This is a genomic window from Streptomyces sp. TRM68416 (assembly GCF_014596915.1).
Classification (GTDB): domain Bacteria; phylum Actinomycetota; class Actinomycetes; order Streptomycetales; family Streptomycetaceae; genus Streptomyces.
The window spans coordinates 1-54480 of record NZ_JACVWU010000015.1 but is presented as its reverse complement, the minus strand read 5'-3'; the positions used below and the strand labels follow the sequence as shown (position 1 = coordinate 54480).

General features: G+C 72.5%; 55 protein-coding genes and 2 pseudogenes. 32 read left to right on the top strand and 25 right to left on the bottom strand.

Going from position 1 to position 54480, the window contains the following annotated elements; translation table 11 throughout:
• Nucleotides 1-419 precede the first annotated feature (419 nt).
• Complete coding sequence (locus ICC28_RS23575) at nt 420-995, top strand: adenylosuccinate lyase (protein WP_188290681.1); 576 nt, start codon at nt 420-422, stop codon at nt 993-995.
• Nucleotides 996-999: 4 nt separating this feature from the next.
• On the opposite strand, the gene ICC28_RS23570 is transcribed toward ICC28_RS23575, so the two are convergent.
• The 4 genes from ICC28_RS23570 to ICC28_RS23555 all read right to left on the bottom strand — a co-directional run bounded on the left by ICC28_RS23570 (nt 1000) and on the right by ICC28_RS23555 (nt 4817).
• The gene (locus tag ICC28_RS23570; protein WP_188290680.1) at nt 1000-1524 is read right to left on the bottom strand and encodes a GNAT family N-acetyltransferase; all 525 of its coding nucleotides are present in this window, start codon (nt 1522-1524) and stop codon (nt 1000-1002) included.
• Nucleotides 1521-1919 carry a RidA family protein gene (locus ICC28_RS23565; RefSeq protein ID WP_188290679.1) on the bottom strand — a complete coding sequence of 133 codons (399 nt, stop codon included), beginning with the start codon at nt 1917-1919 and terminating at the stop codon, nt 1521-1523. Before ICC28_RS23565 ends, ICC28_RS23570 begins: the two co-directional genes overlap by 4 nt.
• Before the next feature lie 105 nt (nt 1920-2024).
• Complete coding sequence (locus ICC28_RS23560) at nt 2025-3581, bottom strand: alpha/beta hydrolase (protein ID WP_188290678.1); 1557 nt, start codon at nt 3579-3581, stop codon at nt 2025-2027.
• Between the two features lie 198 nt (nt 3582-3779).
• Nucleotides 3780-4817, bottom strand: a complete 1038-nt coding sequence (locus ICC28_RS23555; RefSeq protein WP_188290677.1) for an Rv2578c family radical SAM protein — start codon at nt 4815-4817, stop codon at nt 3780-3782.
• Between the two features lie 135 nt (nt 4818-4952).
• Here ICC28_RS23555 and ICC28_RS23550 point away from each other — a divergent pair, with 135 nt between their 5' ends.
• The 3 genes from ICC28_RS23550 to ICC28_RS23540 all read left to right on the top strand — a co-directional run bounded on the left by ICC28_RS23550 (nt 4953) and on the right by ICC28_RS23540 (nt 9093).
• Complete coding sequence (locus ICC28_RS23550) at nt 4953-5396, top strand: SRPBCC family protein (RefSeq protein WP_188290676.1); 444 nt, start codon at nt 4953-4955, stop codon at nt 5394-5396.
• Between the two features lie 336 nt (nt 5397-5732).
• On the top strand, nt 5733-8210 hold the full coding sequence (locus ICC28_RS23545; RefSeq protein ID WP_188290675.1) for a SpoIIE family protein phosphatase: 2478 nt from the start codon (nt 5733-5735) through the stop codon (nt 8208-8210).
• Nucleotides 8211-8367: 157 nt separating this feature from the next.
• The gene (locus ICC28_RS23540) at nt 8368-9093 is read left to right on the top strand and encodes a class I SAM-dependent methyltransferase (RefSeq protein ID WP_188290674.1); all 726 of its coding nucleotides are present in this window, start codon (nt 8368-8370) and stop codon (nt 9091-9093) included.
• A 19-nt stretch (nt 9094-9112) separates the two neighbouring features.
• Here the strand turns inward: ICC28_RS23540 and ICC28_RS23535 are convergent, their stop codons facing one another.
• From ICC28_RS23535 to ICC28_RS23520, 4 genes are all read right to left on the bottom strand, one after another.
• A complete protein-coding gene (locus tag ICC28_RS23535) occupies nt 9113-11677 on the bottom strand; it encodes an immunoglobulin domain-containing protein (RefSeq protein ID WP_188290673.1) in 2565 nt (854 codons plus the stop codon).
• 92 nt (nt 11678-11769) lie between these two features.
• Entirely contained in the window at nt 11770-12309 is a 540-nt protein-coding gene (locus tag ICC28_RS23530) for a hypothetical protein (protein ID WP_188290672.1), read from the bottom strand.
• A gap of 104 nt (nt 12310-12413) precedes the next feature.
• Complete coding sequence (locus tag ICC28_RS23525) at nt 12414-13289, bottom strand: HtaA domain-containing protein (RefSeq protein ID WP_188290671.1); 876 nt, start codon at nt 13287-13289, stop codon at nt 12414-12416.
• 34 nt (nt 13290-13323) lie between these two features.
• On the bottom strand, nt 13324-14121 hold the full coding sequence (locus tag ICC28_RS23520) for a hypothetical protein (RefSeq protein ID WP_223189325.1): 798 nt from the start codon (nt 14119-14121) through the stop codon (nt 13324-13326).
• A gap of 112 nt (nt 14122-14233) precedes the next feature.
• On the opposite strand from ICC28_RS23520, the gene ICC28_RS23515 reads away from it, so the two are divergent.
• Genes ICC28_RS23515 through ICC28_RS23505 form a run of 3 tightly spaced genes read left to right on the top strand, consistent with a single transcriptional unit; the run spans nt 14234 to nt 17434 of the window.
• The gene (locus tag ICC28_RS23515) at nt 14234-15256 is read left to right on the top strand and encodes a hemin ABC transporter substrate-binding protein (RefSeq protein WP_411158621.1); all 1023 of its coding nucleotides are present in this window, start codon (nt 14234-14236) and stop codon (nt 15254-15256) included.
• Between the two features lie 47 nt (nt 15257-15303).
• Nucleotides 15304-16137 carry a M55 family metallopeptidase gene (locus tag ICC28_RS23510; protein ID WP_188290668.1) on the top strand — a complete coding sequence of 278 codons (834 nt, stop codon included), beginning with the start codon at nt 15304-15306 and terminating at the stop codon, nt 16135-16137.
• A complete protein-coding gene (locus tag ICC28_RS23505; protein ID WP_188290667.1) occupies nt 16130-17434 on the top strand; it encodes a M20/M25/M40 family metallo-hydrolase in 1305 nt (434 codons plus the stop codon). The genes ICC28_RS23510 and ICC28_RS23505 overlap by 8 nt, the downstream gene beginning before the upstream one ends.
• A gap of 3 nt (nt 17435-17437) precedes the next feature.
• On the opposite strand, the pseudogene ICC28_RS41575 reads toward ICC28_RS23505, so the two are convergent.
• A pseudogene (locus ICC28_RS41575) lies at nt 17438-17497 on the bottom strand (hypothetical protein); the annotation flags it as partial.
• On the opposite strand from ICC28_RS41575, the gene ICC28_RS23500 reads away from it, so the two are divergent.
• The 6 genes and pseudogenes from ICC28_RS23500 to ICC28_RS23475 all read left to right on the top strand — a co-directional run bounded on the left by ICC28_RS23500 (nt 17488) and on the right by ICC28_RS23475 (nt 23731).
• Entirely contained in the window at nt 17488-19398 is a 1911-nt protein-coding gene (locus tag ICC28_RS23500; RefSeq protein WP_411158623.1) for a prolyl oligopeptidase family serine peptidase, read from the top strand. The pseudogene ICC28_RS41575 and the gene ICC28_RS23500 overlap by 10 nt on opposite strands.
• A complete protein-coding gene (locus tag ICC28_RS23495; RefSeq protein WP_188290665.1) occupies nt 19395-20318 on the top strand; it encodes an LD-carboxypeptidase in 924 nt (307 codons plus the stop codon). Before ICC28_RS23500 ends, ICC28_RS23495 begins: the two co-directional genes overlap by 4 nt.
• A 144-nt stretch (nt 20319-20462) precedes the next feature.
• The gene (locus ICC28_RS23490; RefSeq protein WP_317454075.1) at nt 20463-22235 is read left to right on the top strand and encodes a CocE/NonD family hydrolase; all 1773 of its coding nucleotides are present in this window, start codon (nt 20463-20465) and stop codon (nt 22233-22235) included.
• 43 nt (nt 22236-22278) lie between these two features.
• The gene (locus ICC28_RS23485; RefSeq protein ID WP_188290664.1) at nt 22279-22521 is read left to right on the top strand and encodes a LapA family protein; all 243 of its coding nucleotides are present in this window, start codon (nt 22279-22281) and stop codon (nt 22519-22521) included.
• A gap of 19 nt (nt 22522-22540) precedes the next feature.
• A complete protein-coding gene (locus tag ICC28_RS23480) occupies nt 22541-23095 on the top strand; it encodes a GNAT family N-acetyltransferase (protein ID WP_188290663.1) in 555 nt (184 codons plus the stop codon).
• A 42-nt stretch (nt 23096-23137) separates the two neighbouring features.
• Nucleotides 23138-23731: pseudogene (locus ICC28_RS23475) on the top strand (hypothetical protein).
• On the opposite strand, the gene ICC28_RS23470 reads toward ICC28_RS23475, so the two are convergent.
• Nucleotides 23722-24069 (bottom strand): VOC family protein, encoded by a 348-nt coding sequence (locus ICC28_RS23470; RefSeq protein ID WP_188290662.1) that lies wholly within the window; start codon nt 24067-24069, stop codon nt 23722-23724. The pseudogene ICC28_RS23475 and the gene ICC28_RS23470 sit on opposite strands and share 10 nt — an antisense overlap.
• Before the next feature lie 71 nt (nt 24070-24140).
• Nucleotides 24141-24689: a hemerythrin domain-containing protein gene (locus ICC28_RS23465; protein ID WP_188290661.1), complete on the bottom strand. Its 549-nt coding sequence runs from the start codon at nt 24687-24689 to the stop codon at nt 24141-24143.
• A 139-nt stretch (nt 24690-24828) separates the two neighbouring features.
• Here ICC28_RS23465 and ICC28_RS23460 point away from each other — a divergent pair, with 139 nt between their 5' ends.
• Both ICC28_RS23460 and ICC28_RS23455 read left to right on the top strand, forming a co-directional pair.
• The gene (locus tag ICC28_RS23460; RefSeq protein WP_188290660.1) at nt 24829-25323 is read left to right on the top strand and encodes a phage holin family protein; all 495 of its coding nucleotides are present in this window, start codon (nt 24829-24831) and stop codon (nt 25321-25323) included.
• Nucleotides 25324-25329: 6 nt separating this feature from the next.
• On the top strand, nt 25330-26373 hold the full coding sequence (locus ICC28_RS23455; RefSeq protein ID WP_188290659.1) for an SDR family oxidoreductase: 1044 nt from the start codon (nt 25330-25332) through the stop codon (nt 26371-26373).
• Nucleotides 26374-26508: 135 nt separating this feature from the next.
• Here the strand turns inward: ICC28_RS23455 and ICC28_RS23450 are convergent, their stop codons facing one another.
• Nucleotides 26509-27600, bottom strand: coding sequence for an enolase C-terminal domain-like protein (locus ICC28_RS23450; protein WP_188290658.1), 1092 nt, complete (start codon nt 27598-27600; stop codon nt 26509-26511).
• 2 nt (nt 27601-27602) lie between these two features.
• Nucleotides 27603-28562: an LLM class F420-dependent oxidoreductase gene (locus ICC28_RS23445; protein WP_188290657.1), complete on the bottom strand. Its 960-nt coding sequence runs from the start codon at nt 28560-28562 to the stop codon at nt 27603-27605.
• A gap of 191 nt (nt 28563-28753) precedes the next feature.
• Here ICC28_RS23445 and ICC28_RS23440 point away from each other — a divergent pair, with 191 nt between their 5' ends.
• From ICC28_RS23440 to ICC28_RS23380, 13 genes are all read left to right on the top strand, one after another.
• Nucleotides 28754-30355, top strand: a complete 1602-nt coding sequence (locus tag ICC28_RS23440) for an NAD(P)/FAD-dependent oxidoreductase (protein ID WP_188290656.1) — start codon at nt 28754-28756, stop codon at nt 30353-30355.
• On the top strand, nt 30352-32199 hold the full coding sequence (locus ICC28_RS23435) for a transketolase (RefSeq protein ID WP_188290655.1): 1848 nt from the start codon (nt 30352-30354) through the stop codon (nt 32197-32199). Before ICC28_RS23440 ends, ICC28_RS23435 begins: the two co-directional genes overlap by 4 nt.
• Entirely contained in the window at nt 32196-33125 is a 930-nt protein-coding gene (gene ligD / locus ICC28_RS23430; RefSeq protein WP_188290654.1) for a non-homologous end-joining DNA ligase, read from the top strand. Before ICC28_RS23435 ends, ligD begins: the two co-directional genes overlap by 4 nt.
• A gap of 194 nt (nt 33126-33319) precedes the next feature.
• Nucleotides 33320-33679 (top strand): gas vesicle protein, encoded by a 360-nt coding sequence (locus tag ICC28_RS23425; protein WP_188290653.1) that lies wholly within the window; start codon nt 33320-33322, stop codon nt 33677-33679.
• 49 nt (nt 33680-33728) lie between these two features.
• The gene (locus ICC28_RS23420) at nt 33729-34151 is read left to right on the top strand and encodes a gas vesicle structural protein GvpA (protein ID WP_188290652.1); all 423 of its coding nucleotides are present in this window, start codon (nt 33729-33731) and stop codon (nt 34149-34151) included.
• Complete coding sequence (locus ICC28_RS23415; protein WP_188290651.1) at nt 34148-34918, top strand: GvpL/GvpF family gas vesicle protein; 771 nt, start codon at nt 34148-34150, stop codon at nt 34916-34918. Before ICC28_RS23420 ends, ICC28_RS23415 begins: the two co-directional genes overlap by 4 nt.
• 4 nt (nt 34919-34922) lie before the next feature.
• Nucleotides 34923-35147 carry a gas vesicle protein GvpG gene (locus tag ICC28_RS23410; RefSeq protein ID WP_188290650.1) on the top strand — a complete coding sequence of 75 codons (225 nt, stop codon included), beginning with the start codon at nt 34923-34925 and terminating at the stop codon, nt 35145-35147.
• Nucleotides 35144-35788: a DNA primase gene (locus ICC28_RS23405; protein WP_188290649.1), complete on the top strand. Its 645-nt coding sequence runs from the start codon at nt 35144-35146 to the stop codon at nt 35786-35788. Before ICC28_RS23410 ends, ICC28_RS23405 begins: the two co-directional genes overlap by 4 nt.
• The gene (locus ICC28_RS23400; RefSeq protein ID WP_188290648.1) at nt 35788-36936 is read left to right on the top strand and encodes an SRPBCC family protein; all 1149 of its coding nucleotides are present in this window, start codon (nt 35788-35790) and stop codon (nt 36934-36936) included. The genes ICC28_RS23405 and ICC28_RS23400 overlap by 1 nt, the downstream gene beginning before the upstream one ends.
• Complete coding sequence (locus tag ICC28_RS23395; RefSeq protein WP_188290647.1) at nt 36933-37256, top strand: gas vesicle protein; 324 nt, start codon at nt 36933-36935, stop codon at nt 37254-37256. Before ICC28_RS23400 ends, ICC28_RS23395 begins: the two co-directional genes overlap by 4 nt.
• Complete coding sequence (locus ICC28_RS23390) at nt 37256-38080, top strand: GvpL/GvpF family gas vesicle protein (RefSeq protein WP_188290646.1); 825 nt, start codon at nt 37256-37258, stop codon at nt 38078-38080. The genes ICC28_RS23395 and ICC28_RS23390 overlap by 1 nt, the downstream gene beginning before the upstream one ends.
• Nucleotides 38077-38265, top strand: a complete 189-nt coding sequence (locus tag ICC28_RS23385; RefSeq protein ID WP_188290645.1) for a gas vesicle protein — start codon at nt 38077-38079, stop codon at nt 38263-38265. Before ICC28_RS23390 ends, ICC28_RS23385 begins: the two co-directional genes overlap by 4 nt.
• Nucleotides 38262-38546 carry a gas vesicle protein K gene (locus ICC28_RS23380; RefSeq protein WP_188290644.1) on the top strand — a complete coding sequence of 95 codons (285 nt, stop codon included), beginning with the start codon at nt 38262-38264 and terminating at the stop codon, nt 38544-38546. Before ICC28_RS23385 ends, ICC28_RS23380 begins: the two co-directional genes overlap by 4 nt.
• A 24-nt stretch (nt 38547-38570) precedes the next feature.
• Here ICC28_RS23380 and ICC28_RS23375 read toward each other — a convergent pair whose 3' ends face one another.
• From ICC28_RS23375 to ICC28_RS23365, 3 genes are all read right to left on the bottom strand, one after another.
• The gene (locus ICC28_RS23375; protein WP_188290643.1) at nt 38571-38741 is read right to left on the bottom strand and encodes a hydrophobic protein; all 171 of its coding nucleotides are present in this window, start codon (nt 38739-38741) and stop codon (nt 38571-38573) included.
• A gap of 41 nt (nt 38742-38782) precedes the next feature.
• Complete coding sequence (locus ICC28_RS23370; RefSeq protein WP_188290642.1) at nt 38783-39604, bottom strand: methyltransferase domain-containing protein; 822 nt, start codon at nt 39602-39604, stop codon at nt 38783-38785.
• A gap of 91 nt (nt 39605-39695) precedes the next feature.
• Nucleotides 39696-41189: a bifunctional phosphatase PAP2/diacylglycerol kinase family protein gene (locus ICC28_RS23365; protein ID WP_188290641.1), complete on the bottom strand. Its 1494-nt coding sequence runs from the start codon at nt 41187-41189 to the stop codon at nt 39696-39698.
• Between the two features lie 60 nt (nt 41190-41249).
• Between ICC28_RS23365 and ICC28_RS23360 the strand changes: the two genes are divergently transcribed.
• Together ICC28_RS23360 and ICC28_RS23355 are read left to right on the top strand one after the other, a co-directional pair.
• Nucleotides 41250-41906: a histidine phosphatase family protein gene (locus tag ICC28_RS23360; RefSeq protein WP_188290640.1), complete on the top strand. Its 657-nt coding sequence runs from the start codon at nt 41250-41252 to the stop codon at nt 41904-41906.
• 482 nt (nt 41907-42388) lie between these two features.
• Nucleotides 42389-44008 carry an ABC-F family ATP-binding cassette domain-containing protein gene (locus ICC28_RS23355; RefSeq protein ID WP_188290639.1) on the top strand — a complete coding sequence of 540 codons (1620 nt, stop codon included), beginning with the start codon at nt 42389-42391 and terminating at the stop codon, nt 44006-44008.
• Between the two features lie 218 nt (nt 44009-44226).
• Here the strand turns inward: ICC28_RS23355 and ICC28_RS23350 are convergent, their stop codons facing one another.
• Nucleotides 44227-45330, bottom strand: coding sequence for a Vms1/Ankzf1 family peptidyl-tRNA hydrolase (locus ICC28_RS23350; RefSeq protein ID WP_188290638.1), 1104 nt, complete (start codon nt 45328-45330; stop codon nt 44227-44229).
• A 57-nt stretch (nt 45331-45387) separates the two neighbouring features.
• On the opposite strand from ICC28_RS23350, the gene ICC28_RS23345 reads away from it, so the two are divergent.
• Complete coding sequence (locus ICC28_RS23345) at nt 45388-45666, top strand: DUF6158 family protein (RefSeq protein WP_188290637.1); 279 nt, start codon at nt 45388-45390, stop codon at nt 45664-45666.
• Between the two features lie 55 nt (nt 45667-45721).
• Here the strand turns inward: ICC28_RS23345 and ICC28_RS23340 are convergent, their stop codons facing one another.
• The 5 genes from ICC28_RS23340 to ICC28_RS23320 all read right to left on the bottom strand — a co-directional run bounded on the left by ICC28_RS23340 (nt 45722) and on the right by ICC28_RS23320 (nt 49925).
• Nucleotides 45722-47815 (bottom strand): catalase, encoded by a 2094-nt coding sequence (locus ICC28_RS23340; protein ID WP_188290636.1) that lies wholly within the window; start codon nt 47813-47815, stop codon nt 45722-45724.
• Nucleotides 47815-48357, bottom strand: a complete 543-nt coding sequence (locus ICC28_RS23335) for a type 1 glutamine amidotransferase domain-containing protein (RefSeq protein ID WP_188290635.1) — start codon at nt 48355-48357, stop codon at nt 47815-47817. The genes ICC28_RS23340 and ICC28_RS23335 overlap by 1 nt, the downstream gene beginning before the upstream one ends.
• A gap of 6 nt (nt 48358-48363) precedes the next feature.
• On the bottom strand, nt 48364-49017 hold the full coding sequence (locus ICC28_RS23330; RefSeq protein WP_188290634.1) for a diguanylate cyclase: 654 nt from the start codon (nt 49015-49017) through the stop codon (nt 48364-48366).
• A gap of 4 nt (nt 49018-49021) precedes the next feature.
• Nucleotides 49022-49441: a CBS domain-containing protein gene (locus tag ICC28_RS23325; RefSeq protein ID WP_188290633.1), complete on the bottom strand. Its 420-nt coding sequence runs from the start codon at nt 49439-49441 to the stop codon at nt 49022-49024.
• 91 nt (nt 49442-49532) lie between these two features.
• Complete coding sequence (locus ICC28_RS23320; RefSeq protein WP_188290632.1) at nt 49533-49925, bottom strand: DUF2795 domain-containing protein; 393 nt, start codon at nt 49923-49925, stop codon at nt 49533-49535.
• 131 nt (nt 49926-50056) lie between these two features.
• On the opposite strand from ICC28_RS23320, the gene ICC28_RS23315 reads away from it, so the two are divergent.
• Nucleotides 50057-50290 (top strand): hypothetical protein, encoded by a 234-nt coding sequence (locus tag ICC28_RS23315; protein ID WP_188290832.1) that lies wholly within the window; start codon nt 50057-50059, stop codon nt 50288-50290.
• Nucleotides 50291-50535: 245 nt separating this feature from the next.
• Here ICC28_RS23315 and ICC28_RS23310 read toward each other — a convergent pair whose 3' ends face one another.
• Genes ICC28_RS23310 through ICC28_RS23300 form a run of 3 tightly spaced genes read right to left on the bottom strand, consistent with a single transcriptional unit; the run spans nt 50536 to nt 54436 of the window.
• A complete protein-coding gene (locus ICC28_RS23310; protein ID WP_188290631.1) occupies nt 50536-50880 on the bottom strand; it encodes a DoxX family protein in 345 nt (114 codons plus the stop codon).
• Nucleotides 50877-52856: an acetoacetate--CoA ligase gene (locus ICC28_RS23305; RefSeq protein ID WP_188290630.1), complete on the bottom strand. Its 1980-nt coding sequence runs from the start codon at nt 52854-52856 to the stop codon at nt 50877-50879. Before ICC28_RS23305 ends, ICC28_RS23310 begins: the two co-directional genes overlap by 4 nt.
• Nucleotides 52853-54436 (bottom strand): bifunctional 3-(3-hydroxy-phenyl)propionate/3-hydroxycinnamic acid hydroxylase, encoded by a 1584-nt coding sequence (locus tag ICC28_RS23300; protein ID WP_188290629.1) that lies wholly within the window; start codon nt 54434-54436, stop codon nt 52853-52855. Before ICC28_RS23300 ends, ICC28_RS23305 begins: the two co-directional genes overlap by 4 nt.
• Between the last annotated feature and the right edge of the window lie 44 nt (nt 54437-54480).

The following is a 54480-nucleotide window of genomic DNA, read 5'->3' as shown; positions in this document are numbered from 1 at the left end:
TGCTGGAGAGATGCGGGTGTCTGCCGGGCTGCTTGCGCACACGCCCGGTGCCGTGGTCACGGGCGTGCACACGCCCGCGAACGGCGGATTTCCGACCGGCCCTGTCCCAAGCCGGGTCGTACTGCGGTACCTGACGTACCGAACCGACTGCGCCTGCGGCGGCTGCGTCACCAGGCCGCCGCAAGGAGTTCCGCGAGTGGGTAACTCGCTCGTATGAGCTTAACCGGTGGGTAACGAGCGCGCCAGCCCTCGTGTTTGTGATGTACGTCCCGGGACGCGGACAGTGGCGTCCCCCAAGGGGCCGCGGGGCCGCATCTGTCAGCGGCTGCGCCGCGACGGGGCGCGACCGGCCACGACGGGTCCGCAGGCGAACGACGGCCTATCACGGCACCCCCGCCGGAGCGCCTAGGCTGCGTGCCATGGACGAAGAGTTGCGGTCGCTCACGGAGCGCTTACGACGGGAATCCGGGGCGCCGACGGCGTACGAGCGCCTCGTGGGGACGCGGGACCTCGACGAACTGGCGGGCGTGCTGACCGAGCCGGGACAGCCGCTGTGGGCCCGCGAGCTGGCCGCGTTCCGGCTCGGCGTCGCCGGTGACCGGCGGGCCTTCGAATCACTGGTCCTGCTCCTGAACCACCGTGAGCCGCAGCGCTGCGCCTCCGCCGCCTACGCCCTCGCCCGGCTCGGCGACCCGCGCACCGCCCGCGCCGCCGCGGCCCTCGCCACCAACGAACTGCGCGTCGCCTACGCCCTGCACCCGGTCCGGCTGCTGGTGGAACTGCGGGCGCCCGAGGCCGTCCCCGCCCTGATCACCACCCTGGAACGGCGGCTGCGCCCGCACGACCCCTACCGCCGGGTGGCCCTCGCCTGCGTCGAGGGCCTCGGCACCCTCGGCGACGAGCGCGCCCGGACCGTCCTGAACGAGGCCCTCGCGCACCCGGCGCTCGCCGAGGCCGCGGTGCACGCGCTGGCGCGCATCCCGGCGCAGCGGTGACGGGTCAGGCCGTCAGTGCCCTGGCGTAGCGCACCTCCGGGACCATGACCCCGTCCACCTCGAAGGGCTCCTGCGCCCCGTCGGGCCGGAAACCGGACCGCTCGTAGAAACGCCGGGCGCCGGTGTTGTCCCGCAGGACCCACAGGAGCATGCGGGGGTGTCCGGCGGCCGTGCAGCGGCGTACCGACTCCGCCAGCAGGGCGCGGCCGACGCCGTCGCCGTAGTGCGCCGGATCGACGTAGATGGCGTACAGCTCGGCGTCCTCGGTGCGGGTGTCGCCGTCGCGGTACGGCCCGTGGCAGGCCCAGCCCACCGCGGTGCCGGAACGCTCGGCGATCAGGTTCACGATCGTGCCGTCGCCCTGCGTGAAACGGGCGCGGTGTCGCTCGGCGTCGGCCGGGACGCTGAGGCCGTCGAGGTACGGCTGCGGCACCAGCCCCCGGTACGCGGTCCGCCAGCCGCCGACGCGGATCTCGGCGACGCGGTCGCAGTCGGCGTAGGACATGTCCCGCACGTGGATGTCCGTCATGCGGCCACCACCGCGAAGGCCTCGATCTCCATCAGGAACTCGGGCCGCACCAGGGCCGCCACCTGCACCGCCGACGCGGCCGGCAGCCGGTCGTCGGCCATGTGCTCGGCGCGGGCCGCGCGGATCGCGGGCAGGAACGCCATGTCCGTGACGAAGAAGGTGAGTTTGACGACGTCGTCGAAGGTCGCGCCCGCGGCGGCCAGGCAGCGCCGGAGGTTCTCGAACACCTGGCGGGCCTGGGCCGCCGGGTCGCCCTCGCCCACGACCTTGCCGTCCTCGTCCAGGGCCAGCTGGCCGGAGACGGCGACGAAACGGCCGGTGCCCACGACGACATGGCTGTACTGGGCGGCGGGGGCGACCCCGTCGGGGGCGGGAATCCTGGTCGTCACACTCATGGGCCCATGGTGGACCATGGCTCTGACACTCCGCCCCCGACTTTTGGCTCGACCGCGAAGCCTCGACCGCGAAGCCTCAGCCGCGGAAGCCTCGACCGCGAAGCTTCAGCCGCGGAAGCCGAGCAGGCCGTGCAGGGTCGCGCCCCGCGAGGAGGACGAGGTCGCGGCGGGCGGCTCCGGGTCCGGCAGCGCGTCGCACACCGCGTCGACCTCGTCGTAGCCGCGCGGCACCGTGCCGTCGGTCAGATACGCCGCCAGGTGCTTGTCCAGGCAGTCGTTGCCGCTGAGCGTGATGCCGTGGTTCCCGCCGCCCTGCTCCACCACCAGGCTGGAGCGGTGCAGCAGATGATGGACGGTCACCGCGCCTTCGTACGGGGTGGCCGCGTCGCCGGTCGCCTGGAACAGCAGCACCGGCGGCAGCTTGCCGTTGGCCACGTTCACCGGCCGCAGGGACTCGGTCGGCCAGAATGCGCACGGCGCGTTGTACCAGGCGTTGTTCCAGGTCATGAACGGTGCCTTCTCGTGCACCGCCCAGTTGTCCTCGCGCCACTCGTCCCAGTCGCGCGGCCACGCGGCGTCACGGCACTCCACCGAGGTGTAGATGCTGTAGCCGTTGTCGCCCGAGGCGTCGACGGCGGCGAAGTTCTCGAACGCCTCGACCAGCGGATCGGCGTCCCGGTCGTTCACGTACGCGGCGAACGCCTCCGCCAGATAGGGCCAGTAGCCGTTGTAGTAGCCACCGGGCAGGAAGGTGTCCTCCAGCTCGGCGGCGCCCACCTTGCCGCCGGCCGGTGTCTTCGCCAGCGCGGCCCGCATGGCGTACCACTTGGCCTCGATCTTCTCCGGGTCGGTGCCCAGCTTGTAGGTGCCGTGGTACTTGGCGACCCACGTCATGAAGGCCCGGTGTCGGTCGTTGAAGGCGTAGTCCTGTGTCAGGTTGTTGTCGTACCAGACGCCGGTCGGGTCGACGACCGAGTCCAGGACCAGCCGCCGCACCCGCTCCGGGTAGAGCTTGGCGTAGACCGCGCCGAGGTAGGTGCCGTACGAATAACCGAAGTAATTGATCCGCTCGGCGCCGACCGCGTGACGGATCCGGTCCATGTCGCGCACGGCGCTGATCGTGTTGATGTACGGCAGCAGGTGCGCGTACTTGTCGCGGCAGGCCTTGGCGAAGGACTTGGCGCGGACCAGGTTGGCGCGCTCGATCGCCGGGGTGCTCGGGACGGAGTCGGGGCGCACCGGGTTGAAGTGGCCCGGCCTGCAGTCGAGGGCGGGCTTGCTCTTGCCGACGCCGCGCGGGTCGAAGCCGATCACGTCGTACTGCGCCGCGACGGCCTTGGGCAGGCTGGCCGCGACGTACCCGGCCAGGGTCAGTCCGCTGCCGCCGGGGCCGCCGGGGTTGACCAGCAGCGGGCCCTGGTACTTCTTCGCGGTGTGCGGGACGCGGGACAGGGCCAGCGTGATCTTCTGTCCGTGCGGGTTCGCGTGGTCGAGCGGGACCTTGAGGGACGCGCACTGGAGGGTCGGATAGGTGGTGGTGCCGCAGCTCTTCCAGGTGAGCTTCGGCGTCGATCCCGGTGCGCTCGCCTCGGCGGGCACGGCCGTGAACGACCCGGCGACGACGACGGCGGCACCGCACAGCACGGCTGCGCGCTTTCTCATGAAGTCCTCCCAGGACGGAGGGTTTCGGACCGCGAGGGTCACGGTCCCCGCCGCATCGTGCCGGAAAGGGCGCCTGGAAGAACGTGTTCTGACAATACTTGACCCGATTGGGCCGTCCGATGCGCTCGAACGCGCTCAGATCAAGGTGAGTCGCACTCGGATCAAGGTGAGTCGCACTCAGATCAACGTGAGGCGCACTCAGATCAACGTGAGTTGGGTCGGCCCGGACGGCATCGGCTCCTCCGGACCGGGAGGGCGGATCCGGCGCTGTGTCCCCGCGCGCGTGGGGCCGATGCCGTACTCCTCGGCCAGTTCGTGGACCTGACGGGTGATCCGGCGCTGGTACCACTTCGGGGCGTAGGCGCCGTCGGCGTACAGCCGCTCGTAGCGGCGCACCAGGTGTGGGTGGTGCTGTGCCAGCCAGGCCATGAACCACTCGCGGGCGCCGGGGCGCAGATGCAGCACGAGCGGGGTGACGGAGGTGGCGCCCGCGGCCGCGATCGCCCGCACGGTGGCCCGTAGTTGGGCCGGGTCGTCGCTCAGGAACGGGATCACCGGCGCCATCAGCACCCCGCACCCGATGCCGTGCTCGCCGAGCACCCGGACGACCTCCAGGCGGCGCTCGGGGGCGGGGGTGCCCGGCTCGACCGTGCGCCACAGCCCGGGGTCGAGGAAGCCGACCGAGACGGAGATGCCGACGTCCGTCACCTCCGCCGCCTGCTTCAACAGGTCCAGGTCGCGCAGGATCAGCGTGCCCTTCGTCAGGATCGAGAAGGGGTTCGCGTGGTCGCGCAGGGCGCTGATGATGCCCGGCATGAGCCGGTAGCGGCCCTCCGCGCGCTGGTAGCAGTCGACGTTCGTGCCCATCGCGATGTGCTCGCCGAGCCAGCGGCGCGAGCCGAGCTGCCGGCGCAGCAGCTCCGGGGCGTTCACCTTGACCACGATCTGGGAGTCGAAGCCGAGGCCGGTGTCGAGGTCGAGGTAGCTGTGGGTCTTGCGGGCAAAGCAGTACACACATGCGTGCGAGCAGCCGCGGTAGGGGTTGACCGTCCATTCGAACGGCATCCGGGAGGCTCCGGGCACCCGGTTGACGATCGAACGGGCCCGGATCTCGTGGAAGGTGATCCCGCGGAACTCGGGCGTGTCGAAGGTGCGGACGGTCACCGCGTCCGCGCCGAACAGCGCGGCGTCGGCCCGGCTGTGCTCGGACTGCGGGCTGAGGTTCTCCCAGCGCATGACACCTCCTCGGTAGCACTGGCCCCAACAATAGAACATATGTTCCCTTGATCGTGCGCCCTCGATTTGGGCGGCCGGGGACCGGGGTGGTTGGCTTGCCCCCATCCCCGAGCAACGAGGTCCTGGAGGAAGTCAATGGCGCAGGTCGAGGCCACTACGGAGCGGGTCGTCGCGGCGGACGCGGAGAAGGTGTTCGACGCCCTCGCCGACTACAGCGGCACCCGCCAGAAGGTGCTGCCCGAGCACTTCAGCGAGTACGAGGTGCGCGAGGGCGGCGACGGCGAGGGCACCCTCGTCCACTGGAAGCTCCAGGCCACCAGCAAGCGGGTGCGCGACTGCCTCCTGGAGGTCACCGAGCCCACCGACGGCGAGCTCGTCGAGAAGGACCGCAACTCCTCCATGGTCACCACCTGGCGGGTCACCCCGGCCGGCGAGGGCAGCTCCCGGGTCGTCGTGACCACCACCTGGCAGGGCGCCGGCGGCATCGGCGGCTTCTTCGAGAGGACCTTCGCGCCCAAGGGCCTCGCCCGGATCTACGACGCGTTGCTGGAGCGGCTCGCCACCGAGGTCGAGAAGTAAGTCCCCGGCGTCCGGCGGGCATTGAGCCCGCTCACCGGATCGAGTGGATCCCCGTGAGACGCGCCGGTCCGCCGTGACCCGTCGCGCTTGCCCGCGGTTGCCGCGCGACGCGGCAACGTGCGTGGCAGGCGCGGCCGAACTCTCCGGCGGCCGTACCGAACGCGATCTCCGACCGGGGCCCGAGGACCGAGGTTCACCACCGGCGCGCCGGGTGCGTGCGCCGGTGCGCTCCCCGTCACCAATTACCGGGTTGCCGCACATCACCACCGGATCCCGCCGTACGGTGGAGAGGGCGGCACAGATCTTGCCAAGCCGTGGGGAGAGAGGGTCTTGGCCATGGACCGTGGCATCGAGAGGGAGACGCCTTCCAGCCGCGGAGCTGGGAGCGGCACGACGGAACACGTCGCGGCCGGGCGCGTCCCGCTGGCCGTGGTCGTGGTCGACCGCGAGGGCCTGGTCTCGCACTGGAGCACCGGCGCGAGGCGGCTGTTCGGCGCCACCAAGGAGGAGGCGGTCGGCAGGCCCGCGGTGGATCTGCTGCCCGTCACCGGGGCCCTGCCCGAGCAGGACGACATCACCCCCTACGGGGCGTACGCCGCGTACGACGGGCTCGGGCCCGACCTGGAGTCGTCCCTCGACGGCCGGCACAACTTCCCCGCCGCGGGCCGCGCCCGCCTCACCGTGCCGGGCGCCGACCGCGCCGACGTCCTGTGGTGGGCGTACCCCCTGGTGGGCCCCGGACGCGAGCGCCTGCTGGTGCTCGCCGCCGACGCGGGCGCGCTGCGCCACCACCAGGAAGGGCCGGACGGGACGGACGGGACGGACCTGGGCTTCGAGCGGATCGCGCCCGGCTTCGCCCTGCACACCGACTTCCCCGGCGCGGAGGAACTCGCCCGCCGACTCCCCGAGATCCTGCCCAGCATGAGCGTCGGGGAGAGCGCCCGGATCGTCGCGCAGATCCTCGAACTGGGCTACCCCGTCCTGGAGTTCAGCCAGAACGCCAGGGTCCCCGTCACCCCGGACTGGGGCGTGCCGCGGCGCGCCGAGCGCAGGGCGCGGCGGGAGCGGGCCGCCCGCGCCGCCGCCCAGGGGCTGCCCGTGCCGCAGGACGCCGCCGACGAGGCCGAGGACCTGGAGTACGCCGCCGTCCGCGAGCGCCTGGAGTTCCTCAACGAGGTCAGCGGGCGCATCGGCACCTCCCTCGACCTGGCCAGGACCATCGTCGAGGTCAGCAGGGCCGTCGTACCGCGCTTCACCGACGTCGCCGGCACCTACCTGCGCGAACAGGTCGTCGCGGGCGAGGGGTTCCCCGAAGGCGTGCCGGACACGACCACCATGTGGCACCGGGTCGCCGTCGAGCACACCGACGAACCCGGCCGCTGGGACGACGTCGTGCCGGTCGGCGAGGCCATGCCCTTCCCGGCGCACACGCCGTTCTTCCAGTGCATGACCAGCGGCGAACCCGTCCTCGTGCCGCGCATCACCGAGGAGATGGGCCACGCCATCGCCTCGCAGTTCGAGAAGCGCGACATCCGGCCGCTGATCACCGGCCGCTCCATGCTGGTCGTGCCGCTGAAGGCCCGCAATGTGGTGCTCGGCTTCATGATCCTGCTGCGCCACCCCGAGCGGCCCGTCTTCAACGACATGGACCGCGTCACCGGCGCCGAACTCGCCGCCCGTGCCGGGCTCGTGCTCGACAACGCGCGCATGTACACCTTCCAGGAGAGCGTCGCCGAGACCCTCCAGGACAGCATGCTGCCGCACATCCCGCAGCGCATGGCCGGATGTGACATCGCCACCCGCTATCTGCCCGGCACCCTGCTCGGCCGCGTCGGCGGCGACTGGTTCGACTCCGTGAAACTGCCCGGCGCCCGCACCGCCCTCGTCGTCGGCGACGTCATGGGCCACGGCCTGAACTCCGCCGCCATGATGGGCCAGTTGCGTACGGCCGTACAGACCATGGCCGCCCTGGACCTGCCGCCCGCCCAACTCCTGCGCAACCTCGACGACCTCGCCCAGCGCCTCGGCGACACCTACCTCGCGACCTGCCTCTACGCCGTCTACGACCCGATCGCCGGCGAGCTGCACCTCGCCAACGCGGGCCACATTCCCCCGGTGTTGGTGCGGGCCGAGGACGGCCGCAGCGAACTGCTCGCCCTGCCCACCGGCGCGCCCATAGGAGTGGGCGGCGTGCCCTTCGAGGCGGTACGCGTACGCGTGGAGCCCGGAGACCGGCTCGTGATGTGCACCGACGGGCTGGTCGAGGTGCGCGGCGAGGACATCGGCGTGGGTCTGGCGACCCTGTGCGAGTCCGCCGCGCATCCCGCCGCGTCCATGGACGACGCCTGCGACACGATCATCCGCGCCCTCAACACTCGCGGCGGCCGCAAGGACGACGTCGCCCTGCTCATGGCCCGCCTCAACGGCGTCGAGCCCGCCGACGTCGCCGAATGGCGGCTCGCCCTCGCCCCCGCCGAGGTCGGCCGGGCCCGTGCGGTGGTCCGCGAGCAACTGCACGACTGGGGGCTCGCCCGCCTCGCCGACACCGCCGAGCTGCTCGTCGGCGAGCTCGTCACCAATGCCGTACGACATGCGCACGTTCGGCCCGTCGAACTGCGTCTGGTCCGTGGTGACACACTGCTGTGCGAGGTGGACGACGACGACCACGAGCTGCCGACCCTGCTGAGCGCCGGGCCCGGAGACGAGTTCGGGCGCGGTCTGCGCGTGGTGAGCACGCTGGCGCGCGAGTGGGGCACCAGCCGGACGAACGCCGGGAAGACCGTCTGGTTCGAGCTGACGCTGCCGCGCCGCTGACTGCCCGGAGGGGCGTGAGGGGCGCACGACGGCGTGCACCGGATCGTATGCGGAGTGAACGTCCGCACGACGTGCTTGTAGCCGCGCCCGGGGCACGATAGACCGTACGGGCCCGTCACTTCGCGACGGGCCGGCATCGCATCCTGGGGAGTTGGGCATGAGCGTGACGAGTCGGTACCGGGAGGCCTGGGAGGGCTTCTGGCGGGAGGCCCCCGAGGAAACGGGGGCGGTGTTCTGGGACGCCGAGCCGGCGCTGACCGTCGGCCTTCATCTCGCCCTGTTCGAACAGCACTTGACCAGCTCGGCGCTGCCGCTCGTGGACCTCGGCTGCGGCAACGGCACGCAGACCCGTTTCCTGGCCGACCGGTTCCCGCATGTCGTCGGCGTCGACCTGGCCGCCGCCGCGATCGACCACGCCCGCCGGTCGGACCCCGCGGGAGTGGCGACCTACCGGGTGTTCGACGGCGCGGAGAAGGACGAGGCGCAGACGCTGCACGCGGAGCTGGGCGACGCCAACGTCTATGTGCGGGGCGTCCTGCACCAGGTGGAGCCGGACTCCCGGCAGGCCCTGGTGGACGGCATCGCCACGCTCGCGGGTACCCGTGGCCGGGTGTTCCTGGTGGAGCTGTCCGCGGCGGCCAAGCCCGTCCTGATGGGCCTGGCGCAGCGCCCCGAGGGGCCGCCGGCGAAGCTCGCCAGCGTCTTCCGGCACGGCATCGCGCCCGGCGAGGTCAGCGACGACGCGGTCCCGGAGTACCTGGCGGCGGCCGGGCTCAGCGTCGTCGCCCGCGGTGAACTGCCGCTGGTCACCACGGAGTACGGCCCCGACGGGTCCCGGATCGAGCTGCCGTCGCACTGGGTGGTGGCGGGCCGGTCGGCGTGACGGCCCGCCACCCCGGCCGTCAGAGGGCGCGTCCGCGTCGGTAGGTGACCCAGCCGGCGGCCGTGAGAGCCGCCGCGAGCACGGCTGCGGAGACGACCGTGACGCCGGTGGAGGCGAGACTGCCGCCCGCCGTGGAGTTGTTCGTGGTACCGGTGCCGCCGGTGGTGGCTCCGGTACCCGTGCCGCCGGTGGTGCCGGTGCCGCCGCCCGTGCCGGACCCGCCCGTACCCGAACCGCCCGTGCCGTCACCGGTGTTGTCGTCGGGGTCGGTCTCCACCGGGTCCTGTCCGACGAAGCTCACGGGCACCTTGACGTCCTGCGAGCGGTCCCCGGACAGGGTGTGGTCGGCGCGGGTGGCCAGGACGCACATGGCCTTGAAGCAGTCGGTGAACTCGTCCTTGGCGTCGACGGTCAGCTCCACCTCGAAGGAGCCGTTCCTGCCGTAGGGGACCGCCAGGTCCTTCCCGTAGTCCGGCGGGTCGGAGGAGATCCACGCGGAGGAGTGCGACGCGCCGCTCATGTCGACGCCGCCGACGCAGGGAGTGGGAAGCTCGCCCTCGCCGTTGTCGACGCACAGGGCGACGTAGATGCCCTTGTCGGTGTCGTAGCCGGAGCCCGAGACCTTGAGGGTCTGGTTCTGGACGGCGAGGTTGTTGACCGGGGTGACGGTCAGCTTCTGGCCCTCGGGGCCGGTGACGGTCCTGGAGCCGGAGGGCTCGCCGGGCGTGTCCCCGCCCCCGCCGCCGTTGTCGCCCCCGCCGCCGGTCGCTCTGACCGTCAGGGTGATCGGCGAAGTGCGGGTGGTTCCGGCGGAGTTGGTGAACTCGGCGCGGTACCGGTAGCCGTCCTGCGCCGCCTTCGCGGTGAAGGCGTACGCGTTCTTCGTGGCGCCCTCGACCGTCGACCAGGTCTGGCCGCCGTCCGGGCTGACCTGCCAGCGCACGGCCGGCTGCGGAGTGCCCTCGGCCGCCGCGACGAACGTGACCTCGTCGCCCGGCGCCGCGCTGCGGTCGGTGGGGGACTGGGTGACCCTGGGGGACATCCGCAGGTCGTACTTGACGACCTTGCTCTCCGCCGCCTTGGTGACGTAGACGGACGTGCCGCCGGGGGCGACCGCGACACCCGCGTAGCCGCCCACCCGGACGCTGCCCGGCAGGGGGACGGCGTTCGCGGCCGGTTCGAGGGTGGTGCTGTCGAGGATCTGGAGGGAGCCGGTGTGGTCCGTGCCGCCGTCGGCGAGGTCCTCGCGCAGCACGAAGGCGCGCCCGGTGGCCCGGTCGAAGGCGGCGGCCATGGGCCGGTCCTCGCCCGTCAGGGTGGTCAGGGGCTTGGCGTCCTTGTCGAAGACCAGGACGGACGTGCCGCTGCCCACCCAGACGTTCCCGGTGGCGGGGTCCGGCTCGACGAAGGTGAGGACGTCGTCGCCGGGGAGTCCGGCCGTGGCGGTGACCTCGAAGGAGGCGGTGTCGACGCGGCGCAGCACGGTCCGGCCCTCGGCGGTGCCCACGGACCAGGCGGCGCCCCGGACGGCGTCCACGCCGAGTTCGCCGCCGCCCTCCACGGCGACGGTCCGCTGCACGGCGCCGGTGGTGAAGTCGACCCGGCGCAGCTCGCCGCCCGCCGCGACCAGGACGGTGGAGGTGTCGCCGTCCTGGCCGATGCCGGTGAACGTCGCGCCGTCGAACCAGACGCCCTGCGCGGCCGTGTCGCCGTCCCGTGCGGTGCCTATGCCGCGCAGCGGGTAGTGGAAGACGACGCCGTCGCCCGGGAGCGGGGCGGCGATCCGGCGGACCACACGGGCGGCCATGGCGCCGTTGAGGCCGGGCGCCCGGGCGATGTGGCTCAGCAGCCTGCCGTCCTTCGGGTCCAGGGCGTACAGACCCTGCTCGGCGATGTCCGCGGTGTCGGGGACGTTCTCCGAACCGACGTACAGCTTCCCGGAGTCGGGGTGCAGCAGGAGGTCCAGCGGGCGGCCGGCGGTGGTGAACTCGGCGGCCCGCACATAGCTGAGGGTGCCCGGCGGGACGTCCACACCGTCGCCGCCGTCTGCGTCACCCGGGTCCTGGCCCTTGAAGGCGAGGGGGATGCGGACGTCCTGGGAGCGGTCGCCGGCGGCGTTGTGGTCGACGCGGGTGACGACCGCGCAGGCGACTTCGAGGCAGTCGAGGCCGGCGTCCTTCGCCCTGACGCTCAGCGCGACGTCGAAGGTGCCGCCCTCGCCCCACCGCTCGGCGACGGTGCCCGCGCCCTCGTCGGAGGCGTCCCGCGGGATGATCCACTTCGAGGCGCCGCTGTCGCCGCTCTGGTCGGCGCCGCCCAGGCAGGGGCTGGGGACGCGGTTGTCGCCGTTGTCCTTGCAGACGGCGACGTAGATGCCCTTGGTGTCGTCGTAGCCGGAGCCGGTGACCCGGAGTGTCTCGCCGGCGGGGTCCAGGCCGGCGGAGGCGGAGACGGTGAGTCGCTGGCCGTTCTTGCCGAGCGCCGTCCTCGGGGTGTCGGCGGCCTGCGCGGACGCGCCGACGACGGCGGTCGCGGCCACCAGCGCGGCGGCGCCGGCGAGTGCCGCCGGGCGTCTGAGATGCATCGGGGTTCCTCACTTGTCGGGTGCGCCCGGCGCCCCCGGCCGGACCGAGGGGCCGGGCCCCCGGGTGGGGAGGGCCCGGCCCTGCCGGGTGGTTACTGGAAGTCGATCGGGACGTGCACGTCGTACTTGCGGTCGCCCGAGTCGAAGTGGTCGGCGCGGGTGACGACCGCGCACTCGACGTCCTGGCCGCAGACGCTGCCGTCGTCGAGGGCGGCCTTGACGTAGATGTTCACGTTGAAGGTGCCGCCGGTGCCGAACTTGGAGCTGTTGGCGAACATCCCGCCGAAGGTGTTGTTGACCCAGTGCGAGGCACCGGCGGAGCCGTCCTCGTCCTGGCCGCCCAGGCAGGGGGTCGGCTTGTTGGCGCCCTGGCCGCCCTCGACCACGCACAGGCCGACGTAGATGCCCTGGCCGGTGTTGAAGCCGGAGCCGGTGACGTTGATGACCTGGCCGCCCGCGGAGGCGGTGCCCGGGGCGGTCACCGACAGGTTGTAGGTGGTGCCGCCGTCCACGACCGTGCGGGTCGAGGTGGCGGCGGAGGCCGAGGTCGCGAGGGACAGGGTGAGGGCGGCGGAGGCGGCGAGGGCGAGGCCGGTGCGGGCGGCGGTGCGGGCGGACGGAACGACTCTCATGGGGAGAGACCTCTCTGGGGGAAGCCGATGCAGAACCCATTGGACTTAGGTAAGGCAAACCTAAATACGATTCCGGGTTGCTTGTCAATGCATGACGGCGAGGCTCAATGGCCTTTGTTTTCAAGGGACATGGGGGCATGCACGGTGAAACGCGCGGTGGCGTCGCGCTCTCCGGACACGCCGCGGAGCTCCACCGTGTGCTCACCCGCGGCGGCGGTGGCGTAGACGGGGAACGTCCGCGAGACCCTGCCCGCCCGGTCGGCCGTCACCTGGTAGCGGGTGTCCTGGTCGATGCTGACGAGCAGCACCTCGCCGGGCTCGAAACCCTCGCCGACGACGGTCTGTTCCGAGTCCGCGGACAGCGCGGGGGCGGCCACGGTGGCGGTGGGTTCGAGTGGCGGTGGCGGTGGCGGTGGTGGTGGTGGCGGGGTCGCCCTGGCCGGTTCGCCGCCCGTTCCCACGGTCACGGCCAGCCGTCCCAGTCCGTCGCCCTCGGCGAAGGCCGATCCGCTGTGCCGGGACAGCAGTTCGGCGCCCTCGTCCGTGAGGGAGGCCTCCAGGCCGGTCCAGGTCACCCCGCCCGCCCGGACGACGCTCGCGCCGGGTTTCACCTCGGCCAGGGCGAGTTCACGGGCCTGCCCCTCGACGGCCGTACGGGCGTGGAGGGCGCCCGAGTCGCCGTCCAGCCGCAGCCGCAGGCCGGCCAGGATCAGCGGCGGCGCGGTGCCGACGGACGGGACGAGCTGCGCCGTACCGCCCAACTCGAGGTCGGCGGCGCCCGTTTCGGGATCGGCGGAGCCGCCGGCGGCCGGGAACCAGGCCGGCGCCGTCGAGCCGCCGAGCGTGAGCTCTCCCGTGTCCAGGGTCCAGCTGACGTACCCGCCGGACACCTCCGTCTCCTGTGCTGCCGCGCTGCCCTGGCTCAGCAGGGCGAGCAGTACGCCGCCCGCCAGCACGGCGGCGCCGCGTCTCTTCGCCATCTTCAACTCTCCTTGTCTCCAACTCTCCTTGGAGTTACGGGGTCGATCGGGCGTCAGTGCCGTCGGCCCGGCGTCTGCGCGCCCAGGCCCACGTCCAGGCGCCGGCCGCGACCAGTGCCGCGGCGGTCAGCCCGACGGGCAGTGCGACGGAACCGGTGCTGGCCAGCGGGCCGCCGCTCACGGCGTCGTCCGCGCCGGAGCCGGTCGTGGTCGCGGGTGTGCTCACGGACGAGGTCGGCACGGCCGACGGCGTCCCGGTGCCGCCGCCCCCCGTGTCCGTGCTGCCGCCACTGCCGCCGTTGCCCCCGAAGGACACCGGGACGCGCACCGTCTGGCTCTGGTCGCCGCCGCGTGTGTGGTCGTTGCGGGTGATCACGGCGCACTGCACGCCGGACGCGGTGCAGTCGGTGTTCGCGTCCTTGGCGCGCACCTTGACCCGCACGCGGAACGAGCCCTGATGGCCGCTGCCCTCGTAGGGTTCGGCCAGGCCCTCGCCGTAGGACGGCGGGTTGGAGGAGACCCACACCGACGCGCCGGACTCGCCCGACATGTCGACACCGCCCACACAGGGCGTCGGGGTCCTGCCCGGGCCGTTGTCCACGCAGAAGGCGACGTAGATGCCCTTCTCGGTGTTGTAGCCCGAGCCGGACACGGTCACCGTCTCGCCCGCCGCGTCCAGGCCGGAGGCCTTCGAGACGGTGAGCTTCTGGCCCTCCGGGCCCGTCGCGGAGCTGCCCGCGGCGGCCGCCGGAGAGGCCGCCGGAAGGGCGAGGACAGCCAGGGCTACCGGGGCCGCCCATGCGGTCCTCCGGGCAACTCCCGTGCAACGCAAGCCACTTGGTGAAAACACGGCACACCCCCACCACGAGTTAATAAGGTAAACCTAACCTAAGCTACTGATCAACCATGGGCACAACGGGAGACTGGAAGGCCGCACGATGAGAATGTCCGGAAGACTCGCCCCCCTCGCTGTGGTGCTGGCGCTGCTGACGGGCGCCTGCACCGCGGGCGCCACCGAATCCGGGGGAGCGGCGGGCCCCTCCCCGGCCTCCGCGAGCGCGCGGGCCGCCGCGGCCGAGAAGCAGTTGGCGAAGAACACCCTCGTCCCGCTGGAGGGCGCGCCGCCCACACCGGAACTGCCGGTCACCGTCGACTCCGCCGACGGACGGAAGGTGACCGTGCGGGACGCCTCGCGCATCCTGCCGCTCAACGGCGGGGTCGCGGAGATCGTGTTCACCCTCGGCCTCGGTGACCGCGTCGTGGGCCGTGACATCACCGCCACCTTCGCGGAGGCCAAGGGCCTGCCGCAGGTCACCAAGGCGCACGACGTGAGCGCCGAGAGCGTGCTGTCGCTGGAGCCGACCGTGGTGCTCGCCGACACCGACACCGGTCCGAGCGAGGCCGTCGAGCAGATCCGGGACGCCGGCGTGCCCGTCGTCGTCCTCGATCCCGCCACCGAACTCGCCGACGTCACCACCCGCACCACCCGTGTCGCCGAGGCCCTCGGCGTGCCCGAGGCGGGCAAGAGGCTCAACGCCCGCATGGAGACCGAACTCGCTGCCGCCCGCGCCGCCGTGCCCGAGGGCAGCAGGCCCAAGGTGGCCTTCCTCTACCTGCGCGGCAGCGCGGCCGTCTACCTGATCGGCGGCAAGGGCTCGGGCGCCGACTCCCTCGTCGAGGCCGCGGGTGCGGTCGACGCGGGCCGGGAGGCCGGGTTCGACAGGCCGTTCACGCCCATCACCAGCGAGGCCCTCGTCAAGGCGCAGCCGGACGTGATCCTCATGATGACCAAGGGTCTGGAGTCCGTCGGCGGCATCGACGGCCTCGTCCGGATCCCCGGCATCGGCCAGACACCGGCCGGCCTGGACCGCCGCGTCGTCGATCTGGAGGACGGCGTGCTGCTCGGGTACGGTCCCCGCACCCCGCTGGTCATCGACATCCTGGTGGACCGGCTGCACACGATCTGAGGGGGCTTCCTGGCCGGGCCCGCCCGTGGCGCGTAACGTGACACGTCATGAAGATCCTCATCAGCGCCGACATGGAAGGCGCCACGGGGGTGACCTGGCCTGCCGACGTGCTGCCCGGAACCCCGCAGTGGGAGCGTTGCCGTTCGATGTTCACCTCGGACGTCAACGCCGCCGTCCTGGGCTTCTACGACGGCGGCGCCGACGAGGTGCTCATCAACGAGGCGCACTGGACCATGCGCAACCTCCTCCTCGAACGCCTCGACGAGCGGGCGGAGATGCTCACCGGGCGGCACAAGGCGCTGTCCATGGTGGAGGGCGTGCAGCACGGGGACGTCGACGGCATCGCCTTCGTCGGCTACCACGCGGGCGCCGGCATGGAGGGCGTCCTCGCCCACACCTACCTCGCCAACTCCATCACCGGGGTCTGGCTGAACGACGTACGGGCCAGTGAGGGGCTGCTCAACGCGCATGTCGTCGCCGAGTACGGAGTGCCGGTCGTGCTCGTCACCGGCGACGACGTGGCCTGCGAGGACGCGCTCGGCTACGCGCCCGAGGCGCCCAAGGTCGCCGTCAAGGACCACGTCTCGCGGTACGCGGCGGTCTGCCGGACGCCGAACCGGACCTTCTCCGACATCCGGGCCGCCGCCAAGGAGGCCGCCGCCCTGGCGGTCCGGCACGAACCCGTGCGCGGCGGCCCGTTCACCGTCGCCGTGGAGTTCGACGCCGAGCACCTGTCGATGGCCGCGACCGTCGTCCCCGGAGTGGAGCGCGTCGGGGAGCGGAAAGTGGTGTACACGAGCGGGACCATGTACGAGGCAATCCGCACCTTCAAGGCGGTCACCACGATCGTCGCGGCCGCGGTGGAGGAACAGTATGGCTGACCGGCAGGCGTTGGACGAGGTGGTCACCTTCACCTCGGACCTCATCCGCATCGACACCACCAACCGCGGCGGCGGCGACTGCCGGGAGCGGCCCGCGGCGGAGTACGCCGCCGCCCGGCTGGCCGAGGCGGGCCTGACGCCCACCCTCCTGGAGCGCACCCCGGGACGCACCAACGTCGTCGCGCGGATCGAGGGCACCGACCCCTCCGCGGACGCGCTGCTCCTGCACGGTCACCTCGACGTGGTGCCCGCCGAGGCCGCCGACTGGAGCGTGCACCCCTTCTCCGGTGAGATCCGGGACGGGGTGGTCTGGGGGCGCGGGGCCGTCGACATGAAGAACATGGACGCGATGATCCTCGCCGTGGTACGCGCCTGGGCCCGCCAGGGCGTGCGGCCCCGGCGCGATGTGGTGATCGCGTTCACGGCCGACGAGGAGGCCAGCGCCGAGGACGGCTCCGGGTTCCTCGCCGACCGGCACGCCGACCTGTTCGAGGGCTGCACCGAGGGCGTCAGCGAGTCCGGGGCCTTCACCTTCCACGACGGCACCGGTCGGCAGATCTACCCCGTCGCCGCCGGGGAGCGGGGCACCGGCTGGCTGAAGCTCACCGCGCGCGGGCGGGCCGGACACGGCTCCAAGGTCAACCGGGACAACGCGGTGACCCGGCTCGCCGCCGCCGTCGCCCGGATCGGCGCCCACGAGTGGCCGCTGCGGCTGACCCCGACCGTACGGGCGGCCCTGACCGAACTCGCCGCCCTGTACGGCTTCGAGGCCGACCTCGACGACGTGGACGCGACGCTGGAGAAGCTCGGCCCGGCCGCCAGGCTGGTCGAGGCGACCGTCCGCAACAGCGCCAACCCGACCATGCTGGACGCCGGTTACAAGGTGAACGTGATCCCGGGCGAGGCCGTGGCGTATGTCGACGGCCGCTATCTGCCGGGCGGCGAGGACGAGTTCCGCACGACCCTTGACCGGCTCACCGGACCTGACGTGGAGTGGGAGTTCGACCATCACGAGGTGGCCCTCCAGGCGCCGGTCGACTCGCCGACGTTCGCGCGGATGCGGGCCGCCGTCGAGGAGTTCGCGCCGGAGGGGCATGTCGTGCCGTACTGCATGTCCGGCGGCACGGACGCCAAGCAGTTCTCGCGCCTCGGCATCACCGGGTACGGATTCGCACCGCTGAAGCTGCCGGAGGGCTTCGACTACCAGGCCCTGTTCCACGGCGTCGACGAACGGGTCCCCGTCGAGGCGCTCCACTTCGGCGTACGGGTCCTGGACCGGTTCCTGCGGACGGCCTAGGCAAGTTGGGGGAGAACGTGCAGACACTGCCGTACGGTTCCTGGCCCTCGCCCATCGACGCCGCGCTCGCCGCCGCGCACGACGGGCACCCCGAGTACCTGGGGTTCGTGGGCGCGGAGGTGTGGTGGACCGAGCCACGGCCCACCGAGGGCGGCCGGCGCACCCTGGTCCGGCGGGGCGCCGAAGGCATCGCCGAGTCGGTGCTGGACGCCCCCTGGAACGTGCGCAGCCGGGTCATCGAGTACGGCGGACACCCCTGGGCGGGAGCCGTCGTGGACGGCGAACCGCTCGTGGTGTTCGCGCACTTCGCCGACCAGCGGCTGTACCGGTTCACCCCCGGCGCCGAACCGCGCCCCCTCACCCCTGTCTCCCCGGTGGGCGGCGGACTGCGCTGGGCCGACCCGCAGTTGGTCCTGGACCGCGGTGAAGTGTGGTGCGTGCTGGAGGAGTTCACCGGCGACGGCCCCACCGACGTGCGGCGCGTCCTGGCCGCCGTACCGCTGGACGGGTCGGCCGCGCAGGACCGGGAGGCCGTACGCGAACTCACCGACGACTCCCGGCGGTTCCTCACCGGGCCCCGGCTGTCGCCCGACGGGCGGCGCGCCGCCTGGCTCGCCTGGGACCATCCGCGCATGCCGTGGGACGGCACCGAGCTGGTCGTCGCGGACGTCGGGGACGTGCTGTCCGGCGGGCGGACCGTGGCCGGCGGCCCCGAGGAGTCGGTCGCCCAGGCCGACTGGGCGCCCGACGGCTCCCTGCTGTACGCGAGCGACCGCACCGGCTGGTGGAACCTCTACCGCGACGGGGAACCGCTGTGCCCGCGCGAGGAGGAGTTCGGCGGGCCGCTGTGGAAGCTCGGCCACCGCTGGTTCGCGCCGCTGGACAGCGGTCTCGTGGCCGTCGTGCACGGCCGCGGCGCCACCGCGCTCGGCATACTGGACCCCGAGACCGGCGAGGTCGTCGACGCGGCCGGACCCTGGACCGAGTTCGAGCCCACCCTCGCGGTGCACGGCGAGCGGGTGGTGGGCGTCGGGGCCAGCCCGCGCAGCGCCCACGAGGTGGTCGAGCTGGACACCCGGACCGGCCGGGCCCGCGTGATCGGCGCCGGGCACGACGACCCGGTGGACCCCGCCTACTACCCCGAGCCGCAGATCCGCACCTTCGGCGGACCGGACGGACGCGAGATCCACGCGCACGTCTACCCGCCCCACCACCCCCGCTGCGTCGCCCCCGGCGACCACCCCGCGCCCTACGTCGTCTGGGCGCACGGCGGCCCCACCGGGCGCGCGCCCCTGGTGCTGGACCTGACGATCGCCTACTTCACCTCACGGGGCATCGGCGTCGCCGAGGTCAACTACGGCGGCTCCACCGGATACGGCCGCGCGTACCGCAACCGGCTGCGCGAACAGTGGGGCGTGGTCGACGTGGAGGACTGCGCGGCCGTGGCGCTGGCCCTCGCCGAGGAGGGCACCGCCGACCGCGACCGGCTCGCCGTGCGCGGCGGCAGCGCGGGCGGCTGGACCGCGGCCGCCTCGCTCGCCACCACCGACGTCTACGCCTGCGGCACGATCATCTACCCCGTCCTGGACCTCGCCGCCTGGGCGGACGGCGAGACCCACGACTTCGAGTCGCAGTACCTGGAGACCCTGGTCGGGCCGCGCGCCGAGGTGCCCGCGCGGTACGCGGAGCGGTCGCCGAGCGAGCACGCCGACCGGGTCACCGCGCCGTTCCTGCTGCTCCAGGGCCTGGACGACGTGGTCTGCCCGCCCGCCCAGTGCGAGCGGTTCCTGGCCCGCATGGCGGGGCGGCGGGTACCGCACGCGTACATCGCCTTCGAGGGGGAGGGGCACGGCTTCCGGCGGGCCGAGACGATGGTGCGCGCGCTGGAGTCCGAGCTGTCGCTCTATGCTCAGGTGTTCGGGCTCAACCCGCCCGGCATCCCGACCCTGGAGCTCGCCAAGTGAGGCAACTCGCCCGTCCGCACCGGCTCGCCCCCGGCGCCCGCGTCGCTGTCGTCGCGCCCAGCGGCCCCGTGCCGGAGGAGCGGCTCCAGGCCGGTCTCGACGTGCTGCGCGGCTGGGACCTCGACCCGGTCGTGGCCCCCCACGTGCTGGACCGGCACACCGCGTTCGACTACCTCGCCGGGACCGACGCCGACCGGGCCGCCGACCTCCAGCACGCCTGGTGCGACCCGTCCGTCGACGCGGTGATCTGCGCCCGCGGCGGCTACGGCGTGCAGCGGATGGCCGACCTCCTCGACTGGGAGGCGATGCGCGCGGCCGGACCGAAGGTCTTCGTGGGCTTCAGCGACATCACCGCGCTGCACGAGGCGTTCGCGCGCCGGCTGGGCCTGGCCACCCTGCACGGCCCGATGGCCGCGGGCATCGACTTCCTCAAGAACGCGCGGGCCCAGGAGCATCTGAAGGCCACCCTCTTCGCACCCGAGAGCGTCCGGACGATCACCTCCGGCGGCCGCGCCCTGGTGCCCGGCCGCGCCCGCGGGGTCACCCTGGGCGGCTGTCTGTGCCTGCTCGCCGCCGAGTTGGGCACCCCGTACGCCCGTCCGTCCGCGGCGAGCGGGCTGCTGTGCCTGGAGGACGTGGGGGAGGAGACGTACCGCCTGGACCGCTACCTCACCCAACTGCTGCGCTCCGGCTGGCTCGACGGCATACGCGGGGTGCTGCTCGGCTCGTGGCAGGACTGCGATTCCTACGACCGGGTGCGCACGCTGCTCCTGGACCGGCTCGGCGGGCTCGGCGTGCCGATGGCGGAGGAGTTCGGGTTCGGGCACTGCGAAGGGGCGCTGACCATCCCCTTCGGCGTGGCGGCCGAACTGGACGCGGAGGCGGGCACGTTGACGCTGGACGAGCCGGCACTGCGCTGAACGGCTGAACTGAATTTTCGTCAAGAAACCCCCTTCCCGCTGATTGACCCTGGCATGACACGTGTCACACCATGACTACCGGCCAGTACCAACTGGTCGGTAGGCGGGGCCGTCCCCGTGTGGGTCCTCACTGTGGAGGTCTTCGTGTCCCGACGCGTGCCCGGATTCCGAGCCCCGCTCGCTGTCCTCCTCGGCGCCGCGCTCAGCGCACCGCTGGCGCTCACCGCACCGGCCGCCACCGCGACCGGCCAGTACACCGTCACCGCCCTGAAGTTCACCGTCCGGGCGGGCGACCGCACCTGCGCCGTCGACGCCGACCTCTACCGGCCCACCGGCGTCGACCGCGAGCACCCCGCACCCGCCGTGCTCGCCACCAACGGCTTCGGCGGCAGCAAGTCCGACGGCTCCACCGACGCCATCGGCAAGGCCTTCGCCCAGCGCGGATACGTCTCGCTCGTCTACTCCGGACTCGGCTTCGGCCGCTCCGGCTGCCTCATCTCCCTGGACGACCCGGCGATCGACGGAGCCGCGGCCTCCCAGCTCGTCGACTTCCTCGGCGGCAAGCGCTCCGCCGACGACGGCACCACCGCCGACTTCGTCACCCTCGACGCCGCCGGCGACCCGCGCCTCGGCATGATCGGCGGCTCCTACGGCGGCGCCGTCCAGCTCGCCACGGCGGCTGTCGACCCACGCGTCGACGCCCTCGTACCGATGATCACCTGGCACGACCTGGCCTACTCCCTCGACCCCAACAACGCCGTCGGCGCCGACGGCGTGCCCGGCGCCTTCAAATGGCAGTGGGCCAACGGCTTCTACCTCATCGGCGAGGGCCAGACCCTGCTGGCGCCCGGCCTCGACCCCTCCCGCATCAACTCCCTCGCCTGCCTGCACTTCGTCTCCCCGGCCTGCGACACCGTCCGCACCCTCAACTCCGGCCGCTACCCGGCCGAGGAGACCGCACGGCTGCTCGCCTACGCGCGCAGCGTCTCGCCGGTGTCGTACCTGAGCCGCGTCAAGGCACCCACGCTCCTCGTCCAGGGCCAGGCCGACAGCCTGTTCAACCTCAACGAGGCGACGGCCACGTACAAGACGCTCAAGGCGCAGGGCACCCCCACCAAGATGATCTGGCAGTCCTGGGGGCACAGCGGCGGCCAGGTTGCCGGTGAACTCAGCCTCGGCCAGGGCAATGTGGAGACCAGCTACGTCGGCCGGCGCATCCTCGCCTGGTTCGACCGCTACCTGGGCAAGAAGAACGTCGACACGGGCCCGGCCTTCGCGTACTACCGCGACTGGACCGACGACCCGGCGTCCGCCTACGCCACCGCCGACCGGCTCCCCGCCCTCAGCCGGAAGCTCTACCTCTCCGGCGACGGCAAACTCGTCGACAACCGCAGCAAGGTCGCGCGCGGCAGCCGCACCTACACCAACTGGCTGATCCCGACCAGCCACTCGGAGAGCTCCCTGGCCGGGATGATCGGACTGCCCGATCCGGCGCCGTACGACACCAAGGGCACCTACCTCGGCTGGACCAGTGAGCCCCTCGCCCGCGCCACCGACGTCGTGGGCGCGCCCCGGGCCACCCTGAAGGTCGTGTCCCCGAAGGCGGAGCGCACCCAGAACTCGGGCGACGCCGCCGACCGCCTGGTCCTCTTCGCCAAGCTCTACGACATCGCCCCCGACGGCAGCAGGACGCTCGTGCACCGGCTGGTCGCGCCCGTCCGCGTGCCCGACGTGACCAAGAGCTTCACCGTGACCCTGCCGGGCATCGTCCACCGGTACGAGAAGGGCCACCGCCTGCGGTTCGTGGTCGCCGCCAGTGACGACGCCTACTTCGGCAACCGGGGGATCAAGCCGGTCACCGTGGTCAGCGCGCCCGAGGACACCGGCGTGCTCCGGCTGCCGGTCGTCGGCGGGTGAGCCTCACCGTGCGTGATCGCGGATTCGGGCGCACCCTGGAGCCATGAGTCCGAAGACCTCCGAGAGCCGCGGCAAGGCCGGCGGGCGGACGTCGGCGTTCACGCCCGCCCGGATCGGCGTGCTGCTGCTGGCCGTCCTCGCCCTGATCTTCATCTTCGAGAACACCCGCGACACCAAGATCCGGCTGCTGATCCCCGAGGTGACCCTGCCCCTGTGGATGGCCCTGCTGGCCACGGCCCTGGTCGGGGCGGTGTGCGGGGCGTACTTCATGAAGCGGCGCAACTGACCGGCCGTACGCTGTCCGGATGCCGCACATACCGTCCCGCTACCTCGCCGAAGGCCCCCGCGTGGGCATCCGCCCCTTCACCCACGACGACGCCGCCGAGTTCACCGCCCGCGCGCGGGAGAGCAAGGAGCTGCACCAGCCGTGGCTGTACCCGCCGGACAGCGCGCCGGCCTACGCCGACTACGCGGGGCGGCTGATCGAGGACCCGACCAAGGCCGGGTTCCTGGTGTGCGAGAAGGGGGACGGCGGGTCCCTCGCCGGGTTCATCAACATCAACAACATCGTCGAGGGCGCGTTCCGGTGCGGAGCCCTGGGCTACGGCGCCTTCGCGCACGCCGCCGGGCGGGGGCTCATGCGCGAGGGACTGAACCTCGTCGTGGACCACGCGTTCGGCCCGATGCGGCTGCACCGGCTGGAGATCAACGTGCAGCCCGCCAACTCCGCCTCGATCGCCCTCGCCCGCTCCTGCGGATTCCGTCTGGAGGGCTTCTCGCCCAACATGCTCTACATCGGCGGCGCCTGGCGCGACCACGAACGCTGGGCGCTCACCACCGAGATGCGCAGGCCCGGCTGATTTCCGTTGAGGTCCGGGCTCCCGGTCGGCCAGATGAACCGCATGCGGACCAACGTGGTGCTCGACGCCCCCTCCAACCTGGGCCCGCGCCCGCCCGCCCCCGGCTGCTACAAGCTCGCCGGCGCCCTGCGTGAGCAGCGGATCGTCCAGAGGCTGCGGGCGCTGGAGGGCGGGGTCGTGGTGCCGCCGCGGTACGACCGGGGGAGCGGCAGGACGGCGACGGGGTCTTCAACGCCGTAGCCCTCGCCGCCTACACGCACAAGCTCGCCGACCGGATCGAACGGCATGTGCGGGCCGGGGAGTTCCCCGTCGTCATCGTCGGCGAGCTGCGCGAATGGGGCGCCGACACCCTCGCCCGCGCCACCGCGGACACCTTCGCGCATCCGGAAGTGGCCTGATTCCGGGTCCACTTGGACGCGGGCGTCCTCGACCCGAGCGTCATGCCGGCCGTCGACAGCCCCAACCCGGACGGCTGCTCCGCGACGAACTCGTCGAACTGCTCCGGCCGTTGCTCGCCTCACCGCACTGCGTCGGCCTCAACTCACCATCCACGACCCCGACCTCGACCTCGACCCGGAGGGCACGGCGGGAACGCTGCTGACCGACGTCGTGGTGGCGCCCCTCGGTCAGGCCTGACGGTCCACGTACTCGTAGATGGCGCCGTCCGGATGCATCGCGATCAGGTTGCGGCCCGCCGGGGTGGGAACCGGGCCCGCGATCACCCGCGCGCCCAGCTCGGTGAGCACCCGGCAGGTCTCCTCGACGTCCTTGACGGCGATCGTCGCGGCGACCTTGCGCAGCACCTCCAGCTCCGCCTCCGGGCCGCTCATCAGCAGGAAGCAGCCGACGGCCGCCACCTGCACACCGCCGCGCTCGAAGCGCAGGGCCGGGCCGCCCGCCAGCCGTTCGTAGAACGGGACGGCGGCTTCCAGGTCGTCGACGCAGACGCGCAGCGTGGCTCCCAGAATCTCCATGTGTCCGAGCCTAGTAGGGGCAGAGAGGGCGGGGAGATCGTTTCGCTCGATCTCCCCGCCCTCGTCACACCTCAGCCCATGGCCTTGCGTATGGCGTCCCGGGTGCGGTCGACGACCGCGGCCATCGGGCCCACCGCCACGTTCTTCAACGCGGTGTCGGTGCCCGGGTGCGGGCGGGTCGGCGCCAGCGCCTCGGCCGCCTGCACCGCGCGAGCCAGGTTCTCCAGCTTCCCGCGGTCGGCGACCCGGCTGAAGTGCGCGAACTCGTACTTCTCCTCGGCCTCGGCATGCGCCAGCACGTCCTTGCGCAGGCCCGCGAACTTGTCGAGGAACTCCGGCGAGTCGGGGTCCATGTCGTCCAGCTCGGACAGCACCCGCTTGGCCTTCTCCTCCTCCTCGATACGGTCCTTCACGACCAGCTCGCCGCCGTCGATGTTCCGGCGGGCGAAGGGATGGACGACCTCCTCCTCCGCGGTCTCGTGCACCGCGAGGAGCCGGACGAGCTCATGGAAGCTGCGCTTGCGCTCGTCGCCCTTGGTGGCCGCCACCTCGTCGAGCAGTTCCCGGATCCGCGTGTGCTGCCCCTTGAGCAGCTCCACGACGTCGGTTCGTTCGGTCATCCTCTTCTCTTCCCTGGATTCACTTGCCCGGACAGAAGCTTGCGAGCGGGCCGGGTACCCGGGGGCCGGGCCGCTACGCGCCGGTATCCGGCCGTCACCCGCCGCGTTACCCGTACGCGCGTACGGGTACCCGGCGGCCATGGAACGCTTGGATCACCTTGAGCATCTCGACAAGCACCTGGTCGACGAACTGGCGCAGGTGGCGCGCGAGACCGTGCGCGACGAGCTGCGCCGCCAGACCCGCAAGCAGCGCCGCACCGCGATGCTGTACGCCGCGTCCGGCACCGTCGCCCTGTACGCGGGCGCGGCCCTCGCGCTCGCCCTCGGCCTGGCCCTGGCCCTCGCCCTGCCCGACTGGGCCGCCGCGCTGATCACCGCCGCGGTCCTCGGCGTCGTGGCCTACGTCCTGCGCGGCGCCGCCCGGCCCTCCGCGTCCCGGCCCACGTCCGAGCGCGAGGCCGAACTCGCGGCGTCCCCCGGGCAGCCCATCGGCAGCACCCCGCCGGTCGCGCCGCCGAGCGGCCTCGGCATGTCGTACCCGCCGATGCCGCCCACCGCACCCGGCACCCCGGGCGCCGCGGACCCGCCGAAACCCGACGACATCGACCCCGAGCAGCCCCACCACCGGGCGTGACGCGCGGTGGGCCGGCACTGGGAGGACGCCCTGCCCCGGCGGCGCAGGGCCGTCGTCGTCACCGGGGCCAGCGGCGGCGTGGGGCGGGCCACGGCCCTGGCCTTCGCCGCCCGGGGCGACCGGGTCGCCCTACTGGCCCGCGGGCGCGAGGGACTGGCCGCGGCGGCGGACGAGGTGCAGCGGGCCGGCGGTGAGGCCCTGGTCGTCTGCGTCGACATGGCCGACCCCAAGGCCGTGGAGGACGCGGCGCAGAAGGTCGTCGACACGTTCGGCCGGATCGACGTCTGGGTCAACAACGCCTTCGCCGGGATCTTCGCACCGTTCACCGAGATCACCCCGGACGAGTTCCGACGGGTGACCGAAGTGACCTACCTGGGCTATGTGTTCGGCACCCGGGCCGCGCTGCGCCACATGCTGCCGCGCGACCGGGGCACCGTCGTCCAGGTCGGTTCCGCACTCGCCTACCGGGGCGTGCCGCTCCAGTCCGCCTACTGCGGGGCCAAGCACGCCATCCAGGGCTTCCACGAGTCGCTGCGGTGCGAGCTGCTGCACACGGGCAGCGGGGTCCGTACCACGATGGTGCAGCTGCCCGCCGTCAACACCCCTCAGTTCGAATGGGTGTTGAGTCGCATGCCGGGGCGGGCCAGGCCGGTCGCGCCGGTCTACCAGCCGGAGGTGGCGGCGCGGGCGATCGTGCACGCGGCGGGCCACGGCCGACGGCGGGAGTACTGGGTCGGCGGCTCCACGGCGGCCACGCTGGTCGTCAACGCGGTCCTGCCCGGCTTCCTGGACCGCTACCTCGCACGGAACGCGTTCGCCGCCCAGCGGGACGAGGGCGAGCACCACGGCCCCGGCAACCTGTGGACCCCCGCGGACGGCCCGCACGGCCGGGACTTCGGCGCGCACGGCCGCTTCGACGACGAGGCGGTCAGCGCCGGACCGCAGAACTGGATCTCCCGCAACCGGGGGCGCGTGGGCATGGCGGCGGTGGCCGGAGGGCTGGGGCTCGCGGTGACCGCAGGGGTACGGGCGGTGTCGCGGCGGACCTGAACCCGTGACCGCGGCGGACCCGGACCCTCACGCCCCCCGGGCCGCGGCGGATCCGGACCCCCCGGGCCGCGGCGGATCCGGACCCCCCGGGCCGCGGCGGACCCGGACCCCCCGGGCCGCGGCGGACCCGGACCCTCACGCCACCCGGTACTCCCGCACCTCCTCGGCCCGTAGCGCCAGCCCGTGCCCCAGCCCGCCGAGGGGGCGCACGACGCCTCCCGTGGGGTCCAGGGCGCCGTCGAAGAACATGTCCTCGATGCGGACGTGGTCGTGGAACCACTCGATGTGCCGCAGGTTGGGAACCGCGGCGGCCACCGCCGCGTGGGCGTGCGGGGCGCAGTGGGCGGAGACCTCCAGGCCGTGGGCCTGGGCGAGGGCCGCGGCGCGGAGGAACTCGGTCAGACCGCCGCACCGGGTCGCGTCGATCTGCAGACAGTCGACGGCCCCGGCCGCGACCATGCGGGCGAAGTAGGGAAGGTCATAGCCGTACTCGCCCGCCGTCACCTCGCACGCCACCGTGTCCCGGACCAGCCGCAGACCCGTCAGGTCGTCCGAGGAGACCGGCTCCTCGAACCAGCCGACACCCTCTCCGTCGAGGGCACGACCCACCCGTACCGCCTGCTTGCGCGTGTAGGCGCCGTTCGCGTCGACGTACAACTCCGCCCCGGAGCCGATGACCTGGCGCGCCGTACGGACCCGGGCCAGGTCCCGGGCGACGGCCCGGCCCCAGGACTCGCCGATCTTGATCTTGACGCGCGGGATGCCCTGCCCGTGCACCCAGCCGCCCAACTGGGCCTCCAGATGCGTGTCGTGGTACGTCGTGAAGCCCCCGCTGCCGTACACCGGGACCGTGGTGCGGGCCGTGCCCAGCAGCCGCGCCATGGGCAGTTCGAGCAGCCGGGCCTTCAGGTCCCACAGCGCGATGTCCACCGCCGAGACCGCGCAGGCGGCGACGCCGGGCCGGCCCGCGTTCCGCACGGACCGGCACATCGCCTCGTGCACGGCCGGGATGTCCAGCGCGTCGCGGCCCTCGACCACCTGGGCGAGCTCCTCGCGCAGGAAGCCGCCGACCGACGGCGGACCGTACGTCCAGCCCGTTCCGGTCGCGTCCCCCGCCGCGACCTCGGCGATCACCATCGTCGTACTGTCCCAGGACAGGGTGCCGTCGGCCTCGGGGGCGTCCGTCGGCACCGTGTACACCGAGACGGCAGGCCGGCCGAGTTTCACGGTCACCCCTGCTGGAGCTGCGGCAGGACCTTCGTACGGTAGAAGTCGAAGAAGCCGCGCTGGTCGGGGCCGATCTGATTGACGTAGACCCGGTCGAAGCCCGCGTCGGCGAACGCGGACAGCGCCGCCACGTGCTCGTCGACGTCGTCCCCGCACACCGACTTCTCGCGCACCATCTCCTCGGTGACCAGCGACTCCAACTGCTCGAAGTGCCTGGGCGAGGGCAGGATCTGGCCCATCTCGCCCGGCAGCAACTGGTTGGACCACAGCCGGTGCACGGTGCGCACGGCCTCCTCGCGGTCGGTGCCGTAGCAGACCTTGGTGCCGCCGCTGACCGGCTTGGCGCCCCCGCCGCCCTTGCGGAACTGGGTCACCATGTCCTCGTCGGGCATCATCGTGATGTAGCCGTCGCCCACCCGCGCCGCGAGCGCCGTCGCCGCCGGGCCGAAACCGGAGATGTCGATGGGGACGGGCTCGTCGGGAACGGTGTAGAGGCGGGCGTTCTCCACCCGGTAGTGGGTGCCGTAGTGGCTGACCTCCTCGCCGGTGAACAGCCGGCGCATCACCTGGATCGACTCCTCCAGCATCTCCAGGCGTACGTGCGCGGGCGGCCAGACATGGCCGAGGATGTGCTCGTTGAGGGCCTCACCGGTGCCCACGCCGAGACGGAAGCCGCCGTTGGTCATCACCGAGGCGGTGGCCGCGGCCTGCGCGATCACCGCCGGGTGGATCCGCACGGTCGGGCAGGTCACCGCCGTCTCGATCGGCAGCGACACCGCCTCGGAGATCGCGCCGATCACCGACCACACGAACGGGCTCTGTCCCTGGGCGTCGTTCCAGGGGTGGTAGTGGTCGGAGATCCACAACGACCGGAATCCGGCCTGTTCGGCCATCCGCGCCTGTTCGACGAGGTCCGCCGGGCCGAACTCCTCGCACGACAGAAAGTAGCCGTATTCGGGCATGGCGTGTACCTCCGCATGGTTCGCCGAACTGGATGGGGGTCGGTCGCGGTTCCGAGTACCCGACGGCCCGGCCGGAAACCGGATCACGTTTGGGGGCCCTGGCCAGGGGGACGCGGAAGGCTCCCGAGGTACGCGACAGCGACTGAAGCGCCCGTGGGCGAACGGGCCATCGACAACGCCGGAGGCGCACCGTGAGCCGACCCCGCATCGTGATCGTCGGTGCTGGATTCGCCGGATACCAAACCGCCCGCACCCTGTCCCGGCTGACCCGCCACCGGGCCGACATCACCCTGCTGAACCCCACCGACTACTTCCTGTACCTGCCCCTGCTGCCCCAGGTCGCGGCCGGCATCCTGGAACCCCGCCGGGTGACCGTCTCGCTCTCCGGCACCCTGCCCCGCGTACGGCTGGTGCTCGGCGAGGCGGACGCCATCGACCTCGACGGGCACACCGTGCACTACACCGGCCCGGAGGGGGAGAGCGGCACGCTCGGCTACGACCGGCTGGTGCTCGCCGCGGGCAGCGTCAACAAGCTGCTGCCCATCCCCGGTGTCGCCGAGCACGCCCACGGCTTCCGCGGCCTGCCCGAGGCGCTGTACCTGCGCGACCACGTGACCCGTCAGGTGGAGCTGGCGGCCTCCGCCGACGCCCCGGAGAAGTGCGCCGCGCGCTGCACGTTCGTGGTGGTCGGCGCCGGCTACACCGGTACCGAGGTCGCCGCGCAGGGACAGCTGTTCACCGACGCGCAGGTGCGCAAGCACCCCCTGCGCACGGGCATGCGGCCGCGCTGGCTGCTGCTCGACGTCGCCGACCGGGTCCTGCCCGAACTGGACGAGAAGCTCTCCCGCACCGCCGACCGGGTGCTGCGCCAGAGGGGCGTCGACGTACGGATGGGCACCTCCGTGAAGGAGGCCACGCCCGACGGAGTCCTGCTCACCGACGGCGAGTTCGTGGACACCCGCACCCTGGTGTGGTGCGTCGGCGTACGGCCCGACCCGCTCGCCGAGTCCCTCGGGCTGCCCATGGAACGCGGCCGGCTGCTGGTCGACCCGCACCTCCAGGTGCCGGGCCGCCCCGAGCTGTTCGCGTGCGGTGACGCCGCCGCCGTACCGGACCTGGAGAAGCCGGGCCAGTACACGCCGATGACCGCCCAACACGCCTGGCGACAGGGCAAGGTGGCGGCCCGCAACGTCGCCGCCTCGCTCGGCATCGGCGGCGAACGCCGCGCCTACCGCCACCGCGACATGGGCTTCGTCGTCGACCTCGGCGGCGTCAAGGCCGCCGCCAACCCGCTCGGCGTCCCCCTGTCCGGCATCGCCGCCGGCGCGGTCACCCGCGGCTACCACCTCGCGGCGATGCCCGGCAACCGGGTCCGGGTCGCCGCCGACTGGCTCCTGGACGCCGTACTCCCGCGCCAGGCCGTCCAGTTGGGTCTCGTACGGGAATGGTCGGTGCCGCTGGACACGGCGTCGCCGGAGCTGGCGCGAGTGCCGGGGAAACCGGAGAAGCCGGAGAAGCCGGAGAAGCCGGAGAAGGCGGAGAAGGCGGAGAAGGCGGAGAAGCCGGAGAAAGGGGCGGTCGACGTGTCCACTGCGGAGCCTGCGAAGGACCAGCCGGGCGGTGAGCCCGCGAAGAACCAGTCGGGCGATGAGCCTGCGAAGAATCAGCCGGGTGGTGAGCCCGCGAAGAATCAGCCGGGTGGTGAGCCCGCGAAGAATCAGCCCGGCGGCGAGCCCACGAAAGCGCCGGGCCCTGTCAAGCGCCCCGACCGTCCCGCGGAAGGAGACTCATGAACACCGGTGAACTCGTCGAACTGGGACAGCAGTTGCGCGTGGACAGCGTGCGCGCCTCCGCCGCCGCGGGGTCGGGGCACCCCACGTCCTCCATGTCCGCCGCCGACCTGATGGCCGTACTCCTCGCCAACCACTTCCGCTACGACTTCGAGCGCCCCTCCCACCCGGGCAACGACCGCTTCGTCCTGTCCAAGGGCCATGCCACGCCCCTGCTGTACTCCGCCTTCAAGGCGGCCGGTGTCGTCGACGACGCCGAACTGCTCACCTTCCGCAAGCTGGGCAGCGCCCTGGAAGGGCATCCGACGCCACGCCGGCTGCCGTGGGTCGAGACCGCCACCGGTTCGCTCGGGCAGGGACTGCCCGTCGGCGTCGGCATCGCGCTCGCCGGCAAGCGTCTCGACCGCAGCGGATACCGGGTGTGGGTGCTGTGCGGCGACAGCGAACTGGCCGAGGGCTCGGTGTGGGAGGCCGCCGAGCACGCGGCGTACGAGCACCTGGACAACCTGACCGCCGTCGTCGACGTCAACCGGCTCGGCCAGCGCGGCCCGACCCGGCACGGCCACGACCTGGACGCCTACGCCCGCCGCTTCCAGGCCTTCGGCTGGCACACCGTCGAGGTCGACGGGCACGACGTCGACGCGATCGACCGTGCCTACGGCGAGGCCCGCTCCACCACCGGACAGCCCACCGTGATCCTCGCCCGCACCCTCAAGGGCAAGGGTGTCGAGGGCGTCCAGGACCGCGAGGGCCTGCACGGAAAGCCGCTGAAGGACGCCGACGGGGCCATCGCCGAACTCGGCGGCCGACGCGACGCCCGCATCCACGTGCACGAGCCGCCCGCCGCCCGCATGCTGCACGCCGTGCGCGCCGGGCATCCGGAGCTGCCCCGCTTCGAGAAGCAGGACGACGTGGCGACCCGGGACGCCTACGGCCAGGCCCTTGCCGCCCTCGGCTCCGGCCGCGGCGACGTCGTCGCCCTCGACGGCGAGGTCAGCGACTCCACGCGCGCCGAGCTCTTCGCCAAGGAACACCCCGACCGCTACTTCGAGTGCTACATCGCCGAGCAGCAGCTGGTCGCCACGGCGGTGGGGCTCGCCACGCGGGGCTGGGTGCCGTACGCCTCCACCTTCGCGGCCTTCCTCACCCGTGCCCACGATTTCGTGCGCATGGCCTCCGTCAGTGGCGCGGGCATCAACCTGGTCGGCTCGCACGCCGGTGTCGCCATCGGACAGGACGGGCCCTCGCAGATGGGTCTGGAGGACCTGGCGATGATGCGGGCCGTGCACGGCTCGACCGTGCTCTACCCGTGCGACGCCAACCAGACCGCCAAGCTCGTCGCCACCATGGCCGGCCTGGACGGCATCCGCTATCTGCGCACCTCGCGCGGCAAGAGCCCGGTGATCTACGGCCCCGACGAGGAGTTCCCCGTCGGTGGCAGCAAGGTGCTGCGCTCCTCCGACCGGGACCGGATGACGGTCGTCGCCGCCGGCGTCACCGTGCACGAGGCGCTGGCCGCCGCGGACGCGCTGGACCGGGAGGGCATCCCGGTACGGGTGATCGACCTGTACTCGGTCAAGCCCGTCGACCGGCTCACCCTGCGCCGCGCCGCCGAGGAGACCGGCTGCCTGCTCAGCGTCGAGGACCACCACGAGGAGGGCGGCCTCGGCGACGCCGTCCTCGACGCGTTCCTGGACGGGCGCCCCGTCCCGCGCCTGGTGCGGCTCGCGGTCCGTACGATGCCCGGCTCGGCCACGCCCGAGGAACAGCTGCACGGCGCGGGCATCGACGCCGAGTCGATCGCGGCCGCCGGCCGGCTGCTGGTGGAGGAGGCGGTCGTGCGATGACCCGCGACGGCGCCGTACGGACCGTACGGGCCGGGCGGCGGACCGTCGAGGTGCACCGGCCGGACAAGGTGCTCTTCCCCGGTGGCGGCGGGACCGAGGAGTACACCAAGGGCGACCTGGTCGACTACTACCGGTCCGTGGCCCCCTTCATGCTGCCGCACCTGCGGGGACGCCCGCTGATGCTGGAGCGGCACCCCGACGGGGTCGACGGCCCGCGGTTCATGCAGAAGAACACCCCCGAGAGCTATCCGGACTGGGTCGCTCGCGTCGAGGTGCCCAAGGAGGGCGGCACCGTCTGCCACACCGTCTGCGAGGACTCCGCCACCCTCGTCCTCCTCGCCGACCAGGCCTCGATCACCCTGCACCGCTGGCTCTCCCGCGTCGGACGGCTGGACCGGCCCGACCGCATGGTCTTCGACCTCGACCCGTCGGGGGACGATTTCGAGCGGGTGCGGGAGGCGGCCCGGCTGCTCGGGGAGCTGCTGGACGAGGTGAACCTGCCCTCGGCGCTGATGACGACCGGCTCCCGCGGACTGCATGTGATCGTCCCGCTGAACGGGCATCACGACTTCGACGAGGTACGGGAGTTCGCCCGGGACCTCGCCGACGCCCTGGCCGCCGCGCACCCCGAACGGCTCACCACCGCCGCCCGCAAGAAGGACCGCGGCGACCGCCTCTACTTCGACGTCCAGCGCAACGCCTACGCGCAGACCGCCGTCGTACCCTTCACCGTCCGCGCCCGGCCCGGCGCCCCTGTGGCCGTCCCCCTCGCCTGGAGCGACCTGGACGACCCGGGCCTGAACGCCCGGCGGTGGACCGTCGCCGACGCCGTTGACCAGGCCCGCGCCAACCCCTGGTCCGGGGTGCTGACCCGAGGGCGGGCGCTGGGGCCGGCCCGGCGCAGGCTCAACGCGCTGCGCGGCTGAGGCGCCGACGCGGTGCTGCGGGGACGCGGTGCTGCCGGGACACGGTGTGACCGGGACACGGTGTGACCGAGGCACGGTGTGGCCGAGGCACGGTGTGGCCGACGCGCCGCGCGGCCGGCGTGCTTGGTGGGCGCAGCACGTAATCCGGCGGGTTTGGCCAACGCACATCGGGCCACTCGCCGTTCGAGGCGCCCATGACTAATTCACAGAACACACCCAAAGCATCCAAGTCATCCAAGTCACCCGAACCAGACACACCGGACCAGGGTGGGCCGGACGACCGGCCGACCTCGATGGAAGTGCTGCGCCACGCGCGCGCCCAGCTCGCCGAACTCACCGGCATGACCGCCGAGACGGTCTCGTCCTTCGAACAGACCGAGGACGGCTGGACGTTGGAGATCGAGGTCCTGGAACTGGCCCGCGTCCCCGACACGATGAGCCTGCTGGCGAGCTACCAGGTCGACCTCGACCCGCACGGCCGGCTCACCGGCTACCGGCGCATCCGCCGCTACGAACGCGGGCGGTCCGACGCACACAGGCCCGGCGGCCGCTAGGCCGCCCTCCGGCACCCACCCCCATCCCAGAACAGGAGGAGCGGTCGGCATGACCGTTGTCCCGGCACAGCAGACCGGCGGCGGAGGAGGTTCCAGCGGTCTCTACGACGTCCTGGAACTCGTCCTCGACCGGGGACTCGTCATCGACGCGTTCGTGCGCGTGTCGCTCGTCGGCATCGAAATCCTCAAGATCGACGTACGGGTCGTCGTGGCCAGCGTCGACACCTACCTCCGCTTCGCCGAGGCGTGCAACCGGCTGGACCTGGAAGCCGGTCCGCGCAAGAGCCCGGGCCTGCCCGACGTGGTCGGCGAGATCACCGAGTCCGGAGCCCGCGGCAAGTCCAAGGGGGCGCTGTCCGGCGCCGCGCAGACCGTGTCCGACGCCTTCAAGCAGGCCCGTGAGGAGGGCGAGGCCGAACCCCGGCGCGCCCGTAAGACCACCACGTCGCGCAGGAAGGAGGAGCAGGAGTGAGCACGTACGTGTACGGCATCACCGCGAGCTCGCATCCCGCACTTCCCAAGGACATGACCGGCGTCGGCGACCCGCCCCGTCCGGTGCGCGTGCTGAAGCAGGGCGAACTGGTCGCCCTCGTCAGCGACGCGCCCGAGGGGCTGCGGCCCAAGCGCCGGGACCTGCTCGCCCACCAGAGCGTCCTCGCCGAGGCGGGCGCGGCGGCCTGCGTGCTGCCCATGCGCTTCGGCAGCGTCGCCCCCGACGACGACGCCGTCACCGGAGTGCTCGCCGAGCGCGTCGAGCACTACCAGGAGCGCCTGCGCACGCTGGACGGCAAGGTCGAGTACAACGTCAAGGTCTCCCACGTGGAGGAGGCCGTGCTGCACCGGGTGATGTCCGAGAACCCGGAGATCCGTTCCCTGGCGGAGGCCAACCGGCAGGCGGGCGGCGGAAGTTACGAGCAGAAGCTGCGGCTCGGCGAGATGGTGGTGGCGGCCGTCAAGGCCCGCGAGTCCGAGGACGCGGCCGACGTCCGGCGCGCGCTGGAGCCGAGCGCGGCGGCGGTGAGCGTGGGCCCGGAGTCCACCGGCTGGCTCGCCAGCGTGTCGTTCCTGGTGGAACGGGACGCCGCCGAGGTGTTCCTGGCCGCCGCCGAGGACCTCCGCAAGAGCCGCCCGCACCTGGAGGTGCGCGTCAACGGGCCGCTGCCGCCGTACAGCTTCGTCGAGCCCGGCCCGGCGGAGCCCGCGGGCACCGTCACCGGTGCCGACACGGCCCGGGAGTGACGGCATGGGGCTGCTCGCGGAGGTGCTGCTGCTGCCGTTCGCCCCGGTGCGCGGCAGCGCATGGGTGATCAGACAGGTGCTGGACGAAGCCGAGCGCCTTTACTGCGACCCGGCCACTGTCCGGGCCGAACTCGCCCGACTGGAAGAGCAGTTGGAGACGGGTGAGATTGACCATGAGGAGTTCGACCGCCGTGAGGACGAACTCCTCGACCGGCTGGAGGCACGATGAACCGAGTGGGACTGGGGCTCGCCATAGGGGCCGGATACGTCCTCGGACGGACGAAGAAGATGAAACTGGCGTTCGCCGTCGGCACGCTCGTGGCCGGCAAGCGGATGCATCTGAGCCCGCGGGCGCTCGCGGAGCTGGCCCAGCAACAGCTGCGGGACAACCCGCAGTTCAAGGAGATCGGGGACCAGCTGCGCGAGGACCTGCGCGGAGTCGGCAAGGCGGCCTCCGGGGCCATGGTCGAGCGGCAGCTCGACGCGCTCGCCGACCGTCTGCACGGACGTACCGCCCAGATGCGCGACCAGTTGTCGGACATGGCGCCCGAGACACCGGACCTCGGGTTCGAGGAGGGCGAGTACGAGGAGGAGGACGAGGCTCCTCCGGAGGGCCGCGAGGAGGCGGCGCCGGAGCGGAAGCCGGAGCGGCAACCGGAGAAGAAGGCGGACGACAAGCCGCGCGCGGCGAAGAAGGCCGCGAAGAAGGCTCCGGCCAAGAAGACCCCCGCCAAGAAGGCCGCCGCGAAGAAGAAGCCCGCCTCCGCCGGGGGATCCGGGACCCGTAAGACCGCGGCCAAGAAGACCGCCGGGGCCAGGGGCGCCGCCCGCAGTGCCCGCGCCCGGCTGCCGAAGGGAGGCGGTGAGTGATGACCGAGCCCCTCGGACAGGCGGCCTCCACGGCCCGCGGCGCGGCCCCGAACCCGCTGGGCCAACTGGCCGGCAGCGAGGCCGCCGACCGGCTCAAGACCGAACTCCAGCAGTATCTCGCCCTGCAGGCGCAGCGGCTGCTCGTCGGCGCGGGCCGCAGGCTCGGCGAGACCACGGTCAAGTTGAACGACATCGCGGAGGGCAAGAGCCCGGGACTGGCCCGTCTCGCCCTCGACGGCGGACGCAAGCTCGCCGAGGGCAAGGGCCCCCTGCGCGGCGCGCTGGAGGTCGGTGCCACCCGCGCCAAGGAGAACGTGGTCGGCGCGCTGAAGAACCTCGGCGGCGGCAAGGGGAAGCGCAAGGGCGGAGCCGGCCGCAAGCCCACCGTCATCATCGAGTACGTCGATGTCGGCGTCCCGCTGCGCACCGCCTACGACCAGTGGACCCAGTACCAGGACTTCAGCACCTTCGCGAAGGGCGTGAAGAACGCCTCGCGCGCCGGCGACACGGCCTCCGACTGGCAGCTGAAAGTCTTCTGGTCCAACCGCAGCTGGAAGGCGCACACGACCGAGCAGGTGCCCGACGACCGGATCGGGTGGACCTCGGAGGGTGCCAAGGGCACCACGAAGGGTGTCGTCTCCTTCCACCGGCTCGCCGACAACCTCACCCGTGTGCTGCTGGTGATCGAGTACTACCCCAAGGGTCTGTTCGAGAAGACCGGCAACATCTGGCGTGCCCAGGGCCGCCGGGCCCGCCTGGACCTCAAGAACTACGTCCGCCACATCACGCTGAAGGGCGCCGCGGAGGACGGCTGGCGCGGCGAGATCCGCGACGGCGAGGTGGTGGTCAGCCACGAGGACGCGGTCGCGGAGGAAGCACCGGAGGAGCCGGAGGAGGCCTACGAGGAGGAGAAGCCCGAGGACGCCGAGGACGCCGAGGACGCCGAGGACTTCGAGGACTCCGAGGAAGCGGAGGACGCCGAGGACGGCTATGAGGGGGAGGACGAGGCGGAGAGCGCCTACGAGGACGACAATGAGGAAGAGGAAGAAGAAGACGAGCCAGAAGAGGCGGACGCGGAAGCCGAAGCCGACGCGGAGATCGACAGCGAGGCCGAGGACGAGTACGTCGGCACCGGGGGCCGTCGATGACGACCCCCGGCCGGCTCCCCGAGCCCTACGGCCAGGGCGGCGGCGCCAACCTCGCCGACATCCTGGAACGCGTCCTCGACAAGGGCGTGATCATCGCGGGCGACATCCGGATCAACCTGCTCGACATCGAACTGCTCACCGTCAAACTCCGCCTCATCGTCGCCTCCGTCGACAAGGCGAGGGAGATGGGCATCGACTGGTGGGAGGACGACCCGGCCCTGTCCTCGCGGGCCCGGCGCGACGAACTCGCCCGGGAGAACGCCGAGTTGCGTGGTCGGCTGGCCCAACTGGAGTCCGGCCGGCCGCAGGAGGAGGCCTGATGGCAGGACTGCGTTACGTGTACGCCGTGTGCCGTCCCTTCCGGTCGGCGCTGCAGTCCCAGCTGACCGGGGTCGCCGGACAGCCGCCCCGGCAGCTCACCCACCGCGGGCTGCTGGCCGTCTACAGCACGGTGCCGGAGGAGGACTTCGCCGAGGAGCCGCTGCGCGCCCGGCTGGAGAACCTGGACTGGCTCACCGAGACGGCCAGAGCCCACCAGGGCGTGATCGACGCGCTCACCGTCGTCACCACACCGCTGCCGCTGCGGCTCGCCACCGTCTTCCGGGACGACAGCGCCCTGCGCACGATGATGGAGGCCCGCGAGGCCTACTTCCTGCGCACCCTCGACCGGCTGGAGGGCCGGGTGGAGTGGGGCGTGAAGGTGTACGTCGAACAGGGCGCCGAGGACGCCGGGGGAGCCGGCACCGGCCCGGCGGCGGGAAAACCCGCGTCGGGCCGGGACTATCTGCGTCGGCGCCGCGCACAGACCCGGGCGCACGAGGACACCTGGCAGACGGCCGTGGAATTCGCCGGGCGGCTCCACGCGACATTGTCCTCGTACGCCGAGGATTCCCGGTTGCACAATCCGCAGAGCGCCGCGCTGTCCGGTGACTCCGGACGGAATGTGCTGAACGCCGCCTATCTGGTGCCCCGGGACGACTGCGAGGAATTCGTGGAACTGGTGGACCGGACGAAGGACGACTCCCCGGGAACCGGAATACGCGTCGAACTCACCGGCCCCTGGGCGGCCTATTCCTTCACCGGCGAGGCGACGGGCGCCGAGGCGGAAGGCGGCCGGGCGGGGGAGGAGCGGAAAGACCCATGACCGTCATAGAGCGCCGTGAGATCGCCCTGGTGGACCTGCTCGACCGGCTGCTGGCCGGCGGAGTCGTCATCACCGGGGACATCACCCTGCGCATCGCGGACGTCGACCTCGTCCGTATCGACCTCAACGCGCTGATCAGCTCGGTCAACGCGAACGTGCCCTCGCCCTTCGGAGACCTTTCGTGACGTCGTCCCGCAACCGCCTCGACCTCGACCCCGACACCGTGGAGCGCGACCTGGTGAAGCTCGTGCTCACCGTGGTGGAGCTGCTGCGCCAGCTCATGGAGCGCCAGGCCCTGCGCCGCTTCGACGAGGGCGACCTCACCGAGGAGCAGGAGGAGCGGATCGGGCTGACGCTGATGCTGCTGGACGACCGCATGACCGAGCTGCGCGAGCGCTACGGACTGCGGCCCGAGGACCTGAATCTGGACCTCGGGCCGCTCGGACCGCTGCTCCCCCGGAACTGACACGTAACCGACCGGGGGACCTTCTCACCACCTGTACCAGCGGCCCCTGCCTCCGGCGGCTGTCGTGCCGCGCACGAAGAATCCCAGCAGCCACAGGACAAGAACGGCCAGCGCGATCCACCAGAGCAGTTCCACCGCGAATCCGGCGCCGAACAGAATCAGGGCCAGAAGCAGTACCAGCAAGATGGGAACCATTGTGAAACCTCCTGCTGACCGGGTTTCCCGAAATTCGAGTTTCAGCCTTCCTTGCGGGCCATAATTTCGCCGTGCAGGACGGAGAACCAGGCGTCCTCCCGCTTTCCCCATTCCCGCCACGCCTCCGCCGCGGCCCGCAGCTCCGCCTCGGTCGCATGGCCGCCCTCCGTGGCGCGCCGAGCGTAGGCCGAGGCCACCGTGCGATCCGCCCACAGGCCGCTCCACCAGGCCCGCTCCTCGGCGGTGGCGAAGGTCCAGGTGCTGGAGGTGGCGGTGATGTCCGTGAGCCCCGCGCGCAGCGCCCAGGACTTCAGCCGCCGCCCCGCGTCCGGCTCGCCCCCGTTGGCGCGTGCCACCCGGCGGTACAGGTCCAGCCAGTCGTCCAGGCCCGGGGAGGCCGGGTACCAGGTCATGGCCGCGTAGTCCGCGTCACGGACCGCGACGAACCCGCCCGGCCTCGTCACCCGGCGCATCTCGCGCAGCGCCTGCACCGGGTCGCCGACGTGCTGGAGCACCTGGTGGGCGTGGACCACGCAGAAGGTGTCGTCCGGGAAGTCCAGCGCATGCACGTCGGCCACCGCGAAGTCGACGTTCGTCAGGCCCCGCTCGGCGGCCGCGGCCCGGGCCCGCTCCAGGATGTCCGGCGCGTGGTCGACGCCCGTGACATGCCCCTCGGGGACCAGCGCCGCGAAGTCGGCGGTGATCGTGCCCGGACCGCAGCCGATGTCCAGGATCCGCATGTCCGGCTTGAGCGAATCCACCAGGTAGGCCGCGGAGTTGGCGGCGGTGCGCCAGGTGTGCGAACGCAGCACCGACTCATGGTGGCCATGCGTGTATACGGCCGTCTCCCGCGGCTTCGACATCGCGTACCCCTCGTCTCGTCGTCGTGGTGACACCGTACGCTCGAATGTCGAATGATGAGATGCTGGTTTTGAATAATGGACTGACGACCTGTCAGTCATCGGGTAGCGGCCGGTACACCGTCAGCGCCTCCGGCAGCTTCTCCAGCGTCACCTCGCCCCGCACCTCGGTGACTTCGCCGTCGTAGGCGAGGAGGGTGCCCGGTGCGACGCCGGTCAGCCGCAGCCGGCTCACCTGGACCGCCGCGTGGGCGGGGGAGCGGGTCAGCGGGCCCGCGAGGGCCGCGGCGAGCAGCCGCGTCGCGGGCCTGCGTCCGCCGTGCACCACCCGTACGTCGAGCACGCCGTCCGCGAGGTCGACGCGGCGGCCGGGGTCCAGGCCCATCCGGTGGTAGGTGCCGTTGCCGGCGAACAGCAGCCACAACGGCCGTGCGTCGCTGCCGAGTCGGGCCTCCAGCGGATGCCCGTCGGCGCGCAGCACGCGCAGCGCCGCCAGCACTCCGGCCGGCCAGCTGCCGATCCGGTGCGACCAGCGGTCCCGCTCGCGCACCAGCTCCGGATACACGCCCAGGCTGCACGTGTTGAGGAACACGCCCTGCCGCTCGGCGCAGCGGAAACGGCCCGCGTCCACCCGTACCGCGTGGCCGCGCACGAGAGCCCGGGTCAGGTCGCGCACGTCCTCCACGCCCAGGTCGTAGGCGAAGTGGTTGAGGGTGCCGCCGGGCAGCACCGCCAGCGGCAGCCCGTGCCGCAGGGCGACCTCCGCCGCGGCGTTCACCGTGCCGTCGCCGCCGCACACGCCGAGGACCCGGGCGTGGGCCGCCGCCTTCTCCAGCTCGGTCCGTACCTGCTCGGGCTCGCACTCGACGACCTCGGCCAGCGGCAGCACGTCCAGCAGGGTGCGCACCCGGTCGGAGGTGGCCGACCCGGTGTTCGCCACCATCACCAGGCCCTCGCCCTCCGGCAGCGCAGGGACCTCGGCGCGCGGCCGGGCCGGCGGCGTGAGCTGCGCACGGGTCGGCACCATGCCCCGCACCGCGTACGCGGCGCCCACGCCGAGGGCCGCGCCCGCCAGCACGTCGCTCGGGTAGTGGGCGCCGGTATAGACCCGGGACAGCGCCACCAGGCAGGCGACCGGGGCGACGACGGCCCCCCAGGCGGGCGACTCCAGGGCCACCCCGGTCGCGAACGCGGCCGCCGACGCGGAGTGGCCGGACGGGAACGAGGTGGTGATCGGCTGCCGCTTCAGCTGCCGCACCAGCGGAACCGGGTCCAGCAGCGGCCGCGGCCGGCGCACCGACCGCTTGCCGAGGGTGTTGATCGTCAGCGAGGCCAGGCTCAGCGAGGCCAGCCCGCGCGCGGCGGCCCGCCGGGCCCGGGGCGTCCTGCTCGCCGCCATGACGGCGCCCGTCGCGAACCACAGCAGACCGTGGTTGGCGCTGTGGCTCAGCCGGGGCAGTGTGCGCTCGGCGCCGGGCCAGTGTCGTGCGGCGGTGAACTCGAACAGCTTGCAGTCGAGGGCCAGCAGGTGATCGCGGAGCACATGGTGGCCGGGTTTGGGCACGGTGAGATCGACGTCTGGGCTCATACGGTCACGGGTACCCTGAAGCGGCCGTTCCTCGACCGGCGCGAGCCCGGAGGCCCCCGTATGCGTCTGATCCTCGTCCGCCACGGCCAGACCCCGACGAACGTCGACTCCCTACTGGACACCGCCGTCCCGGGGCCGGGTCTGACCGAGCTCGGCGAGCGGCAGGCGGCCGCGCTGCCCGAGGTGCTCGCCGACGAGGACGTCGAGGCCCTGTACGCCTCGACGCTACGGCGCACCCAGCTCACCGCCGCCCCGCTGGCCGCCGCGCGCGGACTCGACGTGCTCGTCCGCGACGGCATCCGGGAGATCGCCGCCGGGGACCTGGAACTGCTGCCCGGCGACGGTGAGCACGGCGCGCTCTACATGCGGACCGCGTTCGCCTGGTCGACCGGCGACACCGCGCTGCGCATGCCCGGCGGCGAGACCGGCGCCGAGGTCCTCGCCCGGTACGACGCCGTCGTCGCCGAGGCGGCCGCGAGCGGCGCCCGCACCGTGGTGATGGTCAGCCACGGCGCCGTCATCCGCATGTGGGCGGCGGCCCGCGCCCACAACGTCGACGTCCCCTTCGCCGCCGGCCACCGGTTGGCCAACACGGGGGTGGTGGTCCTGGAGGGCACACCGACCGACGGCTGGAAGGCGCTCACCTGGGCGGGCGCGAGCGTGGCCCCGGCGGGCGAGAGCGGCCCGACGGGACGGCCGCTGGACGACCGCGGGTAGCGGCACATCGCCACGACGACGGGCAGCCGAGGCATCGGCCTCCTGGGGCGGCCGGTGCTCGGGCTGCCGGGGTGGCCGGATGCCGGCCTGCCGGGCCGGCTGGTCGGCGGTCTGGTGGGTCGGTCGGCCGGTCGTCGGGGTGGCGGGGTGGTCGGATGTCGGTTTGTCGGGTGGGCGGTCGTCGTGGCGGGGCCGTCGGACATCCGTCTGCCCGGGGTTGGCTGGGTGTCGGTTTGCTGGGGCGGCCGGTGCTCGGGCTGCCGGGGTGGCCGGATGCCGGCCTGCCGGGCCGGCTGGTCGGCGGTCTGGTGGGTCGGTCTGCCGGTCTGCCGGTCTGCCGGTCGTCGCGGTGGCGGGGCGGTCGGTCGTCGGGGTGGCGGGGCGGTCGGATGTCGGTTTGTCGGGTGGGCGGGCGCCGGGACGGCGGAGCCGTCGGATATCCGTTTGCCGGGGTTGTGGGGCGGGCCGCACAATTCCTCACCATGGGACATCTGGAAGCCGCGCACCTCGAGTACTACCTCCCCGACGGGAGGGCGTTGCTCGGCGACGTGTCCTTCCGGGTCGGCGAAGGGGCCGTCGTGGCCCTGGTCGGGCCCAACGGGGCGGGCAAGACGACCCTGCTGCGGCTGATCTCGGGCGAGCTGAAACCGCACGGCGGGTCCGTCACCGTCAGCGGCGGCCTGGGCGTGATGCGCCAGTTCGTGGGCTCCGTACGGGACGAGACGACCGTACGCGACCTGCTCGTGTCCGTCGCGCCGCCCCGGATCCGCGAGGCCGCGCGGGCCGTGGACAAGGCGGAGCACGCCATCATGACCGTCGACGACGAGGCCGCGCAGCTCGCGTACGCGCAGGCGCTCGCCGACTGGGCCGAGGTGCGCGGGTACGAGGCGGAGACGCTGTGGGACATGTGCACCACGGCCGCGCTCGGCGTGCCGTACGAGAAGGCGCAGTGGCGGCAGGTGCGCACGCTCTCCGGGGGTGAGCAGAAGCGGCTGGTGCTGGAGGCGCTGCTGCGCGGCACCGACGAGGTGCTGCTGCTGGACGAGCCGGACAACTACCTCGACGTGCCCGGCAAGCGGTGGCTGGAGGAGCAGCTGAAGGAGACCCGCAAGACCGTCCTCTTCGTCTCCCACGACCGGGAACTCCTCGCCCGCGCGGCCGAGAAGATCGTCTCCGTGGAGCCGTCGCCGACCGGTGCGGACGCCTGGGTGCACGGCGGTGGCTTCGCCACGTACCACGAGGCGCGGCAGCAGCGGTTCGCCCGCTTCGAGGAGTTGCGCAAGCGCTGGGACGAGAAGCACGCGCAGCTGAAGAAGCTGGTGCTGACGCTTCGTCAGGCCGCGGCCGTCAGCCACGACATGGCCTCCCGGTATGCCGCCGCCCAGACGCGGCTGCGCAAGTTCGAGGAGGCCGGGCCGCCGCCGGAGCCGCCGCGCGAGCAGGACATCCGGATGCGGCTGAAGGGCGGGCGCACCGGTGTCCGTGCCATCACCTGCGAGGACCTTGAGCTGACCGGTCTGATGAAGCCGTTCTCCCTGGAGGTCTTCTACGGCGAGCGGGTCGCCGTGCTCGGCTCCAACGGCTCCGGCAAGTCGCACTTCCTGCGGCTGCTGGCCGGGGAGGACGTGGCGCACACGGGGGCGTGGAAGCTGGGGGCACGGGTGGTGCCCGGGCACTTCGCGCAGACGCACGCGCATCCCGAGCTGGTCGGGCGGACGCTGTTGGACATCCTGTGGCAGGAGCACGCCCAGGACCGGGGGGCGGCGATGTCGCGGCTGCGGCGCTACGAGCTGACGGGGCAGGCCGAGCAGGCCTTCGACCGTCTCTCCGGGGGGCAGCAGGCCCGGTTCCAGATCCTGCTGCTGGAGCTGGAGGGGGTTACCGCGCTGCTTCTGGACGAGCCGACGGACAACCTGGACCTGGAGTCCGCCGAGGCTCTCCAGGAGGGGCTGGAGGCCTTCGACGGGACGGTGCTGGCGGTTACCCACGATCGCTGGTTCGCGCGCTCCTTCGACCGGTACCTGGTCTTCGGCAGCGACGGGCGCGTCCGGGAGAGCGCGGAACCCGTGTGGGACGAGCGGCGGGTGGAGCGAGCGCGATAGTCTCCCGCCCCCGCCGCCCCTACCCGTCCCGTCCCTGGGGGCTCCGCCCCCCAGACCCCCGGGCCTTCGCCCACCCGCCACCCGACTCGGTCGGTCGAGAGGTCCACCTTTCAGCCCACTGGAAACGGGTGGTGGGTGGGCAAAGGCCCGGGCGGGGTCGAAGGGGCAGCAGCCCCTGGAGGACGGGACGGGTAGGGGCGGCGGGGGCGGAATGAGCCCTACGCCCAGCGCAGGAGGGCGCCCAGGCCGCCCGACGGGGAGTCGTCCGTCGCCGGTGTCACGGACAGCGCCACCGCTCCCGTCGCCACCGCCGAGCGGATCAGCGCGTCGTCGGCACGGGCCGGCCAGGAGTTCTGTTCCCCGAGGATCTTCAGGTCGGTGCGGCGGACGGCCAACTGGTCCGGATCCTCGCCGATCCAGACCTCACGATGCGCGTCCGGCCCGTCCGGACGGATCAGCAGCTCGTCGATCCGGTGCTCGCGCGCGGCCTCGACGAGGGCCGGTACGCCCTCCACCGCCCCCGCGCGCCCGTCCTCGCCCGGCTCACGGGCCGCGAGGAACCGTTCCAGCTCCCGCTCCGCCCGCCGCCGTACGTGCTCGGCGCGCGCCTGCTCGACGTCCTCGTCCAGCAGCCTGCTGCCGCTGCCGTGCGGCGCCTCGACCGCCCGCTCGTGCAGCCGCCGCGGCAACCGATCGTGCACGGCCCGCCGCTCCCGGTCGTCCCCGACGAGAATCAGCAGGTCGGCCCCGGTCTCCTCCTGGCACACGGCGAGCGCGTCGGCGACCTCGGTCGCGTTGTGCTCCCAGGTGTTCTCCACCTTCAGCTGGAAGCGCCGCTCGGACCAGTCGACCGTGCTCGTCCGGTGGATCGGATGCTGCCGGCCGCTCACCGTCCCGGCGTCCCGCCGCCCCAGCGCCGTGCGCAGCTCGAAGTCGGCGCCGCGGCGGTCGATGTAGGCCACCACGCACACCGGGTCCTCGCCCGCCAGCTCCAGCAGCGGAGCGGTGTGCGGCAGCGGCGCCCACAAGGCGCTGTCGCGCAGCGGGGCCCGCGCGAGGGACGGATCCAGGACCACCTCACCGGCACGCGCGAACAGCGCCCGCCCGTTCGGCTCGGAGGAATGCGCCAGCTCCTCCAGGGCGCTCCGCACAGCTCCGCAGGTCGCCTCGTCGCAACCCTGCCCGGCCAGCTCCCGGGCGAGGGCCTGCGCCGTGAGGTGCCGTTCGTGCGGGGTGCCCTCCGTGTGCCGGGAGGTGTCGACGTAGACGGAGGCCCAGGGCCCAGGATGTTCGTAGAGTGGGTGAAGAAAGGCGAGATCCATGGTTCCCTCCCGGGTGTCGCTCGGGGGTAGTGCTCACAGGGCGGGTACCCGGACCGCATGAACGAACACGACGAGCGGGGCACCACCATGACCGGAGTCGACCCCGACCGGCTGGACGACCAGCAGCTCATGAAGGAGCTGGAGGCGATCCACCGCACGCGGCACGACACCCTCCTGCACGGCTCGAACGACGCGCTGCGCGCGCACAACGAACGCATGGCCCAGTTGGAGGGCGAGTACCTGCGCCGCCACCCGCGGCGCCCGGTGGCCGCGGGCCGTACCCGCGAAGGCGCCCGGGAACGCGGCAGCGGGGAGTCGGCGACTCCCCGCAGTTGATCCCCGGCATCCCCGGGATCCCCAGGACCCGCGGTCCGGCCCTTCGGGCCGGCGCTCAGGCGCGCATCGGCGGCCGTCCCCAGTGACGGTGGGCGGCCACCGCCGCCACGAACTCCCGCAGGAACTCCTCGCTCGCCGCCCCCGGCGAGGTGTCCGTCACCACGCCCTGGTCGGTGACCACCCGCCGGAACTCCGTGGACACCCGCAGGCCCTCCGGCTCCAGCGCCGACAGGACACCCACACCGGAGCCGAGCGCACCCACCGGCTTGCCGTGCCGGTAGGCGTCCCGCACGAAGCGCATCGCGTCCGGATCGGCGGCCGTCGGCGGGGTGCCCGTCGCCCCGCCGGGCAGCAGCACCGCGTCGTACAGCACCGAGGCCACGGTCGGCAGCGCCCGGTCCACGGCGTACCGCTCGCCGTCGGTGCCCGCAACCGTCCCGTCGGTCGGCGCCAGCGCCTCCACGACCGCGCCCCGGCCGGCCAGCTCCTCGCGCACCGAGGCCACCTGCTCGGCGTCCACGCCGTCGGTGACGAGCACCGCGATCTGCCGGGTGCGCACCGAGCCGTCGCCGCGCAGCGACTCCAGGCTCAGCGCGGGGGAGAGGACCTTGTTCGTGCCCTCCTCGGCTGCGGCCGGCTCCGGCACCCCGATCCCACGGGCCACCTGCGCGGCCAACTCTCCATTGACCTTGGCCAGTTGCTCCACCGTCCGGGCGCGTACGCTCATCGCGCCGACCTTGCCGAGCTCGAACCGGAACGCCTCCACGATGTGCTGACGCTCCCAGTCGCTCATGCTGTGCCAGAACAGCGCCGGCTGGCTGTAGTGGTCCTGGAAGCTCGGGCTGCGCCGCCGGATCTTCGCCCCGTCCACCCGCTCCGCGTAATGCGTGTAGGCGTGGCCGTCGGCGCCCGCGTGTGCGGGGCAGCCGCCGCCGAGGGAGTTCGGGAAGTAGTTCGTGCCCCGGTGGATGGCGCTCTGGCCGTAGCCGTCGCGCTGGTTGGTGCGCACCGGCGCCACCGGGCGGTTCACCGGCAGCTGGGCGAAGTTCGGCCCGCCCAGCCGGATCAACTGGGTGTCCAGATAGGAGAAGTTGCGGGCCTGGAGCAGCGGATCGTTGGTGAAGTCGATGCCCGGCACCACGTTCGCCGTGTGGAACGCCACCTGCTCGGTCTCGGCGAAGAAGTTCTCCGGGTTGCGGTCCAGCACCATACGGCCGATCGGCCGGACCGGCACCTGCTCCTCCGGGATGATCTTCGTGGCGTCCAGCAGGTCGAAGTCGAAGGCGAACTCGTCCTCCTCCGGCACCAGTTGGACGCCCAGCTCCCACTCCGGGTACTCGCCCGCCTCGATCGCGTCCCACAGGTCCCGCCGGTTGAAGTCCGGATCGCGGCCCTGGCACTCCTGTGCCTCGTCCCACACCAGCGAGTGCACACCGAGCCGCGGCTTCCAGTGGAACTTCACGAACGTGCCGCGCCCCTCGGCGTTGACGAACCGGAAGGTGTGCACCCCGAAGCCCTGCATCATGCGGTAGCTGCGCGGGATCGCCCGGTCCGACATCAGCCACATGATCGTGTGCAGGGTCTCCGGCTGGAGCGACACGAAGTCCCACAGGCTGTCGTGCGCGGACGCCCCGGTCGGGATGTCGTTGTGCGGCTCGGGCTTCACCGCGTGCACGAAGTCCGGGAACTTGATGCCGTCCTGGATGAAGAACACCGGGAAGTTGTTCCCGACCAGGTCGTAATTGCCCTCCGACGTATAGAACTTGGTGGCGAACCCGCGCACGTCCCGCACGGTGTCCGCCGAGCCCTTGGGCCCCTGCACGGTGGAGAACCGCACGAACACCGGGGTGCGCACCGCCGGGTCCTGGAGGAAGGCGGCCCGGGTGAACTCGGCACAGGACTCGTACGGTTCGAAGTACCCGTAGGCGCCCGCGCCGCGCGCGTGCACCACCCGCTCCGGGATCCGCTCGTGGTCGAAGTGGGTCAGCTTCTCCCGGAAGTGGAAGTCCTCCATCAGGGTCGGCCCGCGTTCACCGGCGGCCAGCGCGTCGTCGGTGTGGTCGACCTCGACGCCCTGGTCGGTGGTGAGCGGCCCGCCGGCCGGGTCGTCGGCCCGAAAGGTCTCGCGCTGCTCCTGCTTGCGGTCCATCAGGCGGCCTCCCTCGCGAACACGTCCAGGAAGGTCTCGCAGAACGCCTTCAGATCGTCCGGCTTGCGGCTGGTCACCAGCTTGTTGTCGCCGTGGTCGCAGGTCCTGACCTGCTCGTCGACCCAGGTGCCGCCCGCGTTCTCGATGTCGGTCCGCAGACTCGGCCAGGAGGTCAGCACCCGGTCGCGTACGACGTCCGCCTCGATCAGGGTCCAGGGGGCGTGGCAGATCGCGGCGACCGGCCGGCCCTGCTCGAAGAAGTCCCGTACGAACGCCACCGCCGCGCGGTCGGTCCGCAGGAAGTCGGGGTTGGCGACCCCGCCCGGCAGCACAAGACCGCCGAAGGAGCCGGCCGACGTCTCGCCGACGACCTCCTGCACCGGGAAGGTGTCCGCCTTGTCGAGGTGGTGGAACGCCTGGATCGTCCCCGGCTTCGTGGAGACCAGGACGGGCTCGTGACCGGCGTCCACCGCGGCCTGCCAGGGATCGGTGAGCTCGATCTGCTCCACGCCCTCGGGTGCGGTCAGAAATGCGATGCGCATGGTGGATCAACGTCCTTCCCCGGCCCGGAAACGGGCCTCGTCGTTCGTGTGCTTCCTTTCGCGCCGGGCGGCACGGCGGCAGCGCAGCAGCTCCTCGCCGTACGGCAGCAGCACGCAGGCGCCGATCGCGGCGCCGATGCCCGCGAGATACGCGCGTGACAGCGGGCGCCTGCGCGGCACCAGCCGCCAGGCGTCCGGATCGCCCCGGCCGCCCCGCAGCAGGGACTTCACCTGGTCGGCGTGCAGGCACATCAGCGAGGCCAGTGCCCCGAACGGCAGCGACTCGAGGAAGCTGTGGATGTGCTGCTCGACCGGCTTCACCTCGCGGCCGCTGTCCTCGGCCGTCCGCACGTCCCACAGCGCCGTCGCCTCGTGCGCGGCCGTGCAGCCCAGTTGCACGGAGAGCAGCAGCGGGTTGACCTCGTAGCGCAGGGTCAGTGCGATGGGGATGCCGACCTCGGTCATCATCAGGGAGTGGATCAAGGACTCCTTGGTGCCTGCCGTGTCCTCGATGCGGGTGCGCCGGTGCATCGCCCAGTCGGCGAGACCGGGCACGAACCAGCTCGGCAGCAGCCCGTACAGCAGATAGCGGACGGTCGCGTCACCGACGTCGACGGAGACGCCGGTGCCGCTGATCTCCGCGGCCTGGTCGCGGCCCATGCGCTCACCCGTCCGGGGCGGCCCGGCTGATGTCAGCCAGCGCCGAGTCCGGATCCTGCGCCTCGGCCAGATCCCCCAGACTCACCATGCCGACCGGCAGGCCGCCCTCGACGACCGGCAGCCGGCGCACGGCGTGCCGCCGCATCAGCGCGACGGCGGCCGACACCGGGTCCTCCGGCGCCACCACCACCGGGTCAGGGGTGCACACGGCCTGGGCACTCACCGTCAGTGGGTCCGCGCCGTCCGCGACCGCGCGCACCGCGATGTCGCGGTCGGTGAGCATGCCGACGACCTGCTGGCCGTCGGCCACCAGCACGTCGCCTATGTCCTGCGCGCGCATCAGCTGCGCCGCCTCGACGAGCGAGGCGTCCGGGCGCACCGCGACCACGCCCGGAGTCATCACGTCCCTCACGAAATCAGCCACTGCTTTGGGCCCTTCCTCCGTTTGCGGCCGGTGCGGTGCACCGCGTCCGTCGTCGGCATGACGCCGCCCGCAGTACCCGTGCGCCGGGTGCCTATGCGTTCCCCGCGCGCTCCGGCCGGAGCAGCGCCTCGGCCAGCTCCTGGACGGTGGCGTAGCGCGCCGAGCGCGGCAGCCGTTCCAGGGGCTCCACCAGGCCGTCCGGCGCGTAGGCGCGGCGCAGGGCGCCGGCCAGCTCGCGCGGTCCGGCCGGGAACACGCTCCGGCTCAGGAACCGGGCCAGCTCCAGACGCACCTGCGCCAGGGTCGCCGTACCCGCGCCGGGCACCACGGGACCGCCCGCCACCTGCGGATCGTCCTCGGCGGTCGGCTCGGGGTCGTGCCACTCCTCGGTCCGTGTGGGGTGCCCGGACCTGAGCAGGCCCTGGAGCTCGTGCTTCATCTCGTCGTCGCGGTGGACGCTCAGCCGGTCGCTGCCTCGCTGCATGACTCCCTCCAGATCTTCGGGGGTGGCCACCGCGTACCCGAAGACGGGGGACCGACACGAGGGTTTGCCCTCCGCTTCGGTGGAGACCCGGCCCGACGCCCCCCACGCGCTTCCCGGGGAGGGAAATCGCCATGGCGCTGCTCGCTGTGCTCATCCCGCTCCTCATGCTCGGCGTGGTGCTGGCGCTGGGCCGCTACGAGGAGCTGTTGCTGCCGGAGAAGCGGGACGAGGCGGTGGAGCCTGTCGGACGAAAGCAGAAGCAGAAAGAGTTCAGTCCCTGTGGCCCTGACCTGGGTACTGAACTCTTCACGGTATGGAAGGAAGCAGCGACCCTCGCGCGGAACAGTTCAGTGCGCGGACGATGACCGCACCGAGAAGCTTCATCCAGTCCGACTCCGGGTACGCCTCGTAGTCGATCGATCATCGAAGGCGGTCCGGGTCAGGTCGACACCGCGCAGGCACACGTCCGGGGCCTGCCGGGCCCAGCGGGCTCGCAAGTCCCGGACGTCGGCGCGGGCCGCCCGGTGTGCGAGGGCAGCCCGCGCGGAGCCGGGGAGGGGCGGCCGCCACCCTCACAGGAGACCGCCCGTGCCCTGCCCTGCAGGACGCGTCAGCCGGCGGCCATCGCCGTTGCCGCGTACGTCAAGGAGATCAGGGCCAGTACGGCCGCCGGGACCGCCCGGGGCGGCGGGTCGCCGTGGCGCAGGTGGACCACCGCCGCCCCGGCCATCAGCAGGGCGAGGCCTGTCGCGGCGGCTACGCCCAGCGGCGTCCAGGCCAGACCCGTCAGCAGACCGGCGACCCCGGCCACCTCCAGCGCGCCGACGACGCGATAGAGGCGGATCGACATGCCGAGATGGGCCGCCGCCCGGCGCATGACCGGCGCTGCGACGAGCTTCGCCAGCCCCAGCGGAAGGAAGACCAGGGACAGGGCGACGGCGAGCACGGTGGTCATCGGGCGGACCTGCCCTTGCGGCGCTCCTTGCCCAGCCGGGCGTAGTGGTCGATGAGACCGGGGTCATCCACGGTGCCAGGGTTGACGACCTGCTCCACCGCGGCGCCCTGGAGCAGTCGCTTGATCGGGACCTCCAGCTTCTTGCCGGTGCGGGTGTGCGGGATGCCCGGCACTTCGAGGATCTCGTCGGGGACATGGCGGGGTGAGGCACCGGTGCGGATCGCGTCGCGGATACGGTCGCGGAGGGCGTCGTCCAGCTCGACACCGGCCGCCGGGACCACGAACAGCGGCATCCAGTAGCCGCCGTCCGGCTCCTCCGCACCGATGACCAGGGCCTCGGCGATCTCGGGGAGGCGTTCGACGATGTCATGGATGTCGCCGCTGCCGAGCCGGACGCCGTTGCGGTTGAGCGTCGAGTCGGAGCGGCCGTGGATGATCACCGAGCCGTGCCCCGTGACCGTGATCCAGTCGCCGTGCCGCCACACCCCGGGGTACGCCGAGAAGTAGGCGCCGCGGTAGCGGGTGCCCTCCGGGTCGTTCCAGAAGCACAGCGGCATCGAGGGCATCGGGCGCGTGACGACCAGCTCACCGACCCGGTCGATGACGGGCAAGCCCTCGGCGTCGTACGCGGCCAGCGCCACACCCAGGTGCGGTGCGGACAACTGCCCGGCCCAGACAGGGGTGTTGGGGGCGCTGCCGGCGAAGCCGGAGACGATGTCGGTCCCGCCGCTGATGGAGGCCAGCAGGACGTGGTCGCCGACGTGGTCGCGGACCCAGGGGTAGGCGGAGGCGGGCAGGGCCGAGCCGGTGCAGCCGACGACGCGAATCGACGACAGGTCGTGCGCGGACGGGGCGATGCCGAACTTGGCCATGCCCAGCAGGTATGGGGGGCTGGTGCCGAAGACGGTGACCCGGTGGCGGGCGGCCAGTTCCCACAGGACGTCGGGCTTGGCGAAAGGGGCCGGGCTGCCGTCGTACGTACAGGTCGTCGCGCCGGTCAAGAGGGTGGAGACGACCAGGTTCCACATCATCCAGTGGGTGGTGGTGTACCAGAGCAGACGGTCGCCGGGTCCCAGGTCCGAGTGCAGCCCCAGGGTTTTCAGATGCTCCAGCACCACACCGCCGTGGCCGTGGACGATGCCCTTGGGCAGACCGGTGGTGCCGGAGGAGAACACCACCCACAGCGGATGGTCGAACGGAACCGGCACACAGGCAAGTTCCTCGGTACGGGTGGAGGCATCCTCCCAGGGGACCACCAGCGACGGGTAGGCCTGCGACGGCCACGGCAGCCCCACGTGGTCCACCAGCAGGGTCGCCTTCAACGTCGGCAGCGCGCGGGCCAGTTCGAGGACGGCGTCGCGACGGTCGTGGGTGGTGCCGTTGAAGAGGTAGCCGTCGGCGGCGATCAGCACGGTGGGTTCGAGCTGGGCGAACCGGTCGGTGGCCGCCTTGGGGGCGTAGTCCTGCCCGCACACCGACCACACGGCACCCAGACTCGCGGCGGCGAGGAACGTGACGACGGCGTGCGGAGTGTTGGGCAGGTAGCCGACGACTCGGTCGCCCTTGCCGACGCCGAGGTCGCGCAGGGTGGCGGCGACGGAGGCCACCAGGGCACGCAGCCGCCCGCCGGTCACCTCGTACCCGGAGCCGGTCTCGTCGAGGGCGAGGATCGCCACGTCGTCGTCCGGGATGTTCCGAAGGGCGTGGTGTGCGTAGTTGAGTGTGGCGCCGGGGAACCAGCGGCCACCGGGCATGGTCTCCTCGGCCAGGACCTGCTCGTAGGGGGTGTTGGCGTCGATGCCGAAGTACTCCCACACCGCGCCCCAGAAGCCCTCCAGGTCGGTGACCGACCAGCGATGCAGGGCGGCATAGTCGGTGCCGTCCACCCCGACGGAGCGGGCGAAGTCCGCGATACGGCTGGTCGCCACCGTCTCTGGATCGGGCGTGAAGAACGGGGCCGGATACGACGTACTCATCGTGTGGTGCTCCTCAACAGGCTTTTCGGGGCCGTCCGTTCGGCAGGAACAGGGCTTCGAGTGGTGTGCAGCAGGGACGCCCAGACGGCGGTCGACGTGAAGTCGCAGCCACCGGAGGGGACGACGTCGATCACGACGCGGTCGGGCCGCAGCAGGACCGCGTCCGCGCGGCCGGCGCGCAGCCAGGCGGCGAGGGTGCCGTCGTCGCCGAGGTCGGCCACCGGGACCGCGGGCACGCCGAGGCCGTGGGCGAGCGCGGTCAGCGCAGGCCCGGGCTCGGCGGCGGTCAGTACGGCGAAGGAATCTCCGAGCACGTCGTCGAGCCGGGTGGGCCGTCCACCGACGCTCACCCACGGTTGTGGACAGTGCGTGCCCGCCAGGCCCCGGCGGACCCCGCGCCGCACCAGCGGTCCGCCGGTCAGGGGCGGGCTGAGTTCGCGGCCGGCCAGCTCGGTCAGGCCGGGTATCCGGCAGGCGGCGGCCAGTGCCCTGCGGCGGAGGGCGGCGGCGCTGTCCTGACCGCCGGTCATCGCCCAGCCCATGGCGACAGCCAGCCGGACCACATGCCGGGCGTGCGGCCTGCGTTCGCTCTCGTAGGTGTCCAGCAGCCTTTCATCGCCGCCCTGCAGGAGGACGCGGGCGAGCTTCCAGGTGAGGTTGTAGGCGTCCCGGAGTCCCGCGCACAGGCCCTGTCCGACGAACGGCGGGGTGAGGTGCGCGGCGTCACCGAGGACGAAGACGCGGCCGCTGCGCCAGCGGTCGGCGACCCGGGCCCGGAAGGTGTACTGCGTCTCGCGGACGACCTCGAAGTCACCGTCGTACGAGGACGGCAGCCAAGGAGCGACCAGCTCACGGACCGTCTCCTGCCCTTCGCCCAGCCGGAACTCCCAGCGGTAGCGGTTCTCGCTCACGCGCATGAAGGTGGCCGGCCGGGCCGGGTCGCAGACCTGGTCGACCCCCTCCCAGCAACGGACGGGGCCCGTCGTATCGACGTCGATGACCTTCCAGCGTTCCTCGAAGCGCAGGTCCTCCCACACGCCGCCGATCGCCTCGCGGGTGAGGCTGTTGGCGCCGTCGCAGCCCAGGACCGCGTCGGCCCACAGCTCATGCTCGCCGCCGTCCTCGTCACGGTAGGTCACCCGGACCGGGCCGGTGGTGTCCGGGCCGACGCCGGTGACCTCCACGCCACCGCGCAGTTCGCACTCCGGGTGCCGGGCCAGGGCGTCGCGCAGCACGCGTTCCAGCTCGGGCTGGTCGAACATGCTGGACTGCGGATAGCCGTGGTGGCCGTGCGGGGAGCGCCGGAACTCGGCCATCACCCGGTGCCGGGCGTCCAGCAGCCGCAGCCCGCCCGCCGGGTGGGAGATCGTTGTGAACTCCTCGCCGACGCCCGCGGCTTGGAGGATGCGATGGATCTCGTCGTCGCCTGCGACGGCGCGTGGGAGCGGATAGATGTCCCGGTGGCGTTCGAGGACGACACTGCGGACCCGCCGCCGGGCCAGGAGGAGGGCGGCGGTCACGCCCACCGGTCCGGCCCCGACGATCACGACGGGCACACGTGCGGCTTCGTCGACGGTCATGTGCGGCTCACCTCGGGTGTCAGTTCGCGGCCGCGACGGGCGTA

Excerpts from the sequence above, each read along its gene's own strand:
- ICC28_RS23350 (WP_188290638.1), bottom strand. The coding sequence starts at position 45,330 with ATGGATCTCGCCTTTCTTCACCCACTCTACGAACATCCTGGGCCCTGG.
- ICC28_RS23510 (WP_188290668.1), top strand. The coding sequence starts at position 15,304 with ATGAAGATCCTCATCAGCGCCGACATGGAAGGCGCCACGGGGGTGACC.
- ICC28_RS23315 (WP_188290832.1), top strand. The coding sequence starts at position 50,057 with ATGGCGCTGCTCGCTGTGCTCATCCCGCTCCTCATGCTCGGCGTGGTG.
- ICC28_RS23555 (WP_188290677.1), bottom strand. The coding sequence starts at position 4,817 with ATGCGCTGGGAGAACCTCAGCCCGCAGTCCGAGCACAGCCGGGCCGAC.
- ICC28_RS23470 (WP_188290662.1), bottom strand. The coding sequence starts at position 24,069 with ATGGAGATTCTGGGAGCCACGCTGCGCGTCTGCGTCGACGACCTGGAA.
- ICC28_RS23355 (WP_188290639.1), top strand. The coding sequence starts at position 42,389 with ATGGGACATCTGGAAGCCGCGCACCTCGAGTACTACCTCCCCGACGGG.
- ICC28_RS23540 (WP_188290674.1), top strand. The coding sequence starts at position 8,368 with ATGAGCGTGACGAGTCGGTACCGGGAGGCCTGGGAGGGCTTCTGGCGG.
- ICC28_RS23330 (WP_188290634.1), bottom strand. The coding sequence starts at position 49,017 with ATGGGCCGCGACCAGGCCGCGGAGATCAGCGGCACCGGCGTCTCCGTC.
- ICC28_RS23460 (WP_188290660.1), top strand. The coding sequence starts at position 24,829 with ATGGAACGCTTGGATCACCTTGAGCATCTCGACAAGCACCTGGTCGAC.
- ICC28_RS23535 (WP_188290673.1), bottom strand. The coding sequence starts at position 11,677 with ATGCATCTCAGACGCCCGGCGGCACTCGCCGGCGCCGCCGCGCTGGTG.
- ICC28_RS23400 (WP_188290648.1), top strand. The coding sequence starts at position 35,788 with ATGACCGAGCCCCTCGGACAGGCGGCCTCCACGGCCCGCGGCGCGGCC.
- ICC28_RS23410 (WP_188290650.1), top strand. The coding sequence starts at position 34,923 with ATGGGGCTGCTCGCGGAGGTGCTGCTGCTGCCGTTCGCCCCGGTGCGC.
- ICC28_RS23565 (WP_188290679.1), bottom strand. The coding sequence starts at position 1,919 with ATGAGTGTGACGACCAGGATTCCCGCCCCCGACGGGGTCGCCCCCGCC.
- ICC28_RS23425 (WP_188290653.1), top strand. The coding sequence starts at position 33,320 with ATGACTAATTCACAGAACACACCCAAAGCATCCAAGTCATCCAAGTCA.
- ligD (WP_188290654.1), top strand. The coding sequence starts at position 32,196 with ATGACCCGCGACGGCGCCGTACGGACCGTACGGGCCGGGCGGCGGACC.
- ICC28_RS23505 (WP_188290667.1), top strand. The coding sequence starts at position 16,130 with ATGGCTGACCGGCAGGCGTTGGACGAGGTGGTCACCTTCACCTCGGAC.
- ICC28_RS23405 (WP_188290649.1), top strand. The coding sequence starts at position 35,144 with ATGAACCGAGTGGGACTGGGGCTCGCCATAGGGGCCGGATACGTCCTC.
- ICC28_RS23310 (WP_188290631.1), bottom strand. The coding sequence starts at position 50,880 with ATGACCACCGTGCTCGCCGTCGCCCTGTCCCTGGTCTTCCTTCCGCTG.
- ICC28_RS23320 (WP_188290632.1), bottom strand. The coding sequence starts at position 49,925 with ATGCAGCGAGGCAGCGACCGGCTGAGCGTCCACCGCGACGACGAGATG.
- ICC28_RS23445 (WP_188290657.1), bottom strand. The coding sequence starts at position 28,562 with ATGCCCGAATACGGCTACTTTCTGTCGTGCGAGGAGTTCGGCCCGGCG.
- ICC28_RS23375 (WP_188290643.1), bottom strand. The coding sequence starts at position 38,741 with ATGGTTCCCATCTTGCTGGTACTGCTTCTGGCCCTGATTCTGTTCGGC.
- ICC28_RS23370 (WP_188290642.1), bottom strand. The coding sequence starts at position 39,604 with ATGTCGAAGCCGCGGGAGACGGCCGTATACACGCATGGCCACCATGAG.
- ICC28_RS23385 (WP_188290645.1), top strand. The coding sequence starts at position 38,077 with ATGACCGTCATAGAGCGCCGTGAGATCGCCCTGGTGGACCTGCTCGAC.
- ICC28_RS23570 (WP_188290680.1), bottom strand. The coding sequence starts at position 1,524 with ATGACGGACATCCACGTGCGGGACATGTCCTACGCCGACTGCGACCGC.
- ICC28_RS23345 (WP_188290637.1), top strand. The coding sequence starts at position 45,388 with ATGAACGAACACGACGAGCGGGGCACCACCATGACCGGAGTCGACCCC.
- ICC28_RS23305 (WP_188290630.1), bottom strand. The coding sequence starts at position 52,856 with ATGAGTACGTCGTATCCGGCCCCGTTCTTCACGCCCGATCCAGAGACG.
- ICC28_RS23575 (WP_188290681.1), top strand. The coding sequence starts at position 420 with ATGGACGAAGAGTTGCGGTCGCTCACGGAGCGCTTACGACGGGAATCC.
- ICC28_RS23395 (WP_188290647.1), top strand. The coding sequence starts at position 36,933 with ATGACGACCCCCGGCCGGCTCCCCGAGCCCTACGGCCAGGGCGGCGGC.
- ICC28_RS23465 (WP_188290661.1), bottom strand. The coding sequence starts at position 24,689 with ATGACCGAACGAACCGACGTCGTGGAGCTGCTCAAGGGGCAGCACACG.
- ICC28_RS23560 (WP_188290678.1), bottom strand. The coding sequence starts at position 3,581 with ATGAGAAAGCGCGCAGCCGTGCTGTGCGGTGCCGCCGTCGTCGTCGCC.
- ICC28_RS23525 (WP_188290671.1), bottom strand. The coding sequence starts at position 13,289 with ATGGCGAAGAGACGCGGCGCCGCCGTGCTGGCGGGCGGCGTACTGCTC.
- ICC28_RS23340 (WP_188290636.1), bottom strand. The coding sequence starts at position 47,815 with ATGGACCGCAAGCAGGAGCAGCGCGAGACCTTTCGGGCCGACGACCCG.
- ICC28_RS23515 (WP_411158621.1), top strand. The coding sequence starts at position 14,234 with ATGTCCGGAAGACTCGCCCCCCTCGCTGTGGTGCTGGCGCTGCTGACG.
- ICC28_RS23530 (WP_188290672.1), bottom strand. The coding sequence starts at position 12,309 with ATGAGAGTCGTTCCGTCCGCCCGCACCGCCGCCCGCACCGGCCTCGCC.
- ICC28_RS23545 (WP_188290675.1), top strand. The coding sequence starts at position 5,733 with ATGGACCGTGGCATCGAGAGGGAGACGCCTTCCAGCCGCGGAGCTGGG.
- ICC28_RS23365 (WP_188290641.1), bottom strand. The coding sequence starts at position 41,189 with ATGAGCCCAGACGTCGATCTCACCGTGCCCAAACCCGGCCACCATGTG.
- ICC28_RS23360 (WP_188290640.1), top strand. The coding sequence starts at position 41,250 with ATGCGTCTGATCCTCGTCCGCCACGGCCAGACCCCGACGAACGTCGAC.
- ICC28_RS23335 (WP_188290635.1), bottom strand. The coding sequence starts at position 48,357 with ATGCGCATCGCATTTCTGACCGCACCCGAGGGCGTGGAGCAGATCGAG.
- ICC28_RS23485 (WP_188290664.1), top strand. The coding sequence starts at position 22,279 with ATGAGTCCGAAGACCTCCGAGAGCCGCGGCAAGGCCGGCGGGCGGACG.
- ICC28_RS23550 (WP_188290676.1), top strand. The coding sequence starts at position 4,953 with ATGGCGCAGGTCGAGGCCACTACGGAGCGGGTCGTCGCGGCGGACGCG.
- ICC28_RS23480 (WP_188290663.1), top strand. The coding sequence starts at position 22,541 with ATGCCGCACATACCGTCCCGCTACCTCGCCGAAGGCCCCCGCGTGGGC.
- ICC28_RS23390 (WP_188290646.1), top strand. The coding sequence starts at position 37,256 with ATGGCAGGACTGCGTTACGTGTACGCCGTGTGCCGTCCCTTCCGGTCG.
- ICC28_RS23420 (WP_188290652.1), top strand. The coding sequence starts at position 33,729 with ATGACCGTTGTCCCGGCACAGCAGACCGGCGGCGGAGGAGGTTCCAGC.
- ICC28_RS23300 (WP_188290629.1), bottom strand. The coding sequence starts at position 54,436 with ATGACCGTCGACGAAGCCGCACGTGTGCCCGTCGTGATCGTCGGGGCC.
- ICC28_RS23435 (WP_188290655.1), top strand. The coding sequence starts at position 30,352 with ATGAACACCGGTGAACTCGTCGAACTGGGACAGCAGTTGCGCGTGGAC.